Here is a 57671-nt window from a genome sequence, read left to right on the forward strand (position 1 = left end):
TAGTCAAAAAGCAGCAAGATTTGTCAGGTTTTGTGATAGTTTTAATATCCCATTACTTGTATTAGAAGATGTACCAGGTTTTTTACCAGGAACGGACCAGGAATGGAATGCTATAATAACCAACGGTGCCAAACTTCTTTACGCCTTTAGTGAAGCAACAGTACCAAGAGTTACCGTAATTACTCGAAAGGCCTATGGTGGGGCTTATGATGTGATGAACTCAAAACATATTGGTGCAGATCTTAATTATGCATGGCCAACAGCAGAAATTGCTGTAATGGGTGCAAAAGGAGCTTCAGAAATTATATTCAGAAAAGAAATTTCAGAAGCGGATGACAAAGAAGCCAAGCTCCAGGAGAAGATTGACGACTATACAGCAAAATTTGCAAATCCATACAGAGCAGCACACCGTGGTTATGTTGATGAAGTAATTCTTCCACGTGATACCAGGAAAAAGCTAATCAGAGCTTTTGAGATGCTACAAAATAAGGTTGATAACCTTCCGAGAAAAAACATGGAAACATTCCATTATAAAAAACACTTAATAAAGTAAGGGCAATCTGTTTCAGATTGCCTTTTTTGTCAAAAAAAGCGACTAATTATGGACGATAAAAGTTTTAACTTCTTAAATGATTACCTGAATAATCCATCACCAACCGGGTTTGAAACTCCCGGGCAGCAACTTTGGCTTGATTACCTTAAGCCTTACATCGATGATTATATTACCGATGTGTATGGTTCTGCAGTTGGTGTAATCAATCCTGGGAAGGATTATAAAGTTGTAATTGAAGCACATGCTGATGAAATAAGTTGGTTTGTCCATTACATCAATGATGATGGATATATATATGTTAGAAGAAATGGTGGATCAGATCATCAAATTGCTCCTTCCAAAAAAGTAAACATTCATACTGATAATGGAATTGTAAAAGGAGTTTTTGGCTGGCCTGCCATTCACATCAGACAACAGGATAAAGAAGAACCACCTTCTTTAAAGAATATTTGTATTGATATCGGTGCAGAAAGCAAAGAAGAAGTTGAAAAAATGGGTGTTCATGTAGGATGCGTGATCACATATGATGATACCTTTACTGTATTGAATGATCGCTTTTACACCGGAAGGGCTTTGGATAACAGAATTGGCGGGTTTATGATAGCCGAGGTTACTCGAAGGTTAAAAGAGAACAAAGCAGAGTTACCTTTTACTCTTTATGTTGTTAACGCTGTCCAGGAAGAAGTGGGATTAAGGGGAGCTCAGATGATTGCTCAAAAGCTAAAACCAGATGTGGCCATCGTAACGGATGTATGTCATGACACTCATTCTCCAATGTATAATAAGAAGGAGCAAGGAGATTTTAAATGTGGAAAAGGACCAGTATTATCCTACGGGCCTTCAGTTCAGAACAATCTTTTGAAAATGGTTATTAATACTGCAAAAGAAAAAGAAATACCATTCCAAAGACTAGCTGCGAGTAGAGGAACCGGAACTGATACCGATTCTTTTGCTTATAGTAACGAGGGTGTTGCATCTTCTTTAATATCCCTTCCAATAAAATATATGCATACAACAGTGGAAATGGCTCATAAAGATGATGTTGAAAGCGTAATAAAACTTATGTATGAGTTTTTATTACAACTCAAGGCTGGTCATGACTTCAGATACATCAAATAAAAAAGTAATTATTGATATGGTGAACAGGAAAGTTGAATTAACCAACTTTCCTGTTCGTATTATATCTTTGGTACCTTCTCAAACAGAGCTATTGAGTGATCTGGATCTTGATAAGCGAGTTATAGGAATTACCAAATTTTGTGTTCATCCTGAGAATTGGTTGAAAGAAAAAGAAATCATCGGGGGTACCAAAAAACTCAGGATAGATAAAATAAGACAACTCAAACCAGACCTGATCATTGCCAATAAGGAAGAAAATGTAAAAGAGGAAGTTTTAACTCTTGCTCAGGACTTTCCGGTTTATATCAGCGATATCTCAAATTTGCAGGACGTAAATCGCATGATTAGCGATATTGGTATTTTGACTGGCAGAGAACAAAAGGCTGATGAAATTATTAATGAAATAAAAAGAAAGTCGTCCGACCTACAAAGTTTCCCTACTAAAAGCTGTCTTTATTTTATATGGAAGAATCCATGGATGATAGCGGGTAATGATACATTTATAAATGAAATGCTGGATGCTGCCGGGTATAAAAATTTATGTTCTTTTCCAAGATATCCGGAATTAACAGATGAAATGAAATCCTTAACACCAGATGAAATCCTGTTGAGTAGCGAACCATATCCTTTTAAGGAGAAAGATTTTTCTGAAGTAAAGAATATATTCCCGGACTCAGAAATTAAAATAGTCGATGGTGAATACTTCTCGTGGTATGGAAGCAGATTGAGAGAAGCTTTTAATTATATCAAAAATTTAAGAGCAAGGTCGTAAAATCAACCTTGCTTTATTTCAAATCCTGCTTTTTGCATATGTTCCCAGAAATTAGGGTATGATTTAGCAACAACATCTCCGTCAGCAATATTCAGTTTTAACCTGGTAGCAAGAGGAGCAAATGCCATAGCCATTCTATGATCGTCGTATGTTTCGATATGTACTTCTTTAGGTATCTCAGGACTTGGAGTTAATAACCATTCGCCTTTGTGTTCTTCCATTTTTGCCCCTAACTTCCCTAATTCATTTTGTAAAGCCTGAATACGGTCAGTTTCTTTGATTCTCAGACTCTCAAGTCCTGTTAAGTGGCATCTTACTCCCTTTGCAGCACAAGCAACAGCGACCGTTTGGGCCAGATCAGGGCAGTCAGAAAAGTCAATATGGATAACATCATCATGATCACATTTTAAAAGTTTTACTCCATCATCAGAGAATTCTGATTGAACTCCAAGACTTTTCATTATAGCTGTAATGACTCTGTCTCCCTGGAAGCTTTTTTGTCGAAGACCCTTCAAAAAATCGATGACTCTTTTGCTAGAGCAACTACACTAAACCAATAACTTGCCCCAGACCAGTCACTTTCAATTTCATAGTTATTAGGCTGATATTTTCCGTGAGGAATTTTTATTGTATTTTCTATCCAATCAGCTTTAACGCCATAATGTTCCATAAGTCCTAAAGTCATTTCAACATATGGCCTGCTACCAAGTTTTCCAATTATATTGATTGTAAGTCCTTCAGGTAAAACCGGAGCGATCATCAATAATGCCGAAATATATTGCGAACTGATGTCACCTTTAATAGATATCTCATTTTTCGATTGACCTTTGAACGGTTTGATCTGTAAAGGAGGATATCCTTCTTCATTAATATAGTTTATATCACAACCGATAGACCTTAAAGCGTCAACCAATATACCAATAGGTCTCTGGCACATTCTTTCAGTACCTGTAAGAGTTACTTCCTTTTCATTAATGGCCATATATGCAGTGAGAAATCTCATGGTAGTACCTGCATCAATTACATCAAGGGTTGATTCTTCCGAATTAAGAAGCCTCTTCATCGTTTGTGTATCTCTTGCCGCCGAGAGGTTGCTTATTGTATCCTCTGCATTGGCAAGTGCCTCAATTATCAATGCCCTGTTACTTTCACTTTTACTAGCCACCGGTGTGATTTCTACAGCTGGCAAAAGTTGATTCTTTTCTATTTTAAGGCTTGGCATGGTTAAGTTTTTGTTAATTTATTTTATCAATTCAACAATTTCGGCACGGTTTTCGTATATTATATTGTAATCAAAAAGTAGTTTAATTTTCAAAATATAAGCCTATGAAAACATCAATTACCGGAAAATTTTTTACCCTCGTAGCCGGAGCTGCAATTGGTACAACAATTGGTTTTTTAATTGCTCCGGGTAAAGGAGATGAAACCAGAAGATCATTACTTTACAAAGCAAAAATTTTAAAAGCTAATATTAATGCTCTTGCTGGTGTCAAAGAAGTTGATTCCAGAAATTATGCTGAATCAAATGATCCTTCAGATAATCAACTTTTAGGAGTTTGATCTGAAAATTTTGAAATCAACTGCATATAATTTTCAACCGCAATTCTTACTTCTTTTAAGCTAACAACTTTATCGAATGTGCTTTTACCAATATTATTTAAAAGCACAAAGTAGATCGTATTGCCCTTATTTTTTTTATCGTGAACGCACTTGTTTACTATTTCGTTTATTGCCTTTTCAGGAATATGCAAAGGCTTGAATGTTTTTAGTATATAGTTGCTTATATCGCTAAAATCATTTTTAGATAATCCCGTGAATTTAGTACTAAGATCAGCTTCTATAATCATACCTGCAGCTATAGCTTCTCCATGCAGGCAGGCGGTATCTCCATAATTTTCTAGAAACCAGCTTTCAATAGCGTGTCCTATAGTATGCCCGAAATTCAATATTTTTCTCAATCCTTTTTCTGTCGGATCATTAGATACTACTTCACCTTTGATTCTTATAGCATTCAAGGTGATATCAGACCAGTCCTCTACATTTAACGGATCAACTTTTTTAATTTTCTCCCACCAGGCAGAATCGGAGATTAACGCATGTTTTACCACCTCGGCATAACCAGATAGTAATTGCCTTTCTGGTAAACTGCTGAGAAAATCATTATTTATCAACACCTGATCCGGGTTGCGAAATAATCCGATATGATTTTTCAGACCGTCATAATCTACACCTAGTTTCCCTCCAATTGAAGCATCAACCTGGGATAAAAGAGTAGTGGGTATGTTTATGAAATAAATCCCTCTCTTAAAAGTAGAAGCACAAAAACCACCCATGTCGCCAATCACACCACCACCTAGGTTTATCAAAAGAGACTTTCGGTCTGCATTTTCTTTAGTCAGTTCATTCCAGATCAAACAGCTAGTATTGAGTGTTTTATTAGATTCTCCGGATTCAATTTTTATTAATTTAGCATCGAATTCAATTTCAATCTCCGGAAGACAATGTTTTTCTGTATTTTCATCGACTAGTATAAAAACTTTGCTGACTTCCTTTTCCTTGATGAATGAATTTAAAGACTCATTTAAGGAAGATTCAATTTTAATATAATCAGGAATCATGGTTGTCCTCCTTTTTGTTCATAATACGAGTTTGAGTTTTTATTGACTCAGTATGAAGCAGTTTAACTAATTCTTTTACAAAATCTGAATTTAATCCCAGAGATTCACCCCATTTTTCACGTGATTTATAAACTTCATCCCATCTTTTGACCTGGAAAACAGCTACATTATTTTCTTTTTTATAATCACCTATTTTTTCTACAAGTCTGATTCTGTTTGCTATTGCTTCAAGTAGTTCTCTGTCAGATTGATCTATTCTTCCTCTTAAATCTTCAAGCTTATTAGTAAAAGATTCATCGTCAGTATTCGGGATTCTGGTATTTAATATCTGAATTATGTCCTTCAATTGTTGAGGAGAAACCTGTTGTTTGGCATCACTCCAGGCTTGATTCGGGTCGCGATGAGTTTCGATCATCAATCCATCGTAATTCAGGTCAAGCATTTTCTGAGACAGATCGTAAATGAGATCTCTTTCTCCTGCTATATGACTTGGATCCCCAATCAGTGGTATTTGTGGCATTAATCTTTTTAATTCTATCGGTAATTGCCACATGGGTTCATTTCTGAATTTTGACTGTTGAAAACTGCTGAAACCACGATGTATAGCACCTATTCTCTCAATACCAGCACCTGCGACTCTTTCTATGGCACCCTGCCATAAGGCAAGGTCAGGATTAATCGGATTTTTAATCAGGACCGGAATGTCTACACCTTTTAATGAATCAGCAATATCCTGAACAGTAAATGGATTGACTGTTGACCTTGCGCCGATCCAAAGAATATCTATATTGTGTTTTAAAGCCTCTTCGACATGCTGGGGATTAGCTACCTCGATAGCGAACTCTACATTTAATTCTTTTTTAACAGATTCAATCCACTGCAGAGCTTCCGTACCAATACCTTCAAAGGAATTTGGTCTTGTCCGGGGTTTCCAGACACCTGCACGCATGACGTTTATTCCAAGCTGTTTGATTTGCTTACAAGTATCCAGCAGTTGATCTTCAGTTTCAGCGCTACAAGGCCCTGAAATGATAAAAGGTTTATTGGTTTTACTTCCCCACGTCTCAATTGGCTTTATATCCATAACCTTTTTTTATAAATTGATTAATTTTTACTTACTTATAAACACTTTTTCACGACTGCAGGTTTTATCTTTGCATCGAATTTTAATATCGGTTTCTATGAACGAACTTTCATTCGAAAATACCGCAGTAGCTTTTAGTCACAAAGACAATGCTGAATTAAAGAAGTCTTACCTTATTTTTAAGGCTATGAATTACCCCTGGTTGGTAAAAGTAGGTACTTTTTTTATGAAATCCGCAATTAAATTACATTTTCCTGTTAAGCCTTTCATTAAATGGAATGTTTTTCAACAATTTTGTGGTGGAGAGTCAATTAAGGATTGTGAAGAAACTATTAATTTGCTTAAAGGCAGAGGCGTTGGAACAATATTAGATTATTCTGTGGAAGGAGAAAAATCTGAAAAAGGTTTTGAGGCTACTACTAAAGAAATATTAAAAACCATTGACCGTTCGGCAGGCTCTGAAGAAATCCCTTTTTCTGTTTTTAAGGTTACAGGTATTGGTTCATTTGATCTTCTAGCTAAAATTCAGGCCGGTGAAAAGCTATCAGCTAAAGAAGAGAAAGCATACGAAAAATTAAAAGAACGTTTTCACAGGATTTGTAAGTACGCTTACGATAACAATGTTAGAATTCTTGTGGATGCAGAGGAAACCTGGATTCAGGATGTGATTGACGAACTCACCTATAAAATGATGGCATTGTTCAATAAAGATAGTGCGATTGTTTATAATACATACCAGATGTATTGCCATGCTTCTCTAAAAAACCTCAAAGATGCTTATCATGATGCGACCATGCATCAATATTGGTTAGGAGCTAAATTGGTTCGAGGAGCCTATATGGAGAAAGAAAGAGAAAGAGCAGAGGAAAAAGGATACCTTGATCCCATTCAACCTTCAAAGGAAACTACTGATCAGGATTTTAATAAAGCACTTAAATTTTGTACTGATAATAAGCAGCGTATAGCTGTTATCTGTGGCTCTCACAATGCATACAGTAATGCGTTGCTAACCGAATTAATGGATAAACATAGCGTAAAGCATGATGATGAAAGATTTTATTTTGCTCAATTGTATGGAATGAGCGACCATATCTCTTTTAACCTTGCAGAGCGAGGATTTAATGTAGTTAAATATGTTCCTTATGGGCCTGTACAATCAGTAATGCCCTACCTTGTTAGAAGAGCAGAAGAAAATACTTCAATTGCGGGGCAGTCAAGCAGGGAGTATATGCTGGTAAGTGCTGAAATGAAAAGAAGAAATAATCAGTAAATTTTGGCTCAATTTTCATTTAAGAACATATCTAAAGTATACTATGGTGAAAATAAGCCAGCTTTAAAAAATGTCAGCTTAGACCTGGAGGAGGGAGAAGTGGTTGGGGTAATTGGGCCTAGTGGTTCCGGTAAGTCAACTTTAATTAAGCTTATAGGTGGTTTTATTGTCTCTGATGGAGGAGAGTGTTTCTATGAAAACCAAAAGCTACCCCTGTGGAAGATCTGTTGATCCCTGGATTTGAGGGCGTCAAATACCTTCGGCAGGATTTCAAGCTCGACCCAAATGACACTGTTGGCAGAAGATTAAAATTTGCATTGCGTCATTATGATGAGGACTTTGCAGAAGAGAGATATAACGAACTTATCGGATTAACCCAATTAAAAGGCTTCGAAAACAAATTATGTAAACTACTAAGCGGAGGCCAAAGACAGAGGCTTGCACTAGCTGTATCCATTGCAGAATTTCCGGAATTATTATTAATGGATGAGCCTTTTAGTCAGCTTGACAGGGGAAATAAACTCAGACTGATAAATGCTCTAAAAGATTATCTGGAAGAAAATAATATATCTTCAGTAATAGTAACCCATCATCCGGAGGAGCTTTTTGGTCTCGCAGACAGAATAATCGTGCTTCGGGAAGGTGAGATAATTCAGGAAGGAAGTTCAAATGAGATATATACGAATCCTGAACATAAAATCACTGCTGAATTGTTTGGCCCGGTGAATTGGTTTTCTAATGGATCAAAAAAGAATAATGGTTGGAGATGGGAAGATACCTTTTTACATTCTAAAAGTAGCGATGGGTTAAAAAAAGCTACTATAAAAGACTTCTCATTTGCCGGTAAAACATTTTTATACACTTTAGAGATGAATAAAAATATTATTCATGCTTACAGTGAAAAGAAGTTTTCTGTTGAAGATGTTGTATGGGTAGATTTTGATAAAAATAAGGAATTGAATGTCAGCAATTAGATTTTAAAAGGCCTTAAAAAGAGTTTTCTTTATTGGTTGTAACAAATATTATACTTTCAGGGTTCAATTTCATTGAATCTTATTTAATTTTGCATTTTTAATAACAAAAAGATATAGTCCATGCAGTTAAGTGAGCAGGAAACCGTACGCAGGCAAAAGCGCGAAGCTTTGATTAAAAGTGGAATAAATCCTTATCCATCAGAACTATTTGAAGTGAATGTTACCGCGAAAGACATTCACGAGAACTATGAAAAGAATAAGACTGATTATAAGAATATTTCTATTGCCGGACGATTGATGTCTCGTAGAATTATGGGGTCAGCCTCATTTGCTGAACTGCAGGATTCAACCGGTAGAATTCAATTATACTTCAGAAGAGATGATATCTGTCCAGGTGATGATAACTCACTATACAATGATGTCTTCAAGAAGATGACGGACATTGGTGATATAATTGGAATCAAAGGTTATGTGTTTACAACTCAAACAGGTGAGTTAACTATTCATGTCACAGACTTTAAGTTGTTAACAAAAAGCTTAAAACCTCTTCCAATAGTAAAAGAAACTGAAGATGAGTCAGGAAATAAAAAAGTGTATGATGCTTTTTCTGATCCTGAGACAAGATACAGGCAACGTTATGTTGACCTCATAGTAAATCCTGAAGTTCGTGATGCTTTTGTTAAAAGAACACAGATGGTAAATAGTATCAGAACTTTTCTTTCTGATAAGGGATATCTTGAGGTTGAGACTCCCATTCTTCAACCTTTATACGGAGGAGCAGCAGCAAGGCCATTCAAGACGCATCACAATACGCTTGATATGACTCTCTATTTGCGAATAGCCAATGAGTTATACTTAAAAAGATTAATTGTTGGTGGATACGATGGTGTATTTGAATTCGCTAAAGATTTCCGTAATGAAGGAATGTCTCGTTTCCATAATCCTGAGTTTACACAAGTAGAACTTTATGTAGCTTATAAAGATTACAACTGGATGATGAATCTAGTTGAGGAAATGGTAGAAAAAGCAGCCATCGATATGCATGGTACCACTGCTGTTAAAGTTGGAAAAAACACAATTGACTTCCAGCGTCCATGGAAACGATATACAATGTTTGAATCGATAGAAGAGTTTACAGGCATTGATATATCGGAAATGGAAGAAGATCAGCTTCGTGAAACAGCCAAAAGTCTAAGTATTGATACAGATGAATCAATGGGTAAAGGCAAGTTGATCGATGAGATCTTTGGTGAAAAAGTTGAGCCTTATTTAATTCAGCCGACATTTATTACAGACTATCCTATTGAAATGTCTCCTTTAGCTAAGAAGCATTCAGAAAAAGAAGGATTAGTTGAACGATTTGAGGCAATTTGTAATGGTAAGGAGATATGTAATGCATTCTCTGAGTTAAATGACCCTATCGATCAAAGAGAGCGTTTTGAAGCACAATTAGAACTTGGTAAGCGTGGTGATGATGAGGCAATGGTGCTCGATGAGGATTTTCTGAGAGCCCTTGAGTATGGAATGCCTCCAACTGCCGGTTTAGGAATTGGAATAGACAGGCTTGCAATGATCATGACCAATTCAGATTCTATTCAGGATGTATTGTTCTTCCCTCAGATGAAGCCTGAGAAGAAACCTGAAGTAGCAACAGAAAAAGATTATATTGAAATAGGAGTAAGGGAAGAATTAATTCCAATCCTGCAGAATCTTGGCTTCACAACACTTGATAAAATAAAAGAAGCTAATCCAAACAAATTGTTTAATGATGTTTGTGGGACACGGAAAAAGTTAAAACTTAAAGATGTGAAGAACCCTTCGAAGGAAGAAGTGGAAAGCTGGATTAATGCAGTAAGTTAATTATATAAAATAAATTAATAGGAAAGGCTATCATTTTGGTAGCCTTTTTTTATGCGCATGTTTTAAAAGTTAAATGACGGATTATCTCTAAAGTTTCTGTTTCTGGTGATCTTAAGATCCTGGAGCATGCTTGATCTCACACGGATTTCGAAATTGAATGACTGGAAAGTTCCGAACGGCACCCAGGTCACATTCATCATCCAGCAGTGTAGATTCCTGTTAATACCAATAGTAGTTTGAGAGAACTCATTTCTACGAAAGTCATATCCTGAACTGAAGTTAATTTTCCAGTTTTCGGTTAAGTTAAAATCACCACTAAAGCGAACATTCTGAGAAATCTGGGCTTCTTCAAAACCTCGCTTGGTGTAAGATAGGTTATAGTTGATCCGTAAGTTCCATGGTATACTCCAATCCAGATATAGGTCAGGATTGGCATTGATTCTATCGACAGTCTCTCTTAATTCAGGATTTTCACTGGCAATACCATCTAATTCATCACGACGTTCGTTATCACTTTCACGCCCTTTCCCGTTTAGGTTTGTCGATAATGCCAAGCTAGCAGAAGTTAATTGCCCGATACCCCTGCCTTCGTTCCAGGCAAATTTATCAACCCTGTTCTGTTGAACAGCTCCATCTTCGCTGACACCCGTAAGTTCATAAACATAAGGATCTATTCTAAATGGGATATTCAAGCTTAGTTTTCTATTGAACAAAGCGGTTCGAAAACTAAAATTAAAAGTATTTAGATTAAAAGAGTCTAAGGCAAAGTTATACCCTGTATTAAAACTAAAGTTCTCAATCAGAGGAATCTTTTTATATGGATTTTCGCTTGTTGTATCATTTTCGTCTAATACCTTTCCTTCAACAGTGTTAGTCAGGCTAAAGCTAAGACTTTGGCTTTCACCACGTGATCCTCCACCATAAGCATAATTTTGATATTTTGATAATATCTCTGGCTCTTCCTGGTTGGGAACATCTACATATTGATAAAAGCCATATTTTTCCTCTCCAAAGTCAGGAGAATAGCTGTACGATAAGGCAGGAGCCATAATGTGTCGTATGGCCTGGATCTTAGAACCTTGTTTAAATTGATAGGTTCCATAAATCCTGGTATTTAAGGATGCACTGGTAGAGTAATTATATACCCTGTTGAATCCAGGTACAGTATCTGAAGCAACTACTCGATCAATTGTTTCATTGTACTTATAGTCTAACCTGCTGAAATACCAGATTTCTGAGTAGTTAAATGAGGGGTTAAGAGTAAAATGCCTGAAAATTCTTGCTGATGTACCTACTGGTATAGTGTGGCGTATACCATTTCTGGCTCTTTCAATGAAGAAAGGCATGTTTTCACTATTAAAAGGTAAAATGGTGTCTCCTTCAATACCAAAATATTCCCCTTCGACCTGGTTTGAGATTCGATTTGTTGCAGCCATATTGTATGAAACAGATGCTGATCCCAACAAGCCTCTTGATGAATTAATCAGAGATCTGAAAGGGAAGATCCTATTCATACCAAAACTAACGTCCGGAAATTGCAGGTCAACTTCTTTTGTCTGAACGTTTTGATTATATCTTGCTGATGCAGATAGGTTGAACGGAGAGTTTGGAAAAACGGTAGAAAAAGTTACTGCGGAGTTGAAGGTTGCCCGGGTATTTAAATTCGGATTCAACTCATTATTTTGATTATAAGTAGAAGTACCTGCATTTACACTGGCAGAAAACCGGCTATTACCTTTCGATTGTGGGGTATGGCTCCATCTTAACCAAAAGTCTTTAGTTACGGATGTATCTCCTTCAATCCCCGAAGTTAATCTGTTATATGTGAAGTCAAAATTACCATTATAGGCATATCTTTTCTTATATGTCGTTGCTGCCCTGGCTCCCATACTACCTTTTGAATAAACTTCAGCAGTCAGTGCCATTTTCACATACTGGCTGATGTTAAAATAATATCCAAAGTCGCGTACGAAGAATCCTCTTCTTCTTTCTTCACCAAATGTCGGGAATATAACTCCCGAAGTTCCATCATTTTTTGTTTCAGTATCAGGAAACATTCCAAAAGCAAAACCCAGGGGAGTTGGAACACCCATAAAGTTTAAATTAAATGGACCTGATATAACCTTATCATTAGGTATAACCTTAATTTCTCTGGAAGAAATATAATAATGAGGCTCAATATGATTACAAGTCGTGTACTTGGTTTTACTAATGAAAATTTCATCTTCATCATTCTTATACATTTCCTTTCCGTGCATTATGGCTTCACCTTGTTTGGTTACAATGCCTTCAACTACGGCTCTTTCAGTTTGGAAATTGTATTTTAATTTATTGACATAATAAGTTTGAGAACCTTCTGTAAATACCGGTTGCCCCAGCATTTTACCTGTAGAATCTTCAACCCCTTCTGCAGAAAGTGATTGTTCATCATAGTCAATTATTATGCGGTCTGCTTCAAGTCTTATATCTTCGTAAGTAATCCAGGCATCATTGTATAAATAGACCTTATTACTTATAACATCCATGATGGTTGAATCTTTGGCAAAGTATTTGATTTCTCCTGACAGACCGGATGGATTAGACACAAGAGAATCGTTCAGACTAACTTGTAAAGTGTCCGAGGCGTCTGGAGTGTTCGGGTCGACTGTAGTGTTTGGATCATCCGTGGTATTCGGAGGAACCGTATCAGGATCGAGAACAATATCAGTAGGTGCAGGTATCCTGTCAGATTGAACGCGAAGTGAGTCTGTATTTACTTCACGATCCTGAGAGAAAACACTGAAAGTTGATAATAATAAGAATATGTTAAAAAATCTCGTTATCAAATAAGCGGGTGATTTTTTATACTTTGACGAAAAATTTACAATTTTGTGTAAAGTTATGCGATTCGGCAAAAACAACAGTACAATAGTGAAAAATAATATACTATTATTCAGCATTTGTTTCATTTTATTTTTTGGTTCGTTTATTCCATTGGACAGAGCCGAGAATAAAATTGATGTTATAGTCATTGATGCTGGTCACGGAGGTAAAGATCCGGGGACCCATGGCGAAATTTCTAAAGAGAAAAAAGTTGCGCTCGAAATAGCGCTCAAACTTGGTGCCACAATTGAAGAATATCTGGATGGAGTCAGAGTCATTTATACTCGTGATAACGATTCCTTTCTTGAGCTATACCAAAGGGCTGAATTGGCAAATAGAAATAATGCAGACCTTTTTGTTTCGATTCATTGTAATTGGGTAGGTAATCCCCGGGTTCATGGTACTGAGACCTATGTTATGGGACTCCACAAGTCAGAAAGTAATATGCAGGTCGCAAAAAGGGAGAATGAAGCTATTCTATTTGAAGATAATTACCAGGAAAATTATGAAGGATTTGACCCTAACTCGCCCGAAAGCGCAATACTTTTTTCACTTTACCAGGACGCTTATCTTGAGAATAGCCTAAAGTTAGCCGAGCGAATTGAGACGCAATTTTCTAAACGGGCAGGGCGTAGAAGCCGAGGAGTTAAGCAAGCGGGTTTTGCTGTACTTTGGAGAACATCGATGCCTTCGGTATTAGTGGAAACTGGATATTTAAGTAACCAAAAGGAAGAAAAGGAGTTAAATAAGGAGCTGATCCAGGAATACATTGCATCGGGAATATTTCGTGCAGTGAGAGACTATAAAGAGGAGATTGAATCAAGAAATTAGTGATTGGCTTGCATAGAGTCAATAATAGGCTCAACTTTATAACAGCTTATGCTTTAAAATAAAAAGCCTGTGAAAATATCAAAAGAATTAAAAGTTGGACTTTTAGCTGTAGTTGCCTTAGCATTATTTTATTACGGCTTTAATTTTTTAAAAGGAATAGATTTTTTCTCTTCAACGAATCAATATCATGTTGTTTACAAAAATATTGAAGGATTGACTGTGTCAAATCCTGTGTTAATAAACGGATTTACAGTTGGAAGAGTGAGTGAAATTAATTTGCTACCTGAAAGACGAAATGAAATTGCCATAACAATTGATGTGGATAAAGATATCCCAGTAGGGGATTCTACGATAGCCGAGATAATTTCCAATGACCTTTTAGGAAGTAAGGCGGTTGAGCTTAAACTCAAAAAAGACTCTGGTTTTTTTCAGGATGGAGATACCTTATATGGATCTGTTCAGGAAAACCAAATTGCAGAATTACAAAAAAGGTTCTTCCCGTGATGGATGAATTCAAACAGCTTTCTGTAGAGTTTCAGGCCACAGCTCGCAAAGTCAGAGAAAGTCTGGATACTTTTGAGAATACTGCAAACTCAGCTACTACCGAATTAAACCGCACAGCTCCGGAAATCAGAAGAACACTTGTAAGTTACAGAGAGCTATCTGATAAATTATCAGATGAAGATAAAGGACTTCCTAAAGTAATAGCCAACCTTTCAGAATTAAGTCAAAACCTGAATGATGCCAATTTAAAAGCAACCGTTGATTCAGCGAATGTTGCCTTAAGCAGTTTTAATAAAACAATGGCGAAAATCAATGACGGCGAAGGGTCACTTGGTAAGTTACTCAATGAAGACTCTATTTATAACAACCTTAACACTTCTTTAAAGAGCCTCGATAGCCTTTTAACTCATATGAATTACTATCCTAAACACTTTTTTGGTCCTTTAGGGAAGAAGCATAAAAAAGTAGTCAGAGACCTCGAAAAAGCACAAGATTAATTCTTACCCTAACAACTGTTAGCTTTAATAGGTTTTGCTTAAATTACGCAAAATCATTAACCCATGGACATAACTTTTAACAAAAACGAAGATCAAAACAAACAGCTAGTAAGTACTTTAAACCGTCGCCTCGAAAAAGTTAAGTTAGGAGGGGGTAAGAAGCGGATAGAAAAGCACCATGCTAAAGGTAAGTTGACCGCCAGAGAACGAATAGACTATCTTCGGGATGATGATACAGAATTTTTAGAAATTGCCGCATTTGCCGGAGAAGGAATGTATGAAGAAGAAGGAGGTTGTCCTTCAGGAGGGGTTGTTACAGGTATAGGATACGTCGATGGCAGGCAATGTGTATTAGTGGCCAATGATGCTACAGTAAAAGCCGGAGCATGGTTTCCGATCACCGCAAAAAAGAATTTAAGAGCTCAGGAAGTCGCAATGGAAAACAGGCTTCCAATCATTTATCTTGTTGATAGTGCGGGTGTATACCTTCCTATGCAGGATGAGATTTTTCCTGACAAAGAACATTTCGGAAGACAATTCAGAAATAATGCAAAGATGAGTGCAATGGGAATTGTGCAGATTGCAGCTATAATGGGATCTTGTGTTGCAGGTGGAGCATATCTTCCTATAATGTCTGACGAGGCTTTAATAGTAGACAAAACAGGGTCAATCTTCCTTGCAGGTTCTTACCTGGTTAAAGCAGCAATAGGAGAAGATATTGACAATGAAGAGCTTGGTGGCGCAACCACTCACTGCGAGATCAGTGGAGTAACAGATAACAAATATCAAACAGATGAAGAATGTCTGGACGCCATAAAAAGAATCATGGATAAAATCGGTAAATTTGATAGTGCCGGTTTTAGTAGAAAAGAATCTGCCCAGCCTGAAGAACCTGTAGAAAATATCTATGGCCATTTTCCTTCAGACAGAACCAAACCTTATGATGTTCGCAACATTATAAAATGTCTGGTAGATAAGTCAGAATTTGATGAGTACAAGGAATTGTATGGTAAAACCATTGTATGCGCAACCGCAAGAATTGATGGCTGGTCGGTAGGAATAATTGCTAACCAACGTCAGATTGTAAAGACGAAAAAAGGTGAAATGCAAATGGGTGGAGTAATCTATTCAGATTCTGCTGATAAAGCCGCCAGATTTATTATGAACTGTAACCAACGTAAGATACCTTTGGTATTCTTACAGGATGTAAGTGGATTCATGGTAGGAAGTAAAGCCGAACACGGCGGAATAATTAAAGATGGGGCTAAAATGGTGAATGCCATGGCTAATTCCACAGTGCCTAAGTTTACTATTATTATGGGTAATTCTTATGGTGCAGGGAATTATGCAATGTGTGGTAAAGCATATGATCCTCGATTAATTTATGCCTGGCCCTCTGCACAGATCGCAGTAATGAGTGGAGCTTCTGCAGCGAAAACATTATTGCAAATCAGAGTATCGGCATTAAAATCTGCCGGAAAGGAAATTACCGATGAAGAAAAGGATAAATTACTGAAAGAAATTACTGATAGATATAATAGTCAGTTAAGTCCTTATTATGCTGCATCAAGAATTTGGGTTGATGGAATAATAGACCCTACAGAGACCAGAAAGGTAATTTCCATGGGTATAGAGGCTGCTGATCATGCTCCGGTTGAAAAATTCAATGTTGGAGTACTGCAGACCTGATTAAACTGTTGGTATGGAAGAAAAAGAACTGAAAGCATTAGTTTCTCTTCTTGACGAAGAGGATGAAAATATTTTAGGTCATGTAGAGCAAAAGATCCGGTCACTTGGTGATCGGATCATTCCTGTTCTGGAAAAGGAATGGGAAAGAAATCTCAACCCTGTAGTACAGGAAAGAATCGAAAATATAATCCATTCTCTTCAGTTTGAGAATCTTAAAGAAAAGCTTACTGAATGGTCAGAAGAGGAGGAGCCTGAATTACTAGATGGACTTTTTCTGGTTGCCAAATACCAGTATCCGGATCTTGAATACCAATTGCTTACCGATAAGTTAAATGACATCTATCTGGACACCTGGTTGCTTTTTAAAGATAATATGCATTATTACGACCAGATCAGAACACTGAATAGCATATTTTTCAACAAATATAAATTCTCAGGTAATACAAAAAACTTTCATTCCCCGACAAATAGTTTTATTAATGCCGTATTAGAATCAGGAAAGGGTAATCCGATATTATTATGTTCCATCTATATGATAGTAGCCAACAGGTTAAATATTCCTCTTTACGGAGTTAACCTACCCAACCTTTTTATTCTGATGTACAAGAATAAACAAACAGAGTTTTATCTAAATGTATTTAATAGGGGGTTGATTTTCCGAGAAGAAGATATTGATAATTACCTTGAAAATATTCATGTCCCTAAAAAACCGGAATATTATCAACCTTGTACTAATAAAGATATTATTAAGAGAGTGTTGAGAAATTTGATCATGGCCTTTGAAAGCTTGGAGGATCAGGAAAAGACCGAAGAAATCCGGGAATTGCTTCAAATTTTTATGCCATTGCCGGGTCTTTAGAATGGGTCTGGTTTTTCTCTAATAGTATAAGTAACTATTTCATCATTGCTGAAGAAAAAATGCACCTTCATCAGCTCAACCAGTTGTTCCTTTACAATCCGGGCTGTGATGATGCCAGTATGATAATCTATTCTGATCAGGTCTATGTCATCTTTAAGTGAAAGGCTTTTTCTCCCGTAAGCTTTATATATTGATTCTTTCGCTGACCATGCAAGGGTCATTAATTCAAGGTTTTCACAATAAACCTTTTTTTCCTCACCAGTCAAAAATTTATTTTCCACACGATATAATTGTTCTCTTGGTTTTTCTATATCTATTCCTACTGACGCATGGGGGTGTATAAGTAGTCCTGCCTGAGTCTGAGAGTGAGTATAACTTATACCACCTTCGAATCCCGGAAGATGAGGTTTTCCGTATTCATCTTTTACTACCGGAGAATATTTGATGTTGAATTTATTACAGGCTTCAAATAAAAGGTTTCTAATAGTTAACCATTCTCTTTTCCTTTGCGTAGTTTTCATTGAAGAAAGAATTACCTGATCATGGGATGATTTGGATGATTCGTAAGTATTGCTATTTAAATCATCTAATTGTCTGATAAACAGAAAAGAGTTCTTATCTATATTTTTTACATTTGTGTCTGACATCTCAATAGGATAATAAATTAAAATTAATGTCGAAAGTTCAAGTATCCAAAGTTCATACTTTTAAGGGCCATAAAGATTGTATTTATGCACTTGAAGATCTCGGTGATGGTCATCGGTTTGTTTCATCCGGTGGAGATGGAATGATTGCGGAGTGGGATATAAGGGAGCCTGATAAAGGAAAGCTTCTGGCAAAAGTAAATAGATCTGTATATGCTCTGCATAAGGCCGGTGATCGACTTGTAATCGGAGAAAATTTTGAAGGAATTCATGTTGTTGACCTTCAAAGCAAAAAAGAAATTGGATCTTTGAAATTATCTTCTGCAGCATATTTTGATATTCGATCTTTTCAGGGCAATTTTATAGTGGGAGATGCTGATGGAACGATTTTTATTATAAAAGGAGATAGTCTTTCTTTAATAAAAACTATAACCGAGTCTCAAAAAAGTGCACGAACCATATCTATTTCTGAAAAAAGGGGAGAGATGGCAGTCGGATACAGTGATAATCACATAAGAATTTTTTCTTTGGAAAATTTTGAGTGCCTTTATTCGTATCTGGCACACGACAATTCAGTGTTTACCGTTGAGTATTCAGAAGATGGGGAAAAACTGATAAGTGGAGGTCGTGATGCAAAAATAAAAGTATGGAATGCTCAGAAAGGATATGAATTACAGGAAGAAGTTGTAGCTCATATGTACACAATAAATAATCTTGCATATAGAGCGGACTTTAAATATTTTGTATCGGCTAGTATGGATAAATCCATTAAAGTCTGGGATGCATCAGAGATGAAGCTTTTAAAAGTTATCGATAAGGTACGACATGCCGGGCATGGGACATCAGTAAATAAGCTATTATGGCTTCCGGAAACCGATTTAGTTGTCTCTGCAGGTGATGATAGGATTGTTTCTATTTGGGAATTATCTCTATAATAGTTAATATTGATTATTTGATTTTTTATAATTTTTAATAGATCGCGGATGAAAGTTACACCATTAGAAATACGCCAGAAGACTTTTGAGAAAAAGCTCAGAGGATATGACAAAGAAGAGGTTCAGGCGTTTTTGCTTTCACTTTCCCAGGAATGGGAGAAAGTTATTGAAGAGAACCGCGAACTGCGGATCAAACTTCAGACGTCGGAAAAGGAGGTTGAAAAGTTAAGGGAGGTGGAAGAATCACTATTCAAAACCCTGAAAACGGCCGAGGACACCGGCGCTAACGTGATAGAGCAAGCTAATAAACAGGCTGACCTCAATGTTCGCGAATCTCAATGGAAAGCTGAATCTATAATTAATGAGGCTAAAGGAAAGGCAAAAGATTATTTGATTGATGCTGAAAATAAAGCAAAATACATCCTTGATGATATGCTGGAAGAATTGCGCAAGCTGGAAAAAAATTACAGTGTGCTCAAAGGATATAAGAATGATCTGTTAACTGAGATTAAATCTATCTCAAATGAAATTGCTGATAAGGTATCAAGAATAGAACAAAGTGGTGAAAAGGACATTGACAAAGCAATCAGAGATGCGAAGGAAGAAGTGAGGTCACTAAGGCCTGCAAATGACATCATTAGAGATGTTCTTTCTTCGGAAGGAGGGACTAAAAACACAAAGTTCGAACCAGATGATATTGCTGACAATACTGAAAAAGAAAATGAAGAGGTAGCCAGAAAACTCGAAGAAGAGAGAAAAGCGATAGAAGAAGAAGCCGAGAGATTACGGCTGGAGGCAGAAAGACAGAAAGAAGAAGCCGAAGTAGCTAAGAAAAAAGAAGAAGAGCTATTAAGACTAAAGGAAGCAGAAGAACGAAAAAAAGCGGAAGCTGCGAAATTGATCAAAGAACAGGAGGAGAAAAAATCTAAAGCTGAAAAAGAAAGAAAAAGCAGAGTGTCATCTGATCCAAATGATGAAGAGGAAGGATCGTTTTTTGATAATCTGGATTGATAATGGGATTTATATCTTTAGAAGGAATAGAGTTTTTCGCTTATCATGGATACTATGATGAGGAAAGACGCATCGGAAACAAATATTCTGTAGATATTACAGTGGAAGTTAATTTCAGAGATGCCGCCGAGCATGATAAATTAGCCGAGACACTAGACTATGAAGATCTTTATAAAATAATAAGGGATGAAATTAACATTCCTTCTAAATTATTAGAACACATTTGTAAGCGGATAATCGATAGTGTATTTACCCGTTTTGCAAAATCCACTTCTGTAGAGGTTAGCATCTCAAAATTCAATCCACCAATCGGTGGTGTATGTCAGCGTGCCAGAGTTACAATGAAAAGAAATCGGGATGAAACCATTTAAGTCAATACTGATTCTAATATTTTTCTCTTCATTTTCTATCCTTGCACAGGAAAATCATTTTAAATTATTCAAAGCATACGATAGAAATGGCAATCAGGTCGAGATCAGTGATAAAATCGAAGATATTAAAAGCTCTGATGTCGTTTTTTTTGGTGAATTACACAATCAGGCTATTTCTCACTGGCTTTCACTTCGCATATTAAAATCACTACCTGTAGATAACCTGGTTGCTGGCTTTGAAATGTTTGAGACAGATCAACAGATATTTCTGGACGAATTATCAAAAGGCTTAATCAAAGGAAATAAGCTTGAAGATGTAACTCATCTATGGTCAAATTATAAGACTGATTATGCCCCTTTAGTAGAGTATTGTTTAAAAAATGATATTCGGGTGTTAGCTACTAATATTCCCAGAAGATATGCCTCTATCACTGCAAAAGTAGGTTTGGATTCTCTATCTAAGCTTGAACTGTCATCAGAAGTTGTTCCGAAAACAAATTTTGATTTACCTGAAGATTATAAAACCTATGATCAGATAAAAAATATGGGAGGACACGGGCATGGAATGACCATGGAATATTTTGTGCAAGCCCAGGCTATAAAGGATTATACTATGGCCACAATGATCTCAAATGCGTTGAATTCAGGTGCAAAAAGAGTTTTTCATCTAAATGGTTCTTTTCATTCTACCCAATTTGAAGGAATCGTTGGCTTTTTGACAAACATAAACCCTGGTATTTCCGTTTTCACTGTGGAGGTCGTAATTCAGGGCGACCTTGCTGAATTAAATGAGGAAAACAAAGGGAAAGCTGACCTTATCATAGTTTTACCTTCGGATTCTCCTGTAACTTACTAACCGGAGAAAAATCATTTTTATATTTTTGTATCCATAATTAATTATTGACCAATATGGTATTTGGATTATTTAAAAAGAAAAAGAAAAAACCTTCAGGTCCGGATTATGTGGACCTTTCAGTTAAAGATATTATTAAAGAAACACCCGATGCCATCACTATCGTTTTTGATGCCCCAGATATGGATTATAAGCCAGGGCAATTTCTAACTTTAATTAGTGATATTAACGGAGAGGAAATCAGGCGATCATATTCTCTTTGCACGTATAAAGAAATAGATGAATATCCTGCAGTGACTGTAAAAAGAGTGCAGGGTGGAAAAATGTCTAATTATTTAAATGAAGCTCTTCATATAGGTGATACAATTACTGTAATGAAGCCAAAAGGCCATTTTACGGTAGAGACAAATCAGGCAAACGGTCGTCATATAGTATTATTTGGTGCCGGAAGTGGTATCACTCCATTAAAAGGTATTGCTTCTCAGGTATTAGAGGACGAACCAAATTCAACTGTTTCATTGATCTATGCCAACAGAAACCATGAATCTATAATTTTCAGAAATGCCTGGACAGAAATGATAGCAAAATATGAAAATAGATTGAGTGTAAGTCATATCTTGGAAGAGGCATCGGATAATTTTGAAGCGAGAACGGGGCTTCCCTCAAAAGAAATGCTTGTTGAGCTGGTGAATGATCTGACCGGTAAAGATCCTGCATATTATTTCATGTGTGGACCTGCTCCTTTTATGGAAAAAGTAGAAGAAGCACTGGAAGAACTTAATGTTCCGAAGGAAATAGTTAAGAAAGAAAGCTTTACTCCTGCAAAGAAAAAAGAAATTGAAACGGACCAGTCTGTACAAAGGACTGTAAAAGTGATTATAGATGATGAAGAACATGATGTAACTGTTCAACCCGGGCAGAGTATCCTTGAAGCAGGTTTAATCATGGATCTTGATATGCCTTTTAGTTGCCAGAGTGGTATGTGTACGGCTTGCAGAGCTAAGTGCCTGAACGGAAAAGTATCAATGGAAGAAAGTGATGCTTTGACAGATGAAGAATTAGAAGAAGGATATGTGCTTACGTGTGTAGGCCATCCTGAAACAGATGATGTAAAACTGGAATTTGACTGAAATGATTGATACTACAAATACAACTGATAAACCTGAAAGACATTTCCTGCCACAGGAACTGAAGGTGAATAGCTGGGATGAAATTAAACCATTTTTTGATAACCTTGTTGAACGCGAAATCGGAACTGAGGAAGACCTGAGAAAGTGGTTTCGAGATAGAAGCGAGTTAGAAGCAGTTATTTCCGAAAACCTTGGATGGAGATATATCAGAATGACGACGGATACCGGGAATGAAAAATATGTAGAAGATTATAAAAATTTCATTCAAAATATTCAGCCCCATATCTCCCCATATTCAGATAAGCTTAATAAAAAGGCTGTAGAAAGCGATTACCTTAAGAATATCGAGAAGGAGAAGGCCTATTTCATTTTATCCAGGGGGATGAAGGAAAACATTAAGATTTTCAAGGAAGAAAATATCCCTCTTCAAACTAAGGCTCAGACTAAATCACAGGAATATGGCTCGATAACCGGAGGAATGACTATCGAGCTTAATGGAGAAGAATTAACACTCCAACAGGCAGGCGATTTTTTATTGAGTCCTGATCGAAATTTACGCGAAAAAGTTTATAAGAAAATTAGTGAGAGGAGGCTTCAAGATAAGTCAAAGCTTGATGATATTTTTAATGAGCTAATTACCCTGAGAGATCAGATGGGTAAAAACTCAGGGTTTAAAAACTACCGTGATTACAAGTTTTCAGCAATGGGTAGGTTTGATTATTCTGTTGAAGATTGTTTTGCTTTCCATGATTCTGTTTCTAAAGAAGTCGTGCCACTATTAAATAAAATGGCTGAAAGGCGAAAAGAAACTCTTGATGTTGACCATCTGAGACCATGGGACAAAAGCGTGGACCCGGAAGGCAATACTCCTTTAAAGCCATTTGAAGGAGGAGAAGAGTTACTCGAAAAGACAATTAAAGTATTTGATAAGCTTGATCCTTATTTAGGTAAATGCCTCGTTCGAATGAAAGAAATGGGGCATCTCGATCTTGAAAGCAGAAAAGGCAAGGCTCCGGGTGGATATAATTATCCATTATCTGAGACCGGTGTTCCATTTATCTTCATGAATGCTACTACCAAATTGAGAGACATGGTAACACTTTTACATGAAGGAGGACATGCCGTACATTCATTTCTGGCCAATGATCTCGAATTAACTGATTTTAAACATACTCCATCAGAAGTTGCTGAATTGGCGAGTATGTCAATGGAGCTTTTGACTATGGATTATTGGGATATATTCTTCACAAATGAAGAGGAATTGAAGCGAGCAAAAAAGGAACATCTTGAACAAATAATCCAGACGTTACCGTGGGTTGCAACAATAGATAAATTTCAACATTGGATCTATGAAAATCCCGGGCATACTGTAGAAGAAAGGGATGCCGAGTGGGTAAAGATCTTTAGTGAGTTTGCAGACAATGTAACAGACTGGTCAGGATTAGAGAAATTCAGAAAGAACCTGTGGCAGCGACAGCTTCATTTATTTGAAGTTCCTTTTTATTACATTGAGTATGGAATGGCTCAATTAGGTGCGGTTGCTGTCTGGAAAAATTTCAAGGAGGACAATGAGCAGGGGCTTGATAATTATAAAAATGCCCTGAAACTTGGATATACTAAAACAATTCCAGAGATATACGAAGCTGCTGGTATCTCATTTGATTTTTCATCTGAATATATCAGTGAATTAATGTCTTTCGTAAATGATGAATTGAATAAGATCGTGTGATAAAGTAAAACTAAAAAAAAGGGTGTTCAATTGAGCACCCTTTTTTTATGCAGTAAATATTCCATACAATATCACACCAATTATTATGGCCAGAAGAATCAATCCAAAGAATACATTTACTTTTTTTCTTTGCCCGGTGTAGTAACTTCTAAGTTTCTTTTCAATTTCAATTCCAGCTTCTTCATTAGAAGTAATTGCTCCTTCTGCTCCAGCTTTGATCGATTCTTCAATGATCACTTCATTAGTTCCTTCTTTGAAAAGAACATAAATTGGCAAATTTTTATATTTCTGTCTGATTCTTTTGATCAGATCAATTCCATTCAATCCCTTAATGTTAATGTCGGTTACAACAGCCCAGGGTCGGGTATCATCAAGGTAGCTCAACAACTCATTACTTTCGGTAAAAGTCCGGATTTTCCTGAATCCTTTGTCTTCAAGATGCATTTTTATGAGTTCCAGCTTCATTTCCTCATGAGCACCGATAACCAGCGGCTGATGTCTTGTGGTTAACATGCTTATTCCCATTATAACTCTGGTTAGTGAAAATCTTATTCAGACGGAATAGTAAAAACTCCTTTTTCTTCAGGTTGTGTGCCGTTTTCAAAGCCTGCAATTGAATCGGGATAAGTAACTATGATCTCATTATATACTTTAGTATGAACATCATGATCAATTCGAAGCATTAAACGGTTATTATTTGCAGCTTCGATGCTATCCATCAGAGCTTTTGCATCTTCTGATTTTTCTTCAAGATTGATTTCATCAGCTGCTTCAAATAAATTCATCGTAAAGGTATCCGTGGCTGAATCATATTCGTCAATTTTTTCAGAATCTTTTAAATCCTCTCTTGAATATTGTAATTCCTTAAGATCGTTAAGGTTGTTTTTAAGTTCCTCAGCTTTTTCTGATGAAAGGCCTTTATTTTCCATTTCACTGATCAGTTGATTCATAAGATCAAATTTATTTTCATCTTCACTGATCATATTTTCCCAGCTACTGTCAGATTTGAATTTAACAGTATTATACAGGGCATAAACCGAATCATAATTCACTAAATTTTCAGCTTTATCATCAGTTTTTGTACCACATGAAGCTGTAAATAATATTAGAAATACGATAATCAGGTCACTAAAATGTTTTGTTCTCATAGTTAAAAAATTTTCCTTATTTCATTTTTTAAAGTGATCATAGCAGAAATCACAGGATTACTTTCGTCTTGCATGCTTTCATTAAGCACGATTTTAGCAAGTTCAAGCCCGGGAGCATTTTTATCGCAACGACTAGCCGCATCATTAATCGAACTGATCATGAATTCTTTGGCATTTTTGATTTGTTGCCAGGAATCATCGCTCATATAAATTTGTTGAGCGAGGTTGTGCTGATACTCATTGCTTATTTCATTGATAGCGACATATCTTAACTCATCCGCTGTCAGATCATTTCTGTTAATCCTTGGGAATAAATTGTCTGGAGATATACGCTCTAAAAATAATGTCATCCTTTCGAAGGCTTGTAATCGTATTGGAAGAGCTGCTTCGGCATTATTTGCTTTAATTTTAAGCTCTTTTTTATCGAGTTCCCTGGCAATAAATGATTTTGTAGCAAGATACATTGCTGTTAAAACCAATGCTGCCGGGATTGTGATTTTTAAAATATCACCGATAATTCCTTCCATAAATTAAAAATTAAATTAACAAAAACTGAAATATTACGATATACTAATAAAACCTAAAATTATAAAGAAATTTGTATCAGATTGACAATCTGTATGAATTATTACCTTTTTAGACTTTTTTAAACAGAGGTTGAAGAATGAAAACAATAGAATTTAGTAAATCTGCTTTAGCAGAAGTAAAAAATATCATGACCAAGAAAGGTATACCGGAAGGATATGGACTTAGAGTAGGAGCCAAGGGAGCCGGCTGCGGGGGTATGTCTTTTGCTCTTGGTTTTGATAAGAAAAAGGAAAATGATGACCATTTTGAGATAGAAGGTATTCCGGTATATGTTGAAAAAAAATTTGTTATGTATTTACTGGGAATGGTTGTTGATTTTTATGAAGGAAGTGAGGCGAGGGGCTTTCTTTTTCTGAAAAAGGAAGATTTTGAAGGTGAGCTGGTTTAAACTTAATTGAATTGGTTATTTTTGGCTCTTTATTAATTATTCGGATAAGATCACATCATGGAATTAACAGATTTAACTGCAATATCACCTGTAGATGGTAGGTACAGGTCAAAAACAGATTCATTAGCTGAATATTTTTCGGAATATGGCCTGATAAAATACAGAGTGAGAATAGAGATTGAATATTTTATCGCACTATGCGAACAAAAAATACCTCAATTATCTTCTGTAGATGCAGATAAGTTTGAATCACTAAGGTCAATTTATAAAGAATTTACTCTCGATGATGCAAAGGCTATCAAAGAGATAGAAAAAACAACCAATCATGATGTGAAAGCAGTTGAATATCTTATTAAAGAGAAATTTGATGCTTTGGGACTAGAGGATGTTAAAGAATTTGTTCATTTTGGCCTTACCTCTCAGGATATTAACAATACTGCAATCCCATTATCTATTAAGGAAGCACATGAAAAAGTATTGTTACCTGCCCTTAATAATGTTATTGAATTGATGTCAGGCATTGCAGAAGACTGGAAAGATATTTCGATGCTGGCAAAAACACATGGACAGCCTGCCTCTCCAACGAGATTGGGTAAAGAGATTGAAGTTTTTGTTTCCAGATTAACAGAGCAATTAAAGCAATTGGAAGCAGTTCCTTTTGCCGCAAAGTTTGGCGGGGCTACAGGTAATTTTAATGCACATAACGTAGCTTATCCAGGAGAGAACTGGCATAAGTTTGGGAATAAGTTCGTTACTGAATACCTGGGTCTTAAAAGAAGTTACCCGACAACTCAAATTGAGCACTATGATCACCTGGCAGCTTATTTTGATGCCTGGAAAAGAATTAATACGATACTTCTGGACTTCAGTAAAGATATATGGCAATATGTTGCAATGAATTACTTTAAGCAGAAGATAAAGAAAGGTGAAGTAGGGTCTTCTGCTATGCCACACAAGGTTAATCCAATAGATTTTGAAAATGCAGAAGGTAATCTTGGAATTGCTAATTCCCAGCTAATATTTCTTGGCGGAAAGTTACCTGTGTCAAGATTACAAAGAGATCTTACTGACAGCACAGTTTTAAGAAATGTAGGGGTTCCTTTTGGTCACATATTAATATCACTGGCCTCGTTAACAAAAGGTATTGGTAAGCTTGAGTTGAATAAGTCTGCTATTGATCATGATCTTGAAGAAAACTGGGCTGTTGTAGCTGAGGCAATTCAGACAATTTTACGAAGAGAAGGATATCCAAAACCTTATGAAGCCCTGAAGTCTTTGACCAGGAAAAATGAAAAGATCACAGAATCAACAATCAAAAGCTTTATCTCAGAACTGAATGTAAACGAGAGTATAAAGAAGGAATTAAGCGACATAACACCATTTAACTATACAGGAATATAAACTCCTTTAATTATGAATAATAAATCATTCATAACCAGGATGTCATTGTTATATTATTTTACTCTGGCATTACCACTGGGATTTTTTGTTTACGTCTGGCTTCATTTCTATGATGGTTCACTACAACCTTTGATGCCTGAAGTGGATATTACTACAAATCTCATGATAATCGCAATAATCTTATTGAGTGCTGTTGGAGGGATTATTTATTATAAGAGATCAATACAAAACGCAATTAATGCACAGAATCTCAGGTTAAAGCTAACAGGTTTTATGACTTCAAATATTGTTTTGTTTGCAGCTTTTGAAGTAGCCTCCCTGGCTGCTGTATTCGGTTACTTTCTTTCTGAAAGTGGATTGTTTCTGGCGGTGTATGTCGGTTTGCTATTTTATTCGACAACAAAATTACGACCTGAAAGGGAACGGGTGATAAAAGATCTCAAACTGAGTGAAGAAGAGAAAGAACAATTGGAAATATAGAAAACAGAAAAAGGGGGCGAATCGCCCCCTTTTTTAATTAGAATATGAATCCAAAGCTTACTGCATTTAAATCCGGGGCATTTACATCATCAAATACCGGGTTAAGATCATAGTCCACAAAGAAGTTAAAGTTTCCATAGCCTATTTGAGCTCTTAATCCATATCTGAAATTATTCATGTTAAAGCTTGAGAAGTCTTTATCTTTCTCCTTGTCACCCTCAAAATTGTAAGTGTATTTTGAATAGCTGGCTAGTCGGTAACCTACAAAGCCTCCAAAACCTACTCTAAAGCTTTTCTTATTATATCTTGTCACATTTCTAATACTTCCGTCACTCAATTCTATTGGTTTCTTTTTGTATGAGAAATCAAGCATTGGAACAAAGTGCATTGTAGCATAAGAAGCTGTTAGTTTACTTTTTATAAAACCAAGCTCAGGATTTTGATCCTGCGTGAAAACTACTCCTGTTTCAGTTTTGGAAATTCGGGTAGCAGGATCATCAAATTTAAAGTTGTACCAATGGATACCAGCTCCCCATAATAGAAACAAAGGTCCACCGAAAGATGATTTATTCTCGATAGTACCTCCTATGCGAGCACTATGCCATGGTTTCACTGCATATTGGGAATTACCTGAAGGGAAATCAGATCCTTCAACCCAATTATTTAATCCATATTCAATATGACCTGTAGTTTTTGTACCAGGCCTTTTCCTGTTATCTTCAACTTTGCCATGTTTTCGAGGATATTGAATAACTAATTCCTCATCGCCCTGATCATCTTCGTAATCTTCACCTTCTACCAATACCTCAGTGGAGCCATCAGATTTGATGATATAAATTTTTCCTTTATCCTCTTTTATGATTCGAGCATAATCAGATTCATTTTTAATTATAATTCTTTTGAATTCATCCGAGTCACCAGAATCAAGATGGTACCGATAATCATCAACAATCTTATTTAGATTGTAATTTCGTATTACCTCAAGCCCCAAAGTATCGTTATATTGAATTATGACAGTATTATTGCCAGGGAATTCAAGTTTTAGAGTATCGGGATTCTGACCATAAGAATTTGTAGCTGTAAGAAATATTGAAGCCAGAATAAAAATTATTTTCGTTTTCATACCTATTCAGTTTCTAAGTTTTTGTTTTTACCATTGAATGCGAGTAACTGACTGGTAGTGTTTTTGATCGATTTAAAAATCTTTTTACTTTCATTGGTAGCCTTTGAGTCAGAGGCAAGTGATTCAAGCAATGAATCATCACCCCACATCTGCTCTTCACCTAAGTTTCCTTGATCCGTAGGTTCAGGCTTTGTTGTTTTTGTAGCAACCTTTCCGAAGGTTAAAGTAACTGATTGAGACTGATCAGATATTTTTTCCTCCATCTGTGGTTCTGTAATATTTTTTAATTCTTTTCCGTCAGCAAGCATATTTTTTGTTTGAATTTGTTCTGTCTGCTCAACTGACTCCTGCATGTTAATTTTTTTAGGGTTTGATGATTTTGTATTATTTGCTACTTCGATTTGTTTTCCGGAATCGGTAGCTGATTTGCTTGTAATCGCTTCGACCTTTTTTCCTTCATTTTCATTTTCAGTTATTGTAGAGTTATTGGTATTATCCGCAATTAATTCTTCAGTTTTTATCGGAGTATTTAATTTTTCATCGTTCTTTTCAATTTGTGGAATGTTCAATTCTTCAGTTTGCTGAACCAAAATATCTTCTTCTTCAGGTAACTGAAATAACACTATTGAAGCAACTCCAAGGAATAAAATAGCGGCAGCCACCCTGTAAAATATCCGTTTTTTGGACTTGCTTTTTTTCTGCTTCAGCATTTTATCCAGATCCTCCCACGCTTTTGGTGACGGATCAGACTCATGGGTGCTGAGTTTATCTCTAAAGAGCTTGTCTAAATTTGAATTATCCATGGTGGTCCTCCTTTAAATTTTTATTAATGCGTTCCTCTTCATAAGAAAGCATTTTTTGTAACTGTGACCTTGCCCTGCTTAATTGGCTTTTACTGGTGTTTTCACTTATGTTGAGTTTTTCTGCAATTTCTTTATGAGAAAACCCATCGATAGCATACAATGAAAAGACAGTTCTATAGCCTTGGGGTAATTTATCAATCAGTTTTAAAAGGTCTTCTGCTTCGAGAGAATTGGATAGTGAATTATAATCCTGAACATTTGAAGCTGCATTCAAGTCAGACTCAGGCCACATATTTTTATTCTTCCTGAGATACATTAATGCTTCATTTACCATTATCTTTCTCATCCATCCTTCGAAGCTACCTTGAAATTCATATTGATCTATTTTTTCAAAGATCTTCATGAATCCTTTCACCATAACTCCTTCTGCCTCGAGGCTATCAGATATATACCGCCGGCAAATGGCATGCATTCTGCCGGAATACCGATCATATAGCTCTTTTTGCGCATTTCGTTTCTGCTTTTTACAATCCAGAACAATTTGCTCAAGTGAGTCGTTATGTGAAATTTTTAGTCTCATTACTCGCATTCAATAGGAAGATGCAGAAGTATAATCAGAGGTTGCTTGGCCTTGAAAAAAATTAATAAGCTGCTTTATAGTCTAGCTTAACTTCTATTTCTGTCCACTTATCTTTATCGACTTTAACGGGGTTAATTATATTGTCTCCATCAAACCTATTAACGTAATATCCTTTTTCCTCTTTGGAAACAATAGTGTATTTACCAGGAGGTAAGGAAACTTTAAAATTTCCAGACTCATCTGACTTTACTGTTTTAAATGGCTTTTTATCAATGACACTTAACCAAACTCTATTGGTGATATCAACTGATTCAGCACTAATCGGCTCGAAAATATAAAGTGTTCTGGAAATCCCAACGGGCTTACTTCTATTTGCATCATCTCCAATTGCAGGCATAAAATTCCCTTCATACCACATTACTTTACCCGTAATACCCTGATCATATTGTTTTTTATTTGCTGCACATGAAATAATAAAAATCATGAGTAAGCTTAAATTTATTAATACTGGATACTTGAACATATTAATGATTTTAGTTGTTGCAATTTAATATAAAGCAAAAAACCGGCCTAAAGCCGGTTTTTGATCAGAAATGTTACAAAATTTATTATTGATTATATTGTCCGATATTTTCAATCGATCCGTATTGAGATATAGTTTCGTTTAATTCTCCTGTTACATTTACTTTTGCTCGTGCTGCTCCGGAAACCTTGATTTCTGCTCTATTTGTTTCGAGTTCTTTTGCTTGTAAAGAACTACTACCTGAAATAGTCGCTTGCAAGAAGTTACAGTTTCCTTCCAAATCAATTTTAGATATGCCCGTTGCGTTTACATATAAATTTTTAACATCGCCGGTATAAAATATCTTGGCTTGATTGGATGCTTCAATTTCAAAAGTTTCCTGTCTCAGGTTATTTAAATAAACCTTACTTTTTCCTGTTGATTTAAGAGATTGCAATTCAGGAACGGTTACTTCAATATGAACTTTATCGCTTTCATCCATCCATGAATTACCATCGCTATCATAATCCATCGTTAGGACCCCATCGATATTGGTCAGCTTTACTCTGTCAATATATCTTTCAGAGTGACTGTTAATCGTAACAGAATACTTATCTCCCTGATTGATCTTAACATTGAAGCCTTCATCGATAACAAGATTTGAAATGCTATCGAATTCGATGGTGTCGGATTCGTTAGTCCTGTATTCATACCTGTATTCATCATCTGAATCATCATCTGACTCACATGTTAAACACTGTAATCCATCCGGATTGAAGACCCAGGTATTTTTGGAAAATTCTGATCTTCTGTAACCGTACTTGCTCAAAGTTCTTGAAATCACCTGGTTAAAGCCTTTTTCAACATGAACAGGGGTTTGATATGGGATATATAATGTTACAGTAACCTCCTGAGCTCTCCAGTTTGATTCTTTGTCAAACTCGATCTCCCTGTCAAATACTATTACAGAATCATTTTGTACAACGCCATAGTTTACTTTTTCAGCATATTCACGGGCGTTTTCAAAAGAGCTACCCCTCGCAGATATTTTTTTCACCATCTTCACGTAATTTTCATCGTGACCGCGTAGCTGTAATCTGATTTCATTATAATCATTGATGTCTCTGCTGAAGAGGTTGTTATCATCATTATATTCGTCAGAAAGTCGCAATACTATTTGTTTGCCTTCTATGCCACTATAAATTTCCTCAGTTTCAACATGTCCTTCATCACTCCATTGTGAGATAGCCTTAGGAAGAGTTGCAGCAACAATAGCAATTGATATAAACCATGCTGCCAGAAAACTCCAGCCTACTCCTGTATTTAAGACCCATCTTCTGGAGATAATAGATATGCCAGCAATTGCAAGCATAACACCAGGGATTGTAACTATAAGGAAAACACCTAGTATTCCGATTGCAGGAAACATCTCAGTAAATATGCTTATTGGAATACCATCGATAACAGTATTTTCAGGTGCTGCGGTAATACCTAAGGCAGCTGCTAATCCAATAATTGAAGAGACAGAAACAACAAGTCCTACAAAGGTTATGAATACTCCTATTATTACTCTTATGGCTTCTACCAAAAACTTTAATAAAGGACCAAGAACCCTTGATAACCAATGAAAAAACATGGCGATGAGTCGGAAAGGGAAAAGAAGAATCTTAACTAATAGATTTTCCTGATCGTCTTCTTTCAGGTTTAACCCTTTCTTAATATTCGACTCTATATTAGAAAGGGTTACCGGCTCCCCCCGCATTTGAACCTTTTCAGTGATTGTCGAGGCCATTGGAGTTATGATCCATAACACCAGGTATAATATAAGTCCTGCACCACCGGCAAATATTCCCAGAATAAACAGTACTCTGATTAGAGTCACGTCTGTACCAAAGTATGCTGCAATACCTCCTGATACACCGGCTATTACCTTGTCATCCGGATTTCGGTAAAGCTTTTTAATCTGTTTGTTTTCTTCAAGGGTATAGTTAGGTGGAACAATTATCCACATAGCTATATATCCTACAACTACCAAAACAGGAGTTGCTTCAAATATTAGCCCCCGAAAGTTAGAATCAGAAAAATTAGACGGATCCAAAGTGCATCCACATTAAAGTAATGCGCAAGTCCGCTACAAACACCTCCGATTAATCTGTTGTTCATATCACGGAACAGTTTTCTGGAAGCAGCCGAAAAACCTTCATAAGATTTTTCTTTATCCTTATGACTGAATTCTTGATTGAACGTTCCGTCGTCCAAAGTTTCTTCTAATGCTTCGAAGTCTTCTATGCTACCCATAGTGCTTATTAGTGAAGCAACATCTTCTGCATTGATAACTTGTTTGCCTTCATTTAATTTGGCCAGGAATATTTCCGCAATTCGATTCTCGATATCTGCGATAATTTCACTACTGTCCTCATAGGTAGAAAAATACTTGTTTATTGAATCCAAATAGGATTTCAGACTTTCATATCCTTCTTCCTCTATGTGGAATATGATTCCTCCAATATTTATACTTATATTCTTTTTCATGACGATTCTTCAGTTATTTTTCCTGGATAATTTGGTTTGTCGATAAAACGAGGTCATCCCATGTGTCATTTAAGCTCTTCAGGAATGATTCGCCCTCTTCAGTAAGAGTATAATATTTACGGGGTGGGCCTGATTGAGACTCAACCCATTTATACTCAACTAATCCAGCTTTACGCAAGCGTGTCAGTAACGGATATAAGGTGCCTTCCACAACCATTATCCGTGCTGAGGTTAATTCATCCAACATGTCTGAAGCATAAACTTCACCTCTCGAAATTATATGCAAAATGCAAAACTCCAAAATTCCTTTCCGCATTTGCACTTGTGTATTTTCCACTTTCATCATTTATTTATTTTATGCATCTGCCTTAAACTTTATTTCTGGTAACTATAGTTGCTAAAGTAATACAATGTACTTTGTAATGCAAGGTACTGTTCTTTGTCATGTTCCTTGTTATATTTTACGCTTAGAAGAATTGCGGGTTATTTGTAACACTGATGAACATAGTGGTGTGCGATTATGAACAATAATTAAAAGCTGATTTTTGTTAAGCGTTTGATTATCAACACTTTGCTTTTGTAGCGGTCATAAGGCAAAAAAAAATTGATTTTTTTTAAAAAAAATTAAATTTTTATTAGAAAATCTTTTTTGTTGAAGCATTTGATTTCAGTAATTTGCTTTATGATGAGATTGTGTTGGTTGATTTTTTTTCTACCTTCCCTGCTTTTTGCTCAGGTTAGTACCCCGAAATATGCTAATGAATACCTCGCTCTGGGAGTCGGGGCAAGAGCGTATGGAATGGGTAGTGCCTTTCAATCTGTTTCCTCTGATGTTTATTCAGGTTATTGGAACCCGGCAGGACTTATGGGAATTCCAACGGATGAGTTACAAGTAGCTGCCATGCATACCTCGTTGTTTGCAGGAATAGCAAATTACGATTACGCCTCGATCGCTGCGCGAACAGATTCATCCACCTCTCTTGCTTTTTCTTTTATCAGGTTGGGAGTGGATGACATTCCGGATACCCGGTTTTTGTACGATGCCGATGGCTCGATAAATTATGATAACATAAGGTTTTTTTCTGCCTCTGACTATGCCTTTATTTTTTCAGTTGCCCATATTTTCCCAAAAACTCCTGACCTACACTTCGGAGCAAATGTTAAAGTATTGTATAGAAATGCAGGTGATTTTGCTACTGCCTGGGGATTTGGGTTTGATCTCGGACTTAAAACGAAACTTGGTAAATGGGATGTGGCAGCGAACTTAAGGGACGCGACCGGTACATACGTGGCATGGTATCATGAAACAAGCTTGCTATCACAAATATATGCGCAGACAGGGAATGAGATATCTGATCAAAGTCTGGAGATTTCTCCACCCAGATTGATTATTGGAGCCAGCCGAAGATTTAATCTATTAGAAGAAAAAATAGGTATAAGGCCTGCCCTGGACCTGTTATTTACTTTTGATGGTAAGCGAAATACTTTAATCTCCGGAAGTTTTACCTCCATTGATCCTTATGCAGGGGTTGAATTTGATTATAAACAAATGATATTTGTGAGGGGTGGGGCCGGACAGGTTCAAAAATCAAAAAACTTTGATGGCACTGAATCATATAAAGTAACACCATCAGCAGGAGTAGGGCTAAAAATCAAAAATTTTTATATTGATTATGCTCTGACAGATATGGGCAATGTCAATGATGCTCTTTATTCTCATATATTCAGTTTAAAAGTAGATTTTAGTCTTAATAATGAATAGAAGCAAAACATATTTACTTCTTATAGTTTTCACAGCTTTTATTTTTCCAGTAAGAGCTCAGTATACTAATGACTGGATAAATCCAAACCAGGATTATTATAAGCTTAAGGTTGCTGAAACAGGGTTTTACAGTGTTACTTATGAAGATCTTCAGGATAATGGTATTTCCATTGATGAAATTGATCCACGACTCTTAAAGTTATATTTCAGAGGTGAAGAGCAATCTATTTTGATAAGAGGTGAGTCAGATGGAAGTTTCGATCCGGGTGATGAACTGATATTTTACGGACAAAGGAATGATGGAACTCTGGATCAGCAAATATATTCAGAACCCGGTGACCAGCCTCACCAGTTTTATAATATCTATACTGATACAGCTTCATATTTTTTAACTTCAAGTTTTGATGGATCGCTGGGTAAAAGAATGCCATTATATTCGGGCAATGACCCGGGCAATTTACCTGTAATAGAATCTCATCAAGCAGAAGCACTTAGAGTTTTTACTGATCAGGCTGCCACTGGTGTCAGGTATATCGGTGATATTATGCTTTCTGCATTTGATCAGGGTGAGCAATGGACTGGTACCAGAGTTCGCCGTGGACAATCATTTGATTTTTCATTAGCTCCTGTTGCCTCAGGTATAACATCTTCCCCAAATCCTGTTTTCACTATTCAATTGACAGGCCGAAACAACAGGGATCACATTGTAGATGTTTATGTCGGACCATCACCGTCTGAATTATCTTTGATCACAACTCTTTCTTTTAATGGTTTTATAAATGCTACATATACGGGAGAAATACCCTGGTCGTTGGTAGGACCAAATGATGAAGTTGTAGTACAGATTACAGTGAATAATACTACTGCGGATGATGTATCGGTATCCTATGCGAATCTAGTTTATACCCAAAATGCAGATATGCTTGGTGAGCCGGCTAAGATGTTTTCTTTTCCCAGGCAAAATACCGGGGATGCTATTGGGAGAATTAGAAATGCTTCACTGGTGGAGGAATTGTTTGATATAACAGATCCCGATAATATCAGAAGGGTTTCATATCAGAATGTTCAAAATGATATCGAATTTATTTATGATGGTGCATTAATTGAACGCGATTTTTATGCTACATCAAATTTTCTGTCAGTACCTGAAATTCAATCAGCATCATTTAAGCAACTGGATTTAAATGCTGATTACCTGGTTATCACGAATAATCTGTTACGAGTACCGGCACTGGATTATGATGATCCGGTAGAAGCTTATGCATCATACCGGGCTTCTGCTGAAGGAGGTAGTTATGATACTTTAATAATGAATGTTCAAACCATTTATGATCAGTTTAATTATGGACAGCCAGGTCCTGGTGGAATTTATAATTTGATTAAATATCTACATGACAATGGTAACCTAGAAATGATTTTTATAGCTGGTAGGGCACTTTATTGGTTTAGAAATTACTATCGCAATGGCCCTATAACCAGCGATGGAGATGATGTGCTCCATGATTTAGTGCCAACAGCAGGCTTCCCCGGTAGCGATGCTCTTTATACTGCTTATTTAGATGGAAATAATCCCTATGGCACCATTCCCATAGGAAGATATCCTGCCAAAAACGCTCAAGATATTGCAGTATATCTAAACAAAGTTAGAGAAATAGAACAATTACCATTTGATGCTCTTTGGCGAAAAGATTTTTTGCATTTAAGCGGTGGACTTACCGAAAATGAGTTAATCAGTTTTAGGCGTTATGTAAATAATTTTAAAGTAGATGCCGAATCTCATTTCATGGGAGGAAAGGTTACGACACAAGGTAAAAGCACTAATAACTCTATTGAGGAAATAAATATTGCTGAAGCAGCGAATAGCGGATTAGCCATGATAACCTTTTTCGGGCATTCCGGCACTGTAGCTTCTGATATTGATATAGGAAAAGCCTCAGATCCTACCCAGGGATATGAAAACCAGGGGAAATATCCATTCATGCTGATCAATGGGTGTAGTGCAGGAAATTTATATAGTTCGGCAATAGCCTTCAGTGAAGATTGGTTGATAATTCCTAATAAAGGGTCTATTGGTTTCATAGCCCATGCAAATTTGGCGTTTAGTACTGATCTCAGACGGTATTCAGGTTTGATTTACGATTATGCTTTTTCGGACAGTGTTTTTATCAATAAATCGATAGGAGAAATTAAGGCCAAAACAGAGAGAGAATATTATAATAGTATTTTTCCAAGCGAAAGGCATTTGGCTCAGATACACCAGATGGTTTTGTACAGCGACCCGGCAGTACAATTATTTGGTGCGAAGAAACCCGATTATGCAGCGATAAGTGAAACTTTTTCAATTCAGGATGCGAGAGGAGGAGCTTTAAATGATCAGTCAGATTCGATTTCAATTAATCTTGCATTTCACAATTTTGGGACAACTGTAAAAGATTCAATTAATTATCGTATAACCAGGATACTGGAAGACGGAACTACCTTTTTTTACGATGATTTTTTCAGGCCATCCATACTGTATAGTGATACTATAACTTTTAATATACCGAATGTATCAGGAGCTTTTGGAAACAACATTTTAGAGATCACCGTTGACTCGGAAAATTTTGTTGATGAATTAAACGAGGTAAACAACACAATTAGAGTCCCTATTTTTATTCCTAAAAGTGGTGTGTTGACTCTTTTACCTCCTGAATTTTCAGTTTTATCTGATACACAGACTGATCTTATTGTTAGTTCCTCTGACCCGAGTGAAAGGAACAGAACTTTTATTGTAGATATTGATTCTTCCTTCTTTTATAACAGTCCTGTTTTTAATTCAGAACAGGTGTCTGGCGAAATTATTGCTGAAAGGTCCTATACTTTAGCTGAACAGGATAGTGTGAGTTGGTATTGGAGATCGAAATATGCAACTCCTTCACCTGAAGAGGACACTTCATTTGTAAGGAGTTCTTTTAGTTATATAGATGGCCATCCTGAAGCCTGGGCTCAATTGAATTCCGGTCAGTTTACTTTTAATGATCTTGAAGGAATTGAAATAGATCCGATAACAGGTGAATGGAATTTTGAGAATACAGAAGCATTGGTGGGTTTGACAACTTATGGTGCTTCTAACCCCGATAGTGATCCGGAAAATATACGTTTGTTCATTAACGATTTGAACTATATCATTACAGATGATCCTCGAAAAGTATGTCGTAATAATAGCTTAAATGCTATCGCTTTTGATCGACAGAATGCCAATCCTTTTGCAGTTCTTGATAATGGCAATTTTGATCTTTTGGACCCTAATCGATGCGGAAGGAGACCTCAGGTAATAAATAATTTCCTCAATTCTCAGTTGAACGAGAGAAATGGGCCAGATCTTGTAGATTATATTAATGGATTAAAAAATGGTGATAAAGTAGTTATTTTCAGTATAGGTTCTGCCTCTTATACCACTTTAAATGATCAGACTAAGCAAGCATTATCAGAAATTGGAGTTCAGGTTTCTGCCTGGAATGATTTCTCAGATGGAGATCCGATTATTATTATTGGAGCAAAAGGATCATCAGCAGGGGATGCCCGGGTAATTAAAGCTGAGGTTTCTCCGGAGGAGCTTCAGGAGATCAGTTTTGACGGAATCATTACCGGGAGATTTGATGAAGGAGAGCTGATCTCTTCAAGAATTGGTCCAGCCACCAGTTTTTCCACTCTTAAAATAAAGGCAATAACCGGTGCCACAGATAATTATTCAGTGGATCTGATTGGTGAGAATTTTTCCGGAGATCAAACAAATATATCCGGATTTACCGAATTGCAAAATGGAGAGTATGACGTAAGCTCAATAAACCCTCAGGATTACCCCTATTTAAGGCTTAAATATAATATTAGTGATTCTGAAAATAGGACGCCCGCTCCTTTGGATTATTGGTTTGTTACATTAAGTTATCCGCCGGAGGGAATTTTATACCCAGTAAACGAAACACAAGTAGAGCGAACTGAATTAAATGAAGGTGAGTCAAAAGTAATAGATTTTGCCTTCAGGAATATATCAGAAAAAGAATTTGCTGATTCGCTGAAAGTGTCCCTGAGAATGAGAAACCAGGAAACCGGGAAAATTTTTAATGATACTATAAAGATTAATTCTCCTCAACCAGGTGAGGAAGAAGTATTTAGTGTAGAATTTAATACAGAAGGCTTTGCAGGTGAAAATGATCTTTCTGTTTTTGTTAATCCGTATGTCCAACCTGAAATATATTATACTAACAATGTATTTTCGGGTGATCGATTGCTTTCTGTAAAGAGGGACACATTACAACCTACACTTAAAGTGACGTTTGATGGAAGAACAATAATGGATGGTGAAATAGTTTCTCCGGATCCTTTAATATCGATAAAAGTCCGTGATGAACAGAATTCATTGAGGAAAACAGATACAACAGGAGTTGAGTTATTATTTAAGCCTGATTGTGAAGGGTGTAATTATGAACAAGTTATCCTGGCTTCAGATCAGGTTGAGGTTTTACCAGCACTCGATGATAGAGATTTTACCTTAAACTTTCGGCCCGGGCCCCTGGAGGATGGAGTTTATTCCCTTTGGGTTAAAGCTGCCGATGGCTCAGGAAATCAAACAGGCAGCGAACCATATGAGATTTCGTTTGAGGTAATAAATGAGTCAACAATTACAAATTTTTATCCATATCCGAATCCTTTTTCAACATCAACAAGGTTTGTTTTCACATTAACTGGCTCTGATATACCCGAAGAAATTAAAATTACCATAATGACTATTAGTGGAAGAATAGTTAGAGAGATCACCCAGGATGAATTAGGCCCTATTCACTCAGGTAATAATATCACTGAATTTTCATGGGATGGGACTGATGAATTTGGGGATAAACTGGCAAATGGTGTTTATCTTTACAAAGTTTCTATTCAAAATCAGGGGGAACAAATAAAACAAAGAAGTCTGGGGCCAGACGCCAGGGCTTTTAAAAATGGTTTTGGGAAACTTTATATCTTAAGATAATTTAATAAGAAGATGATGAAGAATTTATTTTTTGTGGGGGTAATAATCATAGGATTTGCAGCTTGTAATATCGGACCTTCAAATAATGAACGACCTGAGCCCCCATTGGAATTAGGTCAGGTTACACTTTTTAACGGGTTAGATAACAGGCCATACACCGTAGTGGGATATAGAGATACCTATGAAGGCAAAACCACTCAATATTGGGATGAACAAGATTATGTTGTGTTCATTTACCAGGATGATAATCACGAAATTCATGATGCGGTGATTCATAGAAATGCACTTATAAAAAAATAATCACATGATAAACGTTTCATTACTTAAAGATATTTGCGAAGAAGCAGGAGCTCCGGGATTTGAAAAAAGGATAAGAGATCTTGTAATCAAAGAAGTGTCACCTCTGGTAGACGAAGTCAATGTTGATAATCTCGGAAATGTCTATGCAGTAAAAAAAGGTAAAAATAATCCTGATGGCAAAAAAGTAATGGTTGCTGCTCATATGGATGAAATTGGCTTTATCGTTACTCATATTGATAAAGAAGGATATCTGCGATTTCATACTTTAGGAGGGTTTGATCCGAAGACACTTACTGCTCAAAGGGTAATTGTACACGGTAAAAAGGACTTTATTGGTGTAATGGGTACAAAGCCTATTCATGTGATGAGCCAGGAAGAGAGAAATAAAAATCCAAAAACCACTGATTACTTCATCGATCTTGGATTATCAAAAGAAGAAGTTGAACAGTATATTTCAATTGGCGATCCGATTACAAGAGAGCGCTCTTTGGTTGAAATGGGTAATAGTGTCAATTGTAAGTCTATCGATAACCGGGTGAGCGTATTTATCCTTATTGAGGCACTTAGAGAATTGAAGGATAATGATATTGATGTGTATGGTGTATTTACCGTACAGGAGGAAGTTGGAATCCGAGGGGCAAATGTCGCTGCTCATAATATAAACCCCGACTTTGGTATCGGATTGGATACTACAATTGCTTATGATTCCCCTGGTGCTGCCGAACATGAAAAGGTTACAAAGTTGGGTGGTGGTACAGCGATTAAAGTAATGGATGCTTCTACAATTTGTGATTACCGTATGGTTGAGTTCATGAAAAAAGTTGCTGACAAAAATGAGATCAAATGGCAACCTGAGATCCTGACTGCCGGAGGTACTGATACTGCCGGACTTCAGAGAATGGGGAAAAAAGGAGCCATTAGTGGAGCAATTTCAATCCCAACACGTTATTTACACCAGGTTATAGAAATGGCAAATAAAGACGATATTGGAGATAGTATAAAACTATTAAAATTTTGTCTCGAAGAAATTAATAATCACGACTGGAGTCATTAAAATTTGAAGCCCCTGTTTAATCAAACAGGGGTTAATTTTTTAATGGAGAAAACAACTCAGGGTCATCCGGAGAGATCTCATTCAGCGTTTCAGCAGATTTAAGATCTTTTATTTCCACATCAATAAAAAGTATTTCATGTGAAGTAGAAAGTAGGGCTCCGGAATTGATCTCTGTCCAATCTTCCCACGTTGCTTTCAATCCTTTGACAGGTAAAATACTTGCCCACATTTTATAATACTCAGGCAATCCATTCTCATCCAGAAACCATAAATAGGAGTCACCGGGAGTAGTTCCGCCGCTAGTATAGGTAATTAACAGAGTCTTTCTACCCTCGTAGTCGACTATCCTCCTTTCCGTGCCGGGATCAAAAGCTTTTGCTGGTGCATTTAACCAGAACGAATCATTATTAAAATGGTCTATGGCTTTTTTCACAAGCTTAGCATTGTCAGAAGGATCTTCAATTAATTTGCCGTCATCGTAAACAATTCCTTGCGACTTTTTAAGATCAATTAATGCTTTGTAATCATCCCATTTCACACAAGCTAAATGAGATTTTTTATCCCAGATAAATGAGTGTCTGTCTGAGAAATTCCAGGATACATATTTAGTGTTTTCCCATGAATCATGATTAATCGCATAAAGCATCTTTTTCGCGAGGCTATCTGCCTGAGGTCCTTTTTGACCTGAAGGAAGTGCTTCGCTCGCTAAACTGGTTCCTACAAAAAAGTGATTATTAATGCCAGCAAAAATATTATAACTACTAGAAAGACTTTCTTCATAAATGGGACAGTTTATTTTTCAGAGAAGACAATATAATATCTGAATGTGGTCAATGCAATTTTAAGGCATTGGATTACTTTGATAATTCAAATCCACCCCAGGCAAGAAGCAGCCCGCCAATAAAACTTACTAAAGTATATATTGCAGCGATTGAATAATTCTGGTCTTTAATTAAAATAAGGTTCTCAAAAGAAAAAGTTGAAAATGTTGTGAAGGCCCCACAAAAACCGGTTACAATAAATAATTTATAATTATCTGATGCCACTCCATTCTGGGAAACAATACCAAGAGTGAATCCAATTAAAAAACTACCCACAAGATTTACTAATAAAGTAGCCCACGGGATGTAGAATAAAGTATAGGTATGTAACCACTTTCCGATTAGAAACCGGGAAATAGCCCCAAAAAAACCTCCGGCTCCAACTAATAAAATTGCTTTCATTGTTTTACTCTTTTTTTAGGAGCCTTTTTTTCGAAAAATTGTTTGAACTTCTTATAATTCCCATTTTCTGGCAGGTTTAAGGAAAATTTACCGTTTGTAAAAAGTGCTTTGATTTCTTCAAATGGTTGTTTACCCGTTTCAATGATTATTATTTCCCATTGGATCAGATCATTTAATAAATAACTTTCACGTCGAAATCTAAACGGATAATAGACCAGAAATTTATTTTTTTCTGCTTTGATAACCTTATATCCAAACATGATCTTCAAAACTAAAGCAACCGCTATAATCCCCAGGAAAGTGATGCCTATCAGCCAACCCCAATGGCCATTTTGATTATACAGGTTTAATAAAAAATATATTCCTGCTATTAGAATTATAATAAAAATAAAAATAGAAAACAGGGTGTTTCTTCGTGGTCTGCTTATCAACATAATGATTTTAGCTAATTATATTTTATCTTGGTTCAAATATACCTTATTTTCCTTACAGGAATTGAAACCGATGTTTTAACAGTGTGATACCGTTTTAAATTTAATTAACTGCAAATATGAAAAAAAATTTTACATCAATCCTATTTATAGTTCTACTTGCCTTTTATAGTATTTCATTATTAGGGCAAGTAAAACCATCAGGTCCTGATGTCTTTGGTGAGGCATTTAAAAAAAGGCAGGCCCTTGAAGAAAGTTCTCCGGTAAAAGAACTGCCAGTAAGAAATATTGGTCCTATCGTTCAGGGAGGTAGAATAGTTGATATTGCTGTAAATCCTGAAAACATAAATGAATTTTATATAGCTTATGCCTCTGGTGGCGTTTTTAAAACAACCAATAACGGCCAAAGCTTTGAATCTGTCTTCGATAATCAACGGACTATAGGAATTGGTGATATAGCTATTGCCCCATCAAATCCAAAAATAATTTATGTAGGTGGCGGGGAAAATAATTCAAGTAGAAGTAGTTATGCAGGCGATGGTGTATATCGATCTGATGACGCAGGCAAAACCTGGACATTTCTTGGGCTGGAAGGTATCCAACACACTGGCAGAATAATAGTTCATCCGGAAAATCCTGAAAAAGTATGGTTAGCTGCCATGGGAAACCTGTATTCATCAAATGAAGAAAGAGGGGTTTATTTATCTGAAGATGGAGGAAAGAATTGGGAGAAAACATTATTTGTAAATGACAGTACAGGGATAATTGATCTTGAAATTAATCCCGCAAACCCGGATCAGTTATGGGCTTCTTCATGGGAAAGAACCAGAAAAGCATGGAATTTCAAAGGTAGTGGCCCTGGATCATCAATATACAGATCTGACGATGGGGGAAAGACCTGGAAAGAATTGGATAACGGTTTTGCCGAAAGACAAAATAGAGGAAGAATTGGACTTGCAGTTAGTCACGAAGATCCTTCTGTGATATATGCCTTACTTGATAACCAGAAAGAGGAAAAGAAAAAGAAAGACAGGGAAAAGGATGAATTATTAGCATCAGATTTCCTGGAGATGTCGAAGGACGAGCTGTTAGCACTTGAAAATGAAAAATTAAATAACTACCTGAAAGCCAATAATTTTCCTGAAAAGTATGATGCTCAGAGAGTAAAAAAAGAAATTAGAGAAAATGATTATACCCCAAAAGCACTTTCTGATTACTTAGGTGATGCGAATAATGCATTGTTTGAAACTTCAGTTGTAGGAGCCCAGGTATATAGATCTGATAATTCCGGAGAATCCTGGGAACTGGCTAATTCATATCCAATTGAAGGCCTTTATTATACTTATGGATATTATTTTGGAGAAATAAGAGTAAACCCTAAAGATGATAGTGAATTATTCATCATGGGAGTTCCGATGCTTAAAAGCAATGATAGTGGTGCAACCTGGCACAGGCTGGACTCAGCAGGGGATGTTCATGTAGATCATCAGGCATTATGGATTAATCCGGATAACCCTATGCACATGCTCCTTGGTAATGATGGTGGTTTATACAGAACTTATGATGGTGGAGGGCATTGGACTCACATCAATAACCTGGCTATTGGTCAGTTTTATACTGTTTCAGTCGATAATCAGGAACCCTATATGGTTTATGGCGGACTACAGGATAACGGATCATTAAGAGGCTCAAGTAAATCTATTCCAAATAAAACTAAATCATGGGAAAGAATATTCGGAGGAGACGGAATGTATGTTTTTCCTGACCCTTATGATCACAACCTTATTTATACCGGATTTCAATTTGGGAATTATTATCGCATCCAGATGGATGAACAAAAATATACCAAAATTGGACCTAGACATGATATCGGTGAAGATCCCTTGAGATTTAACTGGAGAACTCCTTTAGAGATGAGTCCGCACAACAATAAAATCCTTTACATGGGTGCTCAAAAAGTTTTCAGATCTATGAATCAGGGAGATTCCTGGGAAGAAATCAGTGATGATCTTACTAAAGATCTTCCTCAGGGCAATGTACCCTATTCTACGATCACGATAATTGAAGAATCACCGTTAAAATTCGGATTGATCTATGCCGGAACTGATGATGGAAATATATGGGTTACGATGAATGGAGGAGGAAACTGGGAAAAGATAAGTGAAAACCTTCCTGAAAGACTTTGGGTAAGTAGTATTCACCCATCTAATCATCAAAAAGGCGAAGTTTTTGCCACTTTGACTGGTTACAGAGAAGATAATTTTGAAACCAGGGTTTACAAAAGTGGAGATTACGGCAAAACCTGGACATCGATAAGAGACGGTCTTCAATATGAAGCCGCAAATGTAATCGTCCAGGATACTGAGGAGCCAAATCTGCTATTTATGGGGACTGATGGAGGTTCGTATGTGAGTTTTGATGCCGGGAACAATTGGGATATCATGGCTTCTATTCCAAATGTAGCATCTTACGATATGGTAATACAGCCTCGAGAGGGCGAACTTGTTATAGCTACTCACGGACGCAGTATTTATGTCGCAGATATTAAACCATTGAGAAAGGTAGTTGCAAATCCAGATAAAGAACTAATAGCTTATGAAATTGAATCACTGACTCATTCTGAGAAATGGGGTGAAAGGACTTTTCAATGGCAAGAACCAAATATTCCGGTAGTCACCTTAAGTTGGTTTTCTAAAGCTGCTGGTGAATTGCAAATTCGCATATTAAATCCTGAAGGAAAAGAAATATCTGCATGGACCGAAGATATTGGAGAAGGCTATGGAAAGATAAAATATGACCTGAAAGGCTATTCCTTTGAAGGCAGGAAAAAGTCTGATAAAATGGATTATCTCGAACCGGGAAAATATACTGTTGAATTTGGGTTAGGACGCTTAAAAGAAACTCAATTTCTGGAAATTAAAGAGCGCAAAAAAAGATAATAATCTAAAAAGTGGATGGCATAAGCTATCCACTCTTTTTATTTAAATAAGACTCTGAAAACCTTATCAAATCAGGGAAAAACTCTCTGAATTCTGATTCATAATCATCATAATCCTTCAAAAGGTCTTCTACTGAGCTATCAATTTTATTAGCAAAACTACTCCTGCGCGACATTCCCTGCATTACTCTTCGAATACCATCTATCTCAGCATAGGAAGTCAGCCAGTCTTGTTCTACCATAAAGGGTAGCATATGTTTTGTTTTAGGAGGTAAAAACTCTTCGTGATTTGCCAATAGCTGGTAATTTCGATGAGCAAAACTTTGAAGTTTTTCATCGTGATATTCATGCCATAATGCTGCCAGGTAGTGATCGTAAAAAATATCGACAATTACCGGAGCATAATGACTATGTCGTTCGCGCAATCGAATTTTACTTTTTAGCACAGTTTCATGCGAATCGGTAAACTCATCAATAGCCCTGTGTAGCCTGATTCCTTGTTGAATAGTTCGGGATAATTAAATATTTCGGCACCTTTTACAAAGTCACCGATAAAATTTCCCACAGCAATTCCTTGATGGTCACCACTTAAATATAAATGTGCTAGAAAATTCATATAGTTTACAAGTTGATTAAATTTAATTAAGCAAGGATGCTTTAGCAAAATTTATTTAAATTCGGGTAAATTGTTTGTTTATGATACCCACGCATATCAAAATTCTTATACAACTTGCCAAAGCTGATGGTCACATCCACGATAAAGAACGTGGAATAATTGAAAGAATAGCTGTCAGACACGATGTCGATAAGGAAGAAGTGGATAAATTTTTTGAAGAAATAAATACCGATGATAGTCTTCCTGATAAACACGTACTCACCAGCGAACAGAAAATTGAATATCTGTATGATATAATTGCTCTGATGAAAGCTGATGGCAAACTTGAAAGAAGCGAAGTTAACTATTGCCTTAGGGTGACCAAATGGCTGGGGTACGACGAATCAGTATTTTTTAATTTTATTACCACAATTTACATGCAGCCCCATCTTCTGGATGACAAAGAATCATTAAAGGAAACAATTAATGGGTATTTAAAAGAAATTTAAAATGAGATTTACTTTTTTATTTTTTGTCATACTTTTTAGTCTGAATTCAGATCTGAAGGCACAATCCGGAAATATTCAGGACAGGAAAGAAATAATGATGATTCTAGCTGATCAGACAATCGCCTGGAATGAAGGAGATATCACCAAATTTATGGATGGATACTGGAAGTCAGATTCACTGGTATTTGTAGGTAGTAGCGGCGTGACGAGGGGCTGGCAAAAAACACTGGATAATTATAAAACTTCATATCCGGATAAATCAACAATGGGGACTTTAAAATTCGATGTTGTTGACTTATATCCTATTGCAGAAAACACTTATTTCATGATTGGTAAATGGCACCTGACGCGAATCAAAGGCAATGTGGGTGGGCATTTTACATTAGTATGGAAAATAATTAACGGTCAATGGAAAATTGTTTCTGACCACTCTTCTTAATAATGACAGTGGATAAGAAATACGATATTCACGGCAAAGCCATATCAGATTATTTTAATAATACTCAAAAAGGCCCTCTGAAGATCCATAACTATTATGGTGAAGCAGAAGAAATGCCTCTAATTCATTATTTTAAAGATCCGGAAGATTTCTCTTCAATAGAACAGGAAGCTTTATTAGAGTCGACAAGAGAAAAAATTTTAGATGTAGGAGCTGCAGCAGGAACACACGCACTTTTTTTGCAGTCTAAAGGTTATGATATAACAGCGTTGGATGCTTCAAGTCACTGTTGTGAAGTCATGAGAAAAAGAGGGGTTGAAAAAGTTATTTGCGCTGATTTTTTTTATTTCCACCCAACAGAAAAATTTGATACCATTCTACTTTTGATGAATGGTATTGGTTTTATTGAAAAGCTTTCAAATCTTGAAAAATTTCTCGAACGATGCGATGAACTTCTGACTGAGGATGGAATTGTTTTATTTGACAGTTCAGATATTTCCTATTTATATGATGAAACCGATCTCGAGCCCGGAAAGTATTTTGGTGAGATTGATTATCGATATGAATATAATGGAGAAAAAGGAGAATGGTTTAAATGGTTGTATTTAGACCTGGAAACACTTGAAAATATTGCTTCAAAAAAAGGCTGGAAAATTGATGTAGTAGAGGAAGATGAAGAAACCGGGCAATATTTAGTTAAACTTGAAAAACAATAGTCAAAACCATGAAGAATATTTTTATAATCATTTTATTTTCCCTGGCATGTATAGTCAATGCCCAGGATGAAAAGGTAACTTATATTCATTGCGGTACTATTCTGGATGTGGAGGAATTAAAAGAGCTGGAGGAATATACCATTATCGTTGAGGGAAATAAGATAAAATCTGTCGAGAAAGGGTTTGAAAAAGTGCCAGCAGGAGCAGAATATATTGATTTAAGTGAATATACAGTAATGCCAGGGTTGATGGATGCCCACGTACATCTTGAAAGTGAATCTAATCCAAAAAAATATTTGGAGCGATTTACGCTGGAAGATGCAGATGTCGCCTTTCGAGCCGCTGAATATGCAGAAAGAACATTAATGGGAGGATTCACTTTTGTAAGAGACCTCGGAGGCTCAGGAGTTAATATCTCACTAAGAAATGCAATTAATTCCGGATGGGTTGATGGTCCGAGAATTCTTACCGCCGGCAAAAGTATCGCAACTACCGGAGGTCACGCAGATCCGACGAATGGAATGAAGAGAAGATTTTCAGGAGATGCTACACCTATGAATGGAGTGGCAGACGGACCTTACCAGGCGAGAGAAGCAGTGAGGTTTAGATACAAAAATGGTGCAGATGTTATTAAAATCACAGCTACAGGGGGAGTGTTAAGCGTAGCAAAAGATGGTCAGGGACCTCAATTCAAGGCTGACGAGCTTGAGGCTATAATCACAACAGCTAATGAATATGGCATGACTACTGCTGCTCATGCTCATGGTGCAGAAGGAATGAAAAGAGCAGTTGAAGCCGGGATCACTTCAATTGAACACGGAACTCTTATGACCGAAGAAGTTATGGATTTGATGATAGAAAAGGGAACTTATTTAGTACCTACTATCAGTGCAGGGAAATTTGTAGCTGAAAAGGCAAAAATCGATGGATACTTTCCTGAGCTCGTTGTTCCAAAAGCCCTGGAAATCGGACCGAAGATTCAGGATACCTTTGGTAAAGCCTATAATAAAGGAGTAAAAATAGCATTTGGTACTGACGCTGGAGTTTCTCCACATGGTGAAAACGGTAAAGAATTTATTTACATGGTGGAAGGTGGAATGCCGGCTTTCGAAGCAATTAGAGCAGCAACTCTTACCACGGCTCAATTATTTGAAGTAGAAGATCAGGTAGGAATGATTAAAGAAGGGCTTCTTGCTGACATCGTTGCAGTAAAAGGAAATCCCTTAACTGATATCGAAATAATGACAGATGTATCTTTCGTAATGAAAGACGGAAAAATTTATAAGTCTGAATAGATCATACCTGATAATAAAATATTTAAACGGAATGGCTAAAGCTATTCCGTTTTTTATTTAAAGATCCACTGAGAATTAGAGTTAAGAATATAATTATTATATCCTACTGTATGAGTTGTAAAATATTGACTAATTTTGCAGTTCGTTAGAGTAGGCCCTTTGATGTCTGACTCTGAATTTGAAATAATTTCTATATGAAGAACATTCGCAATTTTTGTATAATAGCCCATATTGACCACGGTAAAAGTACATTGGCTGACAGGTTATTGCAAACGACAGGTTCTGTTACAGAACGTGAGATGCAAGATCAGTTGTTGGACAATATGGATCTTGAAAGAGAAAGAGGGATAACCATCAAATCTCATGCGATTCAGATGAATTATCCTTTTGAGGGAGAAGAATACGTGTTAAACCTTATCGATACACCTGGTCATGTCGACTTTTCGTATGAGGTTTCAAGATCTATTGCTGCTTGTGAAGGGGCATTATTAGTTGTGGATGCAGCTCAGGGTATCGAAGCTCAGACGATTTCGAATCTATATCTTGCTATAGAACATGATCTGGAAATTATTCCTGTTCTGAATAAAATTGACCTTCCTGGTGCAATGCCAGAGGAGGTGAAAGATCAGATTGTTGACCTTATTGGTTGCGATCGCGAGGATATTCTAATGGCCAGTGCTAAAGAGGGTATAGGGATTGAAGAAATTCTAAGTGCGATTGTTAAAAGGATTCCTTCACCTAAAGGTGATCCTGAAGCTCCGTTGCAAGCAATGATCTTCGATAGTGTATTCAATCCTTTCAGAGGAATAGAAGTTTATTTCAGAGTCTTCAATGGTTCTCTAAAGAAGGGCGATAAAGTTAAGTTCGTCAATACCGGTAAAACATACGATGCCGACGAAATTGGAGTCTTAAAACTTAAGCAGGAACCCAGAAAAGAGATCGGGACAGGGAATGTAGGATATCTGATTTCAGGAATCAAAGTCGCAAAAGAGGTAAAAGTCGGTGATACGATTACACATGTCGAAAGGCCATGTCCTCCTGTTAAAGGTTTCGAAGACGTAAAACCGATGGTCTTCGCGGGTATATACCCTGTTGAAACAACCGACTATGAAGAATTGAGAGCCTCTATGGAAAAACTCCAATTGAATGATGCCTCATTAGTCTGGGAACCGGAAACTTCATTGGCACTTGGCTTTGGGTTCCGTTGTGGATTCCTCGGAATGCTTCATATGGAGATCATACAGGAAAGACTTGAAAGAGAATTTGACATGACCGTGATCACCACTGTTCCATCGGTGAGATTTGATGTCCATGAAAAGGATGGAGAGGTGATCCAGGTAAGTGCTCCATCTGAAATGCCCGATCCGGGAGATATTTCACACGTAGAAGAACCTTTTATCAGAGCTCAGGTTATTACCAAGTCTGAATTTGTAGGAAATATTATAAATTTATGTATTGATAAGCGAGGTGAGATTAAAAACCAGGTTTATTTAACTCAGGATCGCGTCGAGTTAACTTTTGAACTTCCTTTATCAGAAATAGTCTTTGATTTCTTCGATAAATTAAAGACCTTATCTAAAGGTTATGCTTCTCTCGATTACGAACTTATGGGGTATAAGACCAGTAATATGGTTAAGCTCGATATAATGTTAAATGGTGATCGGGTTGATGCTCTTTCTGCCATTGTTCATAGAGATAAAGCATATGAGTGGGGAAAAAAGCTTTGTGAGAAACTTAAAGAGTTAATGCCACGTCAGCAATTTGAAATTGCTATTCAGGCAGCAATTGGTACTAAGGTAATTGCCCGTGAAACTGTGAAAGCATTAAGAAAGAATGTTACCGCTAAATGTTATGGTGGTGATATTTCTCGAAAGAGAAAACTTCTTGAGAAACAGAAAAAAGGTAAGAAAAGAATGCGTCAGGTTGGAAACGTAGAAATTCCTCAGGAAGCATTTATGGCAGTATTAAAAATTGACTAAAAATATATATAAGGTATAAGAAGCAACAATATGGCTACAATCATTGATGGAAAAGCTACCGCTTTAAAAATTCAGGAAGAAATTAAATATGAAGTTGACCGGAGAAAAAAGGCAGGAATGAAAGTTCCTCATTTGGCTGCGGTTCTGGTAGGAGAAGATGGTGCGAGTCATACATATGTAAATGCGAAAGTAAAAGCTTGTGAACGAATTGGCTTTGAGTCTACCTTAGTGAAGCTTCCGGAAGAGACCACTGAAATCGAGTTATTAGATAAAGTGAATGAACTAAATAATGATCCGAAAGTGGATGGATTCATCGTTCAGGTTCCTCTTCCTGATCATATAAATGAGGAGAAAGTAGTAGAAGCGATAATTCCTTCAAAAGATGTAGACGGCTTTCATCCATTGAATATGGGCAAAATGCTTCTTGGACTTCCCGGATTAGTGCCAGCGACTCCAAAAGGGATTATGATGCTTCTGGAAAAAAACGGGATTGATACTGAAGGTAAACATGCTGTAGTGTTAGGCAGAAGCCATACTGTAGGAACTCCGGTAAGTGTATTACTTTCCAGAAATGCAAAGCAAGGAAACGCTACAGTTACTTTAGTACATAGCCGAACTAAAAATTTAAAAGAAATAGCTGCCCAGGCCGATATTCTGGTTGTTGCAATCGGTAAACCTGAATTTGTAACTGCAGATATGGTCAAAGAAGGAGCGATAGTGATAGACGTTGGAATTCACCGAGTGGATGCGCCTGAAAAGAAAAAAGGGTTTAAACTTAAAGGGGATGTTGCTTTTGATGAAGTTTCAGAAAAAGTTTCAGCCATTACTCCTGTTCCTGGAGGTGTAGGTCCCATGACTATAACTGCTTTGCTTCACAATACGTTAAAAGCAGCAGATAAGAAATAAATTGTTTAATAGCGGTTCCAGCCACCCGCTTAAAAAAGTTGTATGCAAAATCAAATTAAAATTAAAGAGGTAGAGATGACTTCAGAAACTCTACCTGTAATGGAATCATTTTATACCATCCAGGGGGAAGGTGCCTATCAGGGACAGGCAGCTTACTTTATTCGGTTAGGAGGATGCGATGTTGGATGTCATTGGTGTGATGTGAAAGAATCCTGGGATGCGTCAGTCCACCCACAAAAACAGTAAAGACTTTACTTGATGAAGTCGATGAAGTCGAAGGCGATATCGTTGTTATTACTGGAGGAGAACCTTTAATGCACGATCTTGATGTGCTGACTGCAGCAATTCAAGAAAGAGATAAAAGAACACATATCGAAACTTCCGGCACACATAAGATCACGGGTTCGTGGGATTGGATTTGTTTTTCTCCTAAAAAGTTTAAAAAGCCATTAGATGAAATTTATTCCAAAGCCGATGAATTAAAAATAATTATATATAACAAATCAGACTTTGAATGGGCTAAAATGCACGCTGAACGAGTTAATAGCGGTTGCAAGCTGTATTTACAGCCAGAGTGGTCTAAGGCTGATGAAATGATTCCGGCAATAATAAATTTCGTAAAATCTAATCCAGACTGGAATATTTCCCTTCAGGTGCATAAATTTATGCAGATACCATAATTATTATTTATGTCAAAAAACTCTTTATTTTTTGTTTTTGCAATTATTGCATTTTTAAACTTATCGCTTTTTGCTCAAAGAGGACAAAGCAACTATTCTACCAGAAATAAAAAAGCAATAGAATATTTTGAAGGAAGTGAAAATTACATGATCAGGCGTCAATATGATCAGGCGATCGATCTTCTTCAGCAAGCGATTAAGAAAGATGATGACTTTATTGAAGCATATTTGAGATTGGGCCAGTGTTACCAGGCCACTTCAAAACCAGATCTTGCTTTACAAACTTTTCAAAAATCATTAGAATTAGACCCAAATAACAATTACCCGATAATTCGGCTTCAATTAGCTGAATTATATTTTAATGATAATGATTACAATAAAGCGAAAGAGTATTATGAAGAATTTATATATAGCAAACCAAATCAACGATTATTAGGATTGGCACAGCAGAGATTAGAAAATTCTAACTATGCTATTAAATTCTTTAAAACAAATAAGGATACTTCTAATGTGAAAAAAGTTAGATTACCAGATCCCTTAATCAATTTCAATTACAATATTTCCCGGCATTATCAGCTGATGAAAAGCAGATATTTTTTACTGGCAGGAAAGGATTTTATAATTATCACGATGAAGATCTCTACGTATCTGTAAAAGATGACCAGGGAAACTGGTCAGTCCCTGAATCAATAAGTGAAAATATAAATTCTGAAAAGAACGAGGGAACATGTTCAGTGTCAGGTGATGGACGAACAATAATTTATACGTATTGTCATGAAAGAGAGGGATATGGCAGTTGCGATTTGTATATAAGTTACAAGGAGGGTGCAAAGTGGACAAAGCCTGAAAACCTTGGCCCCGAATAAATTCATCAGCCTGGGAATCTCAGCCATCATTATCAGCAGATGGTAGAATATTGTATTTTGTAAGTGACCGAAAACCATCCTTTGGAGGGAAAGATATATATGTATCCTATAAAAACTCTAAAGGAGAATGGTCTCTTGCTGAAACATTAGGAGAACCTGTCAACACTAAGGGAGACGACTCGGGACCTTTTATCCATGCAAACGGGCGAACATTATTTTACTCAACTGATGGTTTAAAAGGATTTGGAAAACAAGATCTTTTCTACAGTAATTTAAAAGATGATGGTAAGTGGACCGACCCTAAGAACCTTGGCTGGCCGATCAATGATAGTCAGGATCAGCCTTCGATATACATAACTCCTGACGGAGAGAGAGGATATTTCAGTAGTGAGAGACGACTAAATACTTATTATGAAGGATTTCTTTACAGATATGATTTTTCAAAAGATCTCTTCGATATGGAAGAGGCAAGGCATCTAACCGGAATAGTTTCTGATAAATATGAAGAAATTCCCCTCAAAGCTACGGTGAGTTTAATAGATCTTGAGAAAGATAGCATCGTACAGGAAGTAGAATCTGATCGCTTTACAGGAAGGTATTTGATTGTACTTCCTGAAGGTAAAAAATATGGATTGTTCACCAAGGCAGATGATTACCTATATAAAAGTGAATCAATAAATCTTGTCGATGATGAAATAAACACATTTAACAAGGACATAGAATTGGTACCAATAAAATCAGGAGAGTACTATAAACTTGGGAATGTATATTTTGACTTTGATGATTTTAAGCTTAAGCCGGAATCCATTCCTGAACTCAATAATATTGTTTCTTTACTTAATGAGAATCCTGAAATAAAAATATTGATAGAGGGGCACACTGATAATAAGGGTGAATCAGCTTATAATCTAAAACTTTCAGAAAAAAGAGCAAAAGCTGTTTATAATTATCTAGTTGAAAACGAAATCAATCCAGACCGACTTAAGTATGAAGGATTGGGAGATACACAACCTGCTGTACCAAATACTTCAGATGAGAATCGTGCTGAAAACCGACGAATAGTTGTCAAAATATTGTAGTATTCATAGAAATCATGTCATAATATTTATAATTATTGGTGATCTCATTCATTTCTTAAAATTATATTTCATAAAAAGTGTTTAATAAATTGAAATATAAATTCATAATTTTCAATAAGTACCGAATTAAATTTCGAATTACGGATTAAATCAGAATTACAAGTAATTATTTGCAGATAATTTTTTTTTAACATAAATTATCAATTAGATTTGAAAGGAAACTTTATTTAAAACCGTTAAACCTAAACCTAAACAGTATGAAGAGAATTTTCCTCTTATCATTCTTTTGGGCTATTAGTTTTTTAGCAATAGCACAAGAGAAATCGGTATCCGGTACAGTAACCGGCGAAAATGGAGAAGGCATACCGGGTGTGAACGTTCTTGTAAAAGGAACTAACCGCGGTGTGGTCACAGACATTCAAGGTAGCTACAGTATTACAGTGCCTTCGAGTGATGCAGTATTACAATTTTCATCAATTGGATATATTACCGAGGAAGTTACCGTCGGTAGTCAATCTTCAATTGATGTTGTAATGGAAGAAGACATCGAAGAATTAACTGAGGTAGTTGTTACAGCCCTTGGTGTTTCAAGAGAAAAAAGATCGGTAGGTTCTGCCGTTCAGAACGTAGATGGCGAAACTTTAGCCCAGGCCAAAGAAACTAACATCGTAAACAGCTTGCAAGGTCAGGTTGCCGGTGTTCAGATTCAAGGTTCTCAGGGTGCATTAGGTGGAGCATCTCGTATTACAATCCGTGGAGCAAACTCGTTCTTAGGAGAAAACCAGCCATTATTCGTAGTGGATGGAATGCCAATCAACAACGCAAACTACGCTTCTAGTGATCAGCAAGCTGGTTTCGGTGGTGGTGCTTACGATTATGGTAACGCTGCTGCAGATATCAACCCTGATGACATCGAATCAGTGACTGTATTGAAAGGTGCGTCAGCGACTGCACTTTATGGTACTCGTGGATCAAATGGTGTTATCTTAATTACTACTAAAAGTGGTAAAGGTAAAAAAGGAATTGGGGTTTCTGTAAACTCTACATGGACTTTTGAAGAGCCATTAGCATTGTTAGAGCATCAACAAAGATATGGTGGTGGTGCAATTACATCATCTCCTTCTGGATTTGTTGAATTTAACGAAAATGGTACTGATTATTTAGCTCCAGTTTACTCTAAAGATGGTGCATGGGGTCCAAAATATGATCCAAGCGTAAATGTTAGACACTGGGATTCTTGGGATCCTCAAGCTGCAAATTATGGCGAAACTAGACCATGGGTTGCTCCTCCTGTAGGATACGAAGCATTCTTCGAGACTGGTATGACAGCTCAAAATTCAGTTGCTTTTGGTGGTGCTAATGAAGAAGGATCTTTCAGACTTTCTTATACTAACTTGAGTCAGGAAGGTATTATGCCTAATTCAGAGCTTCAGAGAAATACTGTAAGTTTCAACGTTTCGTATAACCTTACTGAGAAATTAACTGTTTCTGCTGCTGGTAGTTTAGTTAACCAGGGTGCTGATGGACGTAACGCTACTGGTTACGACAACAAAAACCCAATGCAGGCATTTACTCAGTGGTGGCAAACACAACTTGACGTTAATCGTCTTGAGCAAAACCAGACCTGGATAGATGGTACTCACTACACTTGGAACCCTGCAGGTCCGATCATCAATGATGCTGGAACCCTTATCGGATTCGATCCAAGCCCTTACTATTTTGATAACCCATACTGGGTAAGAAATAATTTCCTTCAGGAAGATTCTCGTGACCGTTTCTATGGTAACCTTAATTTGAACTATGAAATCGTAGAAGGTCTTAGCTTTAACTTCAAAGCGATGAGAGACGGATATACTTTCCAGGCAAAAGAAGGATCTCCGATTGGTACAGTTGGACAGTCTAGCTACAGTGAAGTAACTAGAACTTTCGCTGAATCTAACTACGAAGCAAAATTATTATATGAGAAATATTTCAATAATGATTTCTCACTTAATGCAATGATTGGTGGTAACTTGATGAATCAAAGCACTACTTTCGAAAGCATTGAGACAGTAGGTGGATTAACTATTCCTAATTATTTCAACATTGCAAACTCTGCTGATAACCCTGCTGTTGATACTTATGAAACAGAGCAAGCGATTAGATCTGTTTTCGCTACTGCTTCATTTGGATTCAGAGAAA

The 57671-nt window shown here is 36.6% G+C and carries 54 protein-coding genes and 3 pseudogenes (2 of these 57 running past the window's edge); 37 read left to right on the forward strand and 20 right to left on the reverse strand.

Going from position 1 to position 57671, the window contains the following annotated elements:
• The 3 genes and pseudogenes from DCC35_RS04455 to DCC35_RS04465 form a co-directional block, all read left to right on the forward strand.
• Positions 1-534, forward strand: a pseudogene (locus DCC35_RS04455) (acyl-CoA carboxylase subunit beta); it begins 1058 nt to the left of the window's first position.
• Between the two features lie 67 nt (positions 535-601).
• A complete protein-coding gene (locus DCC35_RS04460; protein WP_137089656.1) occupies positions 602-1672 on the forward strand; it encodes a M42 family metallopeptidase in 1071 nt (356 codons plus the stop codon).
• Complete coding sequence (locus DCC35_RS04465) at positions 1650-2444, forward strand: ABC transporter substrate-binding protein (RefSeq protein ID WP_137092589.1); 795 nt, start codon at positions 1650-1652, stop codon at positions 2442-2444. The genes DCC35_RS04460 and DCC35_RS04465 overlap by 23 nt, the downstream gene beginning before the upstream one ends.
• A gap of 2 nt (positions 2445-2446) precedes the next feature.
• Here DCC35_RS04465 and DCC35_RS21725 read toward each other — a convergent pair whose 3' ends face one another.
• Together DCC35_RS21725 and DCC35_RS21730 are read right to left on the reverse strand one after the other, a co-directional pair.
• On the reverse strand, positions 2447-2959 hold the full coding sequence (locus DCC35_RS21725; protein ID WP_317128983.1) for a 3-phosphoshikimate 1-carboxyvinyltransferase: 513 nt from the start codon (positions 2957-2959) through the stop codon (positions 2447-2449).
• Entirely contained in the window at positions 2956-3666 is a 711-nt protein-coding gene (locus DCC35_RS21730; RefSeq protein WP_317128984.1) for a 3-phosphoshikimate 1-carboxyvinyltransferase, read from the reverse strand. The genes DCC35_RS21725 and DCC35_RS21730 overlap by 4 nt, the downstream gene beginning before the upstream one ends.
• A 104-nt stretch (positions 3667-3770) precedes the next feature.
• Between DCC35_RS21730 and DCC35_RS04475 the strand changes: the two genes are divergently transcribed.
• The gene (locus DCC35_RS04475; protein ID WP_137089657.1) at positions 3771-4004 is read left to right on the forward strand and encodes a YtxH domain-containing protein; all 234 of its coding nucleotides are present in this window, start codon (positions 3771-3773) and stop codon (positions 4002-4004) included.
• Here DCC35_RS04475 and aroB read toward each other — a convergent pair.
• Positions 3986-5062, reverse strand: a complete 1077-nt coding sequence (aroB, locus tag DCC35_RS04480; RefSeq protein WP_137089658.1) for a 3-dehydroquinate synthase — start codon at positions 5060-5062, stop codon at positions 3986-3988. The two genes, DCC35_RS04475 and aroB, sit on opposite strands and share 19 nt — an antisense overlap.
• Positions 5052-6146 (reverse strand): bifunctional 3-deoxy-7-phosphoheptulonate synthase/chorismate mutase type II, encoded by a 1095-nt coding sequence (locus DCC35_RS04485; RefSeq protein WP_137089659.1) that lies wholly within the window; start codon positions 6144-6146, stop codon positions 5052-5054. The genes aroB and DCC35_RS04485 overlap by 11 nt, the downstream gene beginning before the upstream one ends.
• Before the next feature lie 97 nt (positions 6147-6243).
• Between DCC35_RS04485 and DCC35_RS04490 the strand changes: the two genes are divergently transcribed.
• The 4 genes from DCC35_RS04490 (at position 6244) to lysS (ending at position 10250) form a co-directional block, all read left to right on the forward strand.
• A complete protein-coding gene (locus DCC35_RS04490; protein ID WP_137089660.1) occupies positions 6244-7416 on the forward strand; it encodes a proline dehydrogenase family protein in 1173 nt (390 codons plus the stop codon).
• A gap of 3 nt (positions 7417-7419) precedes the next feature.
• Complete coding sequence (locus DCC35_RS21735) at positions 7420-7647, forward strand: ATP-binding cassette domain-containing protein (RefSeq protein ID WP_317128985.1); 228 nt, start codon at positions 7420-7422, stop codon at positions 7645-7647.
• Entirely contained in the window at positions 7632-8390 is a 759-nt protein-coding gene (locus tag DCC35_RS04500) for an ATP-binding cassette domain-containing protein (RefSeq protein WP_137089662.1), read from the forward strand. The genes DCC35_RS21735 and DCC35_RS04500 overlap by 16 nt, the downstream gene beginning before the upstream one ends.
• Positions 8391-8510: 120 nt before the next feature.
• On the forward strand, positions 8511-10250 hold the full coding sequence (gene lysS, locus DCC35_RS04505) for a lysine--tRNA ligase (RefSeq protein ID WP_137089663.1): 1740 nt from the start codon (positions 8511-8513) through the stop codon (positions 10248-10250).
• 62 nt (positions 10251-10312) lie between these two features.
• Here the strand turns inward: lysS and DCC35_RS04510 are convergent, their stop codons facing one another.
• Positions 10313-13075, reverse strand: a complete 2763-nt coding sequence (locus DCC35_RS04510; RefSeq protein ID WP_137089664.1) for a putative LPS assembly protein LptD — start codon at positions 13073-13075, stop codon at positions 10313-10315.
• An 85-nt stretch (positions 13076-13160) separates the two neighbouring features.
• On the opposite strand from DCC35_RS04510, the gene DCC35_RS04515 reads away from it, so the two are divergent.
• The 5 genes from DCC35_RS04515 (at position 13161) to DCC35_RS04535 (ending at position 17492) form a co-directional block, all read left to right on the forward strand.
• Positions 13161-13943: an N-acetylmuramoyl-L-alanine amidase family protein gene (locus tag DCC35_RS04515; protein WP_246070145.1), complete on the forward strand. Its 783-nt coding sequence runs from the start codon at positions 13161-13163 to the stop codon at positions 13941-13943.
• A 69-nt stretch (positions 13944-14012) separates the two neighbouring features.
• Positions 14013-14447, forward strand: a complete 435-nt coding sequence (locus DCC35_RS04520; protein WP_137089666.1) for an MlaD family protein — start codon at positions 14013-14015, stop codon at positions 14445-14447.
• Positions 14447-14944: an Mce/MlaD family protein gene (locus DCC35_RS04525; protein WP_137089667.1), complete on the forward strand. Its 498-nt coding sequence runs from the start codon at positions 14447-14449 to the stop codon at positions 14942-14944. Before DCC35_RS04520 ends, DCC35_RS04525 begins: the two co-directional genes overlap by 1 nt.
• 63 nt (positions 14945-15007) lie before the next feature.
• A complete protein-coding gene (locus DCC35_RS04530; RefSeq protein WP_137089668.1) occupies positions 15008-16633 on the forward strand; it encodes an acyl-CoA carboxylase subunit beta in 1626 nt (541 codons plus the stop codon).
• A gap of 13 nt (positions 16634-16646) precedes the next feature.
• The gene (locus tag DCC35_RS04535) at positions 16647-17492 is read left to right on the forward strand and encodes a transglutaminase-like domain-containing protein (RefSeq protein WP_137089669.1); all 846 of its coding nucleotides are present in this window, start codon (positions 16647-16649) and stop codon (positions 17490-17492) included.
• Here the strand turns inward: DCC35_RS04535 and DCC35_RS04540 are convergent.
• The gene (locus DCC35_RS04540) at positions 17489-18139 is read right to left on the reverse strand and encodes a 4'-phosphopantetheinyl transferase family protein (RefSeq protein ID WP_137089670.1); all 651 of its coding nucleotides are present in this window, start codon (positions 18137-18139) and stop codon (positions 17489-17491) included. The two genes, DCC35_RS04535 and DCC35_RS04540, sit on opposite strands and share 4 nt — an antisense overlap.
• A gap of 26 nt (positions 18140-18165) precedes the next feature.
• Here DCC35_RS04540 and DCC35_RS04545 point away from each other — a divergent pair, with 26 nt between their 5' ends.
• The 6 genes from DCC35_RS04545 to DCC35_RS04570 are packed head-to-tail and all read left to right on the forward strand — an operon-like array spanning position 18166 to position 24165.
• Positions 18166-19071 (forward strand): WD40 repeat domain-containing protein, encoded by a 906-nt coding sequence (locus tag DCC35_RS04545; protein ID WP_137089671.1) that lies wholly within the window; start codon positions 18166-18168, stop codon positions 19069-19071.
• 48 nt (positions 19072-19119) lie between these two features.
• On the forward strand, positions 19120-20082 hold the full coding sequence (locus DCC35_RS04550) for a DivIVA domain-containing protein (protein ID WP_137089672.1): 963 nt from the start codon (positions 19120-19122) through the stop codon (positions 20080-20082).
• Between the two features lie 2 nt (positions 20083-20084).
• On the forward strand, positions 20085-20453 hold the full coding sequence (folB, locus tag DCC35_RS04555) for a dihydroneopterin aldolase (protein WP_137089673.1): 369 nt from the start codon (positions 20085-20087) through the stop codon (positions 20451-20453).
• Positions 20440-21309, forward strand: a complete 870-nt coding sequence (locus tag DCC35_RS04560) for a ChaN family lipoprotein (protein WP_137089674.1) — start codon at positions 20440-20442, stop codon at positions 21307-21309. Before folB ends, DCC35_RS04560 begins: the two co-directional genes overlap by 14 nt.
• 53 nt (positions 21310-21362) lie before the next feature.
• A complete protein-coding gene (locus DCC35_RS04565) occupies positions 21363-22436 on the forward strand; it encodes a ferredoxin--NADP reductase (protein WP_137089675.1) in 1074 nt (357 codons plus the stop codon).
• 1 nt (position 22437) lies between these two features.
• Complete coding sequence (locus tag DCC35_RS04570; RefSeq protein WP_137089676.1) at positions 22438-24165, forward strand: M3 family oligoendopeptidase; 1728 nt, start codon at positions 22438-22440, stop codon at positions 24163-24165.
• A gap of 45 nt (positions 24166-24210) precedes the next feature.
• Here the strand turns inward: DCC35_RS04570 and DCC35_RS04575 are convergent, their stop codons facing one another.
• From DCC35_RS04575 to DCC35_RS04585, 3 genes are read right to left on the reverse strand one after another with little or no spacing between them, the layout of a single operon-like run.
• A complete protein-coding gene (locus DCC35_RS04575; protein WP_217495913.1) occupies positions 24211-24678 on the reverse strand; it encodes a response regulator in 468 nt (155 codons plus the stop codon).
• 35 nt (positions 24679-24713) lie between these two features.
• The gene (locus DCC35_RS04580; RefSeq protein WP_137089678.1) at positions 24714-25313 is read right to left on the reverse strand and encodes a hypothetical protein; all 600 of its coding nucleotides are present in this window, start codon (positions 25311-25313) and stop codon (positions 24714-24716) included.
• Between the two features lie 2 nt (positions 25314-25315).
• Positions 25316-25840: a DUF7935 family protein gene (locus tag DCC35_RS04585; RefSeq protein WP_137089679.1), complete on the reverse strand. Its 525-nt coding sequence runs from the start codon at positions 25838-25840 to the stop codon at positions 25316-25318.
• Between the two features lie 137 nt (positions 25841-25977).
• On the opposite strand from DCC35_RS04585, the gene DCC35_RS04590 reads away from it, so the two are divergent.
• From DCC35_RS04590 to DCC35_RS04600, 3 genes are read left to right on the forward strand one after another with little or no spacing between them, the layout of a single operon-like run.
• Positions 25978-26289, forward strand: a complete 312-nt coding sequence (locus DCC35_RS04590) for a HesB/IscA family protein (protein ID WP_137089680.1) — start codon at positions 25978-25980, stop codon at positions 26287-26289.
• A gap of 57 nt (positions 26290-26346) precedes the next feature.
• Positions 26347-27690, forward strand: a complete 1344-nt coding sequence (gene purB, locus DCC35_RS04595) for an adenylosuccinate lyase (protein ID WP_137089681.1) — start codon at positions 26347-26349, stop codon at positions 27688-27690.
• A gap of 12 nt (positions 27691-27702) precedes the next feature.
• Positions 27703-28170 carry a hypothetical protein gene (locus DCC35_RS04600; protein ID WP_137089682.1) on the forward strand — a complete coding sequence of 156 codons (468 nt, stop codon included), beginning with the start codon at positions 27703-27705 and terminating at the stop codon, positions 28168-28170.
• 37 nt (positions 28171-28207) lie between these two features.
• Here DCC35_RS04600 and DCC35_RS04605 read toward each other — a convergent pair whose 3' ends face one another.
• From DCC35_RS04605 to DCC35_RS04635, 7 genes are all read right to left on the reverse strand, one after another.
• Positions 28208-29293, reverse strand: a complete 1086-nt coding sequence (locus tag DCC35_RS04605; protein WP_137089683.1) for a hypothetical protein — start codon at positions 29291-29293, stop codon at positions 28208-28210.
• 2 nt (positions 29294-29295) lie between these two features.
• Positions 29296-30096: a hypothetical protein gene (locus DCC35_RS04610; RefSeq protein ID WP_137089684.1), complete on the reverse strand. Its 801-nt coding sequence runs from the start codon at positions 30094-30096 to the stop codon at positions 29296-29298.
• Positions 30089-30676 carry an RNA polymerase sigma factor gene (locus tag DCC35_RS04615; protein ID WP_137089685.1) on the reverse strand — a complete coding sequence of 196 codons (588 nt, stop codon included), beginning with the start codon at positions 30674-30676 and terminating at the stop codon, positions 30089-30091. Before DCC35_RS04615 ends, DCC35_RS04610 begins: the two co-directional genes overlap by 8 nt.
• A 61-nt stretch (positions 30677-30737) precedes the next feature.
• Entirely contained in the window at positions 30738-31199 is a 462-nt protein-coding gene (locus tag DCC35_RS04620) for a prealbumin-like fold domain-containing protein (RefSeq protein WP_217495914.1), read from the reverse strand.
• 85 nt (positions 31200-31284) lie between these two features.
• Positions 31285-33276 (reverse strand): GIN domain-containing protein, encoded by a 1992-nt coding sequence (locus tag DCC35_RS04625; protein WP_175402710.1) that lies wholly within the window; start codon positions 33274-33276, stop codon positions 31285-31287.
• Complete coding sequence (locus tag DCC35_RS04630; protein WP_137089688.1) at positions 33234-33710, reverse strand: PspC domain-containing protein; 477 nt, start codon at positions 33708-33710, stop codon at positions 33234-33236. Before DCC35_RS04630 ends, DCC35_RS04625 begins: the two co-directional genes overlap by 43 nt.
• A gap of 13 nt (positions 33711-33723) precedes the next feature.
• Positions 33724-34053, reverse strand: coding sequence for a PadR family transcriptional regulator (locus DCC35_RS04635; RefSeq protein WP_137092590.1), 330 nt, complete (start codon positions 34051-34053; stop codon positions 33724-33726).
• A gap of 339 nt (positions 34054-34392) precedes the next feature.
• Between DCC35_RS04635 and DCC35_RS04640 the strand changes: the two genes are divergently transcribed.
• From DCC35_RS04640 to DCC35_RS04655, 4 genes are read left to right on the forward strand one after another with little or no spacing between them, the layout of a single operon-like run.
• Entirely contained in the window at positions 34393-35472 is a 1080-nt protein-coding gene (locus DCC35_RS04640) for a putative type IX sorting system protein PorV2 (protein WP_246070146.1), read from the forward strand.
• Positions 35465-40480 (forward strand): putative type IX secretion system sortase PorU2, encoded by a 5016-nt coding sequence (gene porU2 / locus DCC35_RS04645; RefSeq protein WP_137089689.1) that lies wholly within the window; start codon positions 35465-35467, stop codon positions 40478-40480. Before DCC35_RS04640 ends, porU2 begins: the two co-directional genes overlap by 8 nt.
• 15 nt (positions 40481-40495) lie before the next feature.
• Entirely contained in the window at positions 40496-40780 is a 285-nt protein-coding gene (locus DCC35_RS04650) for a hypothetical protein (RefSeq protein ID WP_137089690.1), read from the forward strand.
• A 4-nt stretch (positions 40781-40784) separates the two neighbouring features.
• Complete coding sequence (locus DCC35_RS04655) at positions 40785-41834, forward strand: M42 family metallopeptidase (RefSeq protein ID WP_137089691.1); 1050 nt, start codon at positions 40785-40787, stop codon at positions 41832-41834.
• Positions 41835-41865: 31 nt separating this feature from the next.
• On the opposite strand, the gene DCC35_RS04660 is transcribed toward DCC35_RS04655, so the two are convergent.
• From DCC35_RS04660 to DCC35_RS04670, 3 genes are all read right to left on the reverse strand, one after another.
• Positions 41866-42480 (reverse strand): hypothetical protein, encoded by a 615-nt coding sequence (locus tag DCC35_RS04660; RefSeq protein ID WP_137089692.1) that lies wholly within the window; start codon positions 42478-42480, stop codon positions 41866-41868.
• A gap of 208 nt (positions 42481-42688) precedes the next feature.
• Positions 42689-43057 (reverse strand): fluoride efflux transporter CrcB, encoded by a 369-nt coding sequence (crcB, locus tag DCC35_RS04665; RefSeq protein WP_137089693.1) that lies wholly within the window; start codon positions 43055-43057, stop codon positions 42689-42691.
• Complete coding sequence (locus DCC35_RS04670; RefSeq protein WP_137089694.1) at positions 43054-43491, reverse strand: hypothetical protein; 438 nt, start codon at positions 43489-43491, stop codon at positions 43054-43056. The genes crcB and DCC35_RS04670 overlap by 4 nt, the downstream gene beginning before the upstream one ends.
• A 116-nt stretch (positions 43492-43607) precedes the next feature.
• Between DCC35_RS04670 and DCC35_RS04675 the strand changes: the two genes are divergently transcribed.
• Complete coding sequence (locus tag DCC35_RS04675) at positions 43608-46427, forward strand: WD40/YVTN/BNR-like repeat-containing protein (protein ID WP_137089695.1); 2820 nt, start codon at positions 43608-43610, stop codon at positions 46425-46427.
• A 25-nt stretch (positions 46428-46452) separates the two neighbouring features.
• On the opposite strand, the pseudogene DCC35_RS04680 reads toward DCC35_RS04675, so the two are convergent.
• A pseudogene (locus tag DCC35_RS04680) lies at positions 46453-47042 on the reverse strand (acyl carrier protein phosphodiesterase).
• Between the two features lie 80 nt (positions 47043-47122).
• Here DCC35_RS04680 and DCC35_RS04685 point away from each other — a divergent pair.
• The 10 genes and pseudogenes from DCC35_RS04685 to DCC35_RS04735 form a co-directional block, all read left to right on the forward strand.
• Positions 47123-47530, forward strand: a complete 408-nt coding sequence (locus DCC35_RS04685) for a tellurite resistance TerB family protein (RefSeq protein ID WP_137089697.1) — start codon at positions 47123-47125, stop codon at positions 47528-47530.
• 1 nt (position 47531) lies between these two features.
• Positions 47532-47969 carry a YybH family protein gene (locus DCC35_RS04690; protein WP_137089698.1) on the forward strand — a complete coding sequence of 146 codons (438 nt, stop codon included), beginning with the start codon at positions 47532-47534 and terminating at the stop codon, positions 47967-47969.
• Between the two features lie 2 nt (positions 47970-47971).
• On the forward strand, positions 47972-48685 hold the full coding sequence (locus DCC35_RS04695) for a class I SAM-dependent methyltransferase (RefSeq protein WP_137089699.1): 714 nt from the start codon (positions 47972-47974) through the stop codon (positions 48683-48685).
• Positions 48686-48693: 8 nt separating this feature from the next.
• Positions 48694-49980 (forward strand): metal-dependent hydrolase family protein, encoded by a 1287-nt coding sequence (locus tag DCC35_RS04700; protein WP_137089700.1) that lies wholly within the window; start codon positions 48694-48696, stop codon positions 49978-49980.
• 194 nt (positions 49981-50174) lie between these two features.
• Positions 50175-51959 (forward strand): translation elongation factor 4, encoded by a 1785-nt coding sequence (lepA, locus tag DCC35_RS04705; protein ID WP_137089701.1) that lies wholly within the window; start codon positions 50175-50177, stop codon positions 51957-51959.
• A 30-nt stretch (positions 51960-51989) separates the two neighbouring features.
• Positions 51990-52865, forward strand: coding sequence for a bifunctional methylenetetrahydrofolate dehydrogenase/methenyltetrahydrofolate cyclohydrolase FolD (gene folD / locus DCC35_RS04710; RefSeq protein ID WP_137089702.1), 876 nt, complete (start codon positions 51990-51992; stop codon positions 52863-52865).
• 99 nt (positions 52866-52964) lie between these two features.
• Positions 52965-53545: pseudogene (locus tag DCC35_RS22010) on the forward strand (7-carboxy-7-deazaguanine synthase QueE).
• A 9-nt stretch (positions 53546-53554) separates the two neighbouring features.
• Positions 53555-54199 carry a tetratricopeptide repeat protein gene (locus DCC35_RS04720; RefSeq protein ID WP_137089703.1) on the forward strand — a complete coding sequence of 215 codons (645 nt, stop codon included), beginning with the start codon at positions 53555-53557 and terminating at the stop codon, positions 54197-54199.
• A 262-nt stretch (positions 54200-54461) separates the two neighbouring features.
• Complete coding sequence (locus DCC35_RS20810) at positions 54462-55490, forward strand: OmpA family protein (protein WP_137089704.1); 1029 nt, start codon at positions 54462-54464, stop codon at positions 55488-55490.
• Positions 55491-55747: 257 nt separating this feature from the next.
• Positions 55748-57671: the 5' portion of a SusC/RagA family TonB-linked outer membrane protein gene (locus DCC35_RS04735; protein ID WP_137089705.1), read on the forward strand. Its footprint extends 1265 nt past the window's final position; only the first 1924 of its 3189 coding nucleotides appear in the window; its start codon is at positions 55748-55750; the stop codon falls past the right edge of the window.

The sequence above is a fragment of the Mangrovivirga cuniculi genome, assembly GCF_005166025.1.
GTDB classification, from domain to species: Bacteria; Bacteroidota; Bacteroidia; order Cytophagales; family Cyclobacteriaceae; genus Mangrovivirga; species Mangrovivirga cuniculi.

Coding starts and splice junctions, on each gene's coding strand:
- DCC35_RS04605 (WP_137089683.1), bottom strand. CDS start 29,293: ATGAAAACGAAAATAATTTTTATTCTGGCTTCAATATTTCTTACAGCT.
- DCC35_RS04600 (WP_137089682.1), top strand. CDS start 27,703: ATGAATAATAAATCATTCATAACCAGGATGTCATTGTTATATTATTTT.
- DCC35_RS04615 (WP_137089685.1), bottom strand. CDS start 30,676: ATGAGACTAAAAATTTCACATAACGACTCACTTGAGCAAATTGTTCTG.
- aroB (WP_137089658.1), bottom strand. CDS start 5,062: ATGATTCCTGATTATATTAAAATTGAATCTTCCTTAAATGAGTCTTTA.
- folD (WP_137089702.1), top strand. CDS start 51,990: ATGGCTACAATCATTGATGGAAAAGCTACCGCTTTAAAAATTCAGGAA.
- DCC35_RS04635 (WP_137092590.1), bottom strand. CDS start 34,053: ATGAAAGTGGAAAATACACAAGTGCAAATGCGGAAAGGAATTTTGGAG.
- DCC35_RS04650 (WP_137089690.1), top strand. CDS start 40,496: ATGAAGAATTTATTTTTTGTGGGGGTAATAATCATAGGATTTGCAGCT.
- DCC35_RS04660 (WP_137089692.1), bottom strand. CDS start 42,480: ATGCTTTATGCGATTAATCATGATTCATGGGAAAACACTAAATATGTA.
- DCC35_RS04585 (WP_137089679.1), bottom strand. CDS start 25,840: ATGGAAGGAATTATCGGTGATATTTTAAAAATCACAATCCCGGCAGCA.
- DCC35_RS04620 (WP_217495914.1), bottom strand. CDS start 31,199: ATGTTCAAGTATCCAGTATTAATAAATTTAAGCTTACTCATGATTTTT.
- DCC35_RS04575 (WP_217495913.1), bottom strand. CDS start 24,678: ATGTTAACCACAAGACATCAGCCGCTGGTTATCGGTGCTCATGAGGAA.
- DCC35_RS04570 (WP_137089676.1), top strand. CDS start 22,438: ATGATTGATACTACAAATACAACTGATAAACCTGAAAGACATTTCCTG.
- DCC35_RS04485 (WP_137089659.1), bottom strand. CDS start 6,146: ATGGATATAAAGCCAATTGAGACGTGGGGAAGTAAAACCAATAAACCT.
- DCC35_RS21730 (WP_317128984.1), bottom strand. CDS start 3,666: ATGCCAAGCCTTAAAATAGAAAAGAATCAACTTTTGCCAGCTGTAGAA.
- porU2 (WP_137089689.1), top strand. CDS start 35,465: ATGAATAGAAGCAAAACATATTTACTTCTTATAGTTTTCACAGCTTTT.
- DCC35_RS04530 (WP_137089668.1), top strand. CDS start 15,008: ATGGACATAACTTTTAACAAAAACGAAGATCAAAACAAACAGCTAGTA.
- DCC35_RS04560 (WP_137089674.1), top strand. CDS start 20,440: ATGAAACCATTTAAGTCAATACTGATTCTAATATTTTTCTCTTCATTT.
- DCC35_RS04565 (WP_137089675.1), top strand. CDS start 21,363: ATGGTATTTGGATTATTTAAAAAGAAAAAGAAAAAACCTTCAGGTCCG.
- DCC35_RS04630 (WP_137089688.1), bottom strand. CDS start 33,710: ATGAAAAAGAATATAAGTATAAATATTGGAGGAATCATATTCCACATA.
- DCC35_RS04670 (WP_137089694.1), bottom strand. CDS start 43,491: ATGTTGATAAGCAGACCACGAAGAAACACCCTGTTTTCTATTTTTATT.
- DCC35_RS04640 (WP_246070146.1), top strand. CDS start 34,393: ATGATGAGATTGTGTTGGTTGATTTTTTTTCTACCTTCCCTGCTTTTT.
- DCC35_RS04460 (WP_137089656.1), top strand. CDS start 602: ATGGACGATAAAAGTTTTAACTTCTTAAATGATTACCTGAATAATCCA.
- DCC35_RS04685 (WP_137089697.1), top strand. CDS start 47,123: ATGATACCCACGCATATCAAAATTCTTATACAACTTGCCAAAGCTGAT.
- DCC35_RS04610 (WP_137089684.1), bottom strand. CDS start 30,096: ATGGATAATTCAAATTTAGACAAGCTCTTTAGAGATAAACTCAGCACC.
- DCC35_RS04675 (WP_137089695.1), top strand. CDS start 43,608: ATGAAAAAAAATTTTACATCAATCCTATTTATAGTTCTACTTGCCTTT.
- DCC35_RS04580 (WP_137089678.1), bottom strand. CDS start 25,313: ATGAGAACAAAACATTTTAGTGACCTGATTATCGTATTTCTAATATTA.
- DCC35_RS04695 (WP_137089699.1), top strand. CDS start 47,972: ATGACAGTGGATAAGAAATACGATATTCACGGCAAAGCCATATCAGAT.
- folB (WP_137089673.1), top strand. CDS start 20,085: ATGGGATTTATATCTTTAGAAGGAATAGAGTTTTTCGCTTATCATGGA.
- DCC35_RS04535 (WP_137089669.1), top strand. CDS start 16,647: ATGGAAGAAAAAGAACTGAAAGCATTAGTTTCTCTTCTTGACGAAGAG.
- DCC35_RS04590 (WP_137089680.1), top strand. CDS start 25,978: ATGAAAACAATAGAATTTAGTAAATCTGCTTTAGCAGAAGTAAAAAAT.
- purB (WP_137089681.1), top strand. CDS start 26,347: ATGGAATTAACAGATTTAACTGCAATATCACCTGTAGATGGTAGGTAC.
- DCC35_RS04720 (WP_137089703.1), top strand. CDS start 53,555: ATGTCAAAAAACTCTTTATTTTTTGTTTTTGCAATTATTGCATTTTTA.
- DCC35_RS04525 (WP_137089667.1), top strand. CDS start 14,447: ATGGATGAATTCAAACAGCTTTCTGTAGAGTTTCAGGCCACAGCTCGC.
- DCC35_RS04700 (WP_137089700.1), top strand. CDS start 48,694: ATGAAGAATATTTTTATAATCATTTTATTTTCCCTGGCATGTATAGTC.
- crcB (WP_137089693.1), bottom strand. CDS start 43,057: ATGAAAGCAATTTTATTAGTTGGAGCCGGAGGTTTTTTTGGGGCTATT.
- DCC35_RS04540 (WP_137089670.1), bottom strand. CDS start 18,139: ATGTCAGACACAAATGTAAAAAATATAGATAAGAACTCTTTTCTGTTT.
- DCC35_RS04690 (WP_137089698.1), top strand. CDS start 47,532: ATGAGATTTACTTTTTTATTTTTTGTCATACTTTTTAGTCTGAATTCA.
- lysS (WP_137089663.1), top strand. CDS start 8,511: ATGCAGTTAAGTGAGCAGGAAACCGTACGCAGGCAAAAGCGCGAAGCT.
- DCC35_RS04545 (WP_137089671.1), top strand. CDS start 18,166: ATGTCGAAAGTTCAAGTATCCAAAGTTCATACTTTTAAGGGCCATAAA.
- lepA (WP_137089701.1), top strand. CDS start 50,175: ATGAAGAACATTCGCAATTTTTGTATAATAGCCCATATTGACCACGGT.
- DCC35_RS04490 (WP_137089660.1), top strand. CDS start 6,244: ATGAACGAACTTTCATTCGAAAATACCGCAGTAGCTTTTAGTCACAAA.
- DCC35_RS04475 (WP_137089657.1), top strand. CDS start 3,771: ATGAAAACATCAATTACCGGAAAATTTTTTACCCTCGTAGCCGGAGCT.
- DCC35_RS04655 (WP_137089691.1), top strand. CDS start 40,785: ATGATAAACGTTTCATTACTTAAAGATATTTGCGAAGAAGCAGGAGCT.
- DCC35_RS04465 (WP_137092589.1), top strand. CDS start 1,650: ATGACTTCAGATACATCAAATAAAAAAGTAATTATTGATATGGTGAAC.
- DCC35_RS04550 (WP_137089672.1), top strand. CDS start 19,120: ATGAAAGTTACACCATTAGAAATACGCCAGAAGACTTTTGAGAAAAAG.